We start from the raw sequence: 44,350 nt of genomic DNA, 5'->3' as shown, positions 1-44,350 counted from the left end.
TCCCTAGAGTGCCCAACTGAATGATGGCAACTAAGGACGTGGGTTGCGCTCGTTGCGGGACTTAACCCAACATCTCACGACACGAGCTGACGACAGCCATGCAGCACCTGTGTGCGCGCCTCCGAAGAGGACCGTGGATCTCTCCACGTAACACGCCATGTCAAAGGATGGTAAGGTTCTGCGCGTTGCTTCGAATTAAACCACATGCTCCACCGCTTGTGCGGGCCCCCGTCAATTCCTTTGAGTTTTAATCTTGCGACCGTACTCCCCAGGCGGAATGCTCAAAGCGTTAGCTGCGCTACTGAGGTGCAAGCACCCCAACAGCTGGCATTCATCGTTTACGGCGTGGACTACCAGGGTATCTAATCCTGTTTGCTCCCCACGCTTTCGCGCCTCAGCGTCAGTAATGGTCCAGTTGGCCGCCTTCGCCACCGGTGTTCTTGCGAATATCTACGAATTTCACCTCTACACTCGCAGTTCCACCAACCTCTACCATACTCAAGCGTCCCAGTATCGAAGGCCATTCTGTGGTTGAGCCACAGGCTTTCACCCCCGACTTAAAACGCCGCCTACGCGCCCTTTACGCCCAGTGATTCCGAGCAACGCTAGCCCCCTTCGTATTACCGCGGCTGCTGGCACGAAGTTAGCCGGGGCTTATTCCTCCGGTACCGTCATTATCGTCCCGGATAAAAGAGCTTTACAACCCTAAGGCCTTCATCACTCACGCGGCATGGCTGGATCAGGCTTGCGCCCATTGTCCAATATTCCCCACTGCTGCCTCCCGTAGGAGTCTGGGCCGTGTCTCAGTCCCAGTGTGGCTGATCATCCTCTCAGACCAGCTACTGATCGTCGCCTTGGTAGGCCGTTACCCCACCAACAAGCTAATCAGACGCGGGCCGATCCTCCGGCAGCAAGCCTTTCCCCAAAAAGGGCGTATCCGGTATTAGCCCTAGTTTCCCAGGGTTATTCCGAACCAGAGGGCACGTTCCCACGCGTTACTCACCCGTCCGCCGCTGACCCCGAAGGGCCCGCTCGACTTGCATGTGTTAAGCCTGCCGCCAGCGTTCGCTCTGAGCCAGGATCAAACTCTCACGTTAAAGAGATCGATCCGGCCGATCACGTCATTACTCAGACGGAGCCTCACATCGACCAAGCATCCGACGCTTCACAGCGCCAAAACACCCGTCGGTGAGCTCAAAAGAGAAACAACAGATCGGCACAAGTCTACTCACGCCAGACCCTAAGGCCTGGCCGCAAGGACAAACGCCGCCCGCGTCTCCCTTCCTCAATTCCAACTTGTCAAAGAGCCGCTCCAGTCGCCCGGAGCCCAATCAAGCAAACAGAAGATCGCCCGGCTCAACCCGCCGGCCAATCCCGCCGCTTGTCAGAAGATGGCTCAGCGCCCGGTCCACTCTCGCGGCCGGCGCCGATGAGCGGGGTATAGATCCACCAATCCCCCCCGTCAACAGGCTTGTTGCGGCGTTGAGCCGATTTTCTTGGACTCAGCCGGCGACAGGCGTGTGACGGCCGATTCGCGCCCAGGCGCGGGTGGCGTCAGGCCACGATGCTGAGGCTCATCCCGTCATAGGCCGGAACGACCCCCTCGGGCAGGCGGGCTGCCAGACTCGCGTAATCGAGGTCGGTGTGCAGGTTGGTAAGCACAGCCCGGCGGGGTTCGACCTCGGCGATGAGCGCCAGAGCTTCGGAGACGGAGAAGTGCGTCGGGTGCGGGGTGTCCCGCAGGGCGTCGATAATCAGCAGATCAAGGCCGCGGAGCCGGGCCCGGCTCTCCTCCGGAATCAGGCTGACGTCGGGCATGTAGGCTGCTGCGCCGAAGCGGAAGCCCAGGGCGGCCTCCATTCCGTGCTCCACCGGGAGTGCCTCCACGCTGACCGGACCGCCCTCCCCGCCCAGGATGAGCTCCCGACCGACGGGCAGATCGCGCAGGTCAAGGATCGGGGGATAGGCGCTCCCGGGCGGCGTCTCGAAGCAGTAGCCGAACCGGGTCGTGAGCAGCGATCGGGTCAGAGAGTCGGCGTAGACCGGGATGCGCGCGCGCATGGCGATCACCAGCGGGCGCAGGTCGTCGATCCCATGCGTGTGGTCGGCATGGGCGTGGGTGTAGAGCACCCCGTCGAGGCGCTTCACACCCGCGTCGATGAGCTGCTCGCGCAGGTCCGGAGAGGTGTCGACCAGCAGCGTGGTCCGCCCTGCCCCAGTGGTGCGCTCGACCAGGATCGAGCAGCGCCGCCGGCGGTTGCGCGGCTCCTCCGGGTCGCAGGCGCCCCAGCCGCTGCCGACCCGCGGCACCCCGCCGGAGGAGCCGCAGCCGAGGATGCGCAGGGTCAGGCTCGCCATCCGGATCTCCCGCTCCCACTCGTCACGCGGCGCTCGGAAGCGTTCCGGCGGCCTTATCGAACAGCGTGAAAAAATTCGTCGTCGTGATCCGGGCGAGCTCCTCCGCCGGTAGCCCCAGGGTCTCGGCGAGGGACCGGGCGGTGTCGGCCGTGTAGGCCGGCTCGTTGGTCCGTCCCCGATGGGGCTCGGGAGCCAGGAACGGCGCGTCGGTCTCCACCAGGATCCGGTCGAGGGGCACACCCCGGGCGATGTCGCGCAGCTCGTGCGAGCGCCGGAAGGTGACGATGCCGGAGAACGATACGAAGAGCCCGAGCTCCACCCCGGCCTCGGCCAAGCGCTTGCCGGACGAGAAGCAGTGCAGCACCGCCCGGAACGGCTTTCGGCCCATCTCGTCGGAGAGCACCCGCTCCATGTGGTCGTCGGCGTCGCGGGCGTGGATCACCAGCGGCACCTGGGCCAGGCGGGCCGCCCCGATATGGGCGCGCAGCACCCGCTCCTGCACGGCTTCGGGGGCGGCGTCCGCGTAGTGGTAGTCGAGTCCGGCCTCGCCGATCCCGACGCAGCGCGGGGTTCCGGTGGCGATCGCCGCGATCGTCTCGGCGGCGATGTCCGGCTCCTCGGCGGCGCCGTGGGGATGGGTGCCGATCGTGTACCAGACCTCGGGATGGGCCTCGGCGATCGCCCGGTAGGTATCGGCCTTGGCGACCCGGGTAGAGATTGTGAGCATTCCGGTGACGCCGGCGGCCTTGGCGCGAGCGATCACGCCCGGCAGGTCGGCGGAAAAATCCGGGAAGTCGAGATGGCAGTGGCTGTCGATGAGCATCGGGTCTCGGGCCGTCAGGCGGCCGGGGTCTCGGGGCGCTCGAAGCGCGGGAAGATGGGCGCGGGGGCGGGCAGAGCCGTGCCGGGCACGAGCCGGCCCCTCTCCCCCACAGCGGCGAGGCTGCGCCGGTCGGCCGGTACCGCCAGCAGGTCGAGGAGCTTGCCGGCCGCCCCCGGCACGAAGGGCTGGGTCAGGATGCCGAAGGCGCGCAGCGCCTCCAGCGTCGTGTAGAGCACGGCGTTCATCCGCGCCGGGTCGGACTTCCGCAGCTTCCAGGGTTCCTGAGCCGCGAAGTAGCGGTTGGCCTCTGCCACCACGGCCCAGATCTCCGCCAGAATGCTGTGCAGCGCCAGGTCGGCCATCAGGGTCCGGGCCCGCTGCGGCAGGGCGTCGGCCTCGGCGAGCAGGGCCCGGTCGGCCTCATCCAGGGCGCCGGGATCCGGCACCGCGCCGTCGCAGTTCTTGGCAACCATCGAGAGCGAGCGCTGAGCGAGGTTGCCGAGATCGTTGGCGAGATCCGCGTTGATCCGGCCGATGATCGCCTCGTGGCTGTAGCTGCCGTCGCCGCCGAACGGCACCTCGCGCAGCACAAAGTAGCGCACCGGGTCGACCCCGTAGGTGTCGGCAAGCTCGAACGGGTCGAGGACGTTGCCCAGCGACTTCGACATCTTCTCGCCCTTGGAGAGCAGGAAGCCGTGGCCGAAGACGCGTTTGGGCAGCGGCAGCCCGGCCGACATCAGGAAGGCCGGCCAGTAGACCGCATGGAACCGGACGATGTCCTTGCCGATGATGTGCAGGTCCATCGGCCAGAACGTCTTCCGGGGATCCGAGTCGTCCGGGAAGCCGGTCACCGTCAGATAGTTGGTCAGGGCGTCGACCCACACGTACATGACGTGGTTCGGATGCCCCGGCACCGGCACGCCCCAATCGAAATTGGTGCGGCTGACCGAGAGGTCCTTGAGGCCGGAGCGCACGAAGCTCGCCACCTCGTTGCGGCGCGTGTCCGGGCCGATGAAGTCGGGCTGCTCCTCGTAGAGCTTGAGCAGGCGGTCCTGGTAGGCCGAGAGCCGGAAGAGAAAGTTCTCCTCCTCCATCCACACGACCGGCGTGTCGGTGGCGAGGCTGCGGCGGCTGCCATCCTCCATCAGCCGGGTCTCGGCCTCGTCGTAATAGGCCTCGTCGCGCACCGAGTACCAGCCGGCATACTTGTCGAGGTAGATATCACCGTTGGCCTCCATCCGCCGCCAGATCTCCTGGGCGGCCGCGTAGTGGCCGGGCTCGGTGGTGCGGATGAAGCGGTCGTAGGCGCAGTCCATCCGGTCGGCCATGGCCTGGAACCGGGCGGCGGTGCCGTCCACGAAGGCGCGGGGGGTGGTGCCGGCCCGGCTCGCCGCCTGCTGGATTTTGAGGCCGTGCTCGTCGGTGCCGGTGGAGAACAGCACGTCGTAGCCGTCGATCCGGTGGAAGCGCGCGATGGCGTCGGCGGCGATCACCTCGTAGGCGTGGCCGATATGCGGCGCGCCGTTGGGATAGGAGATCGCGGTCGAGAGGCCGAAGGTCTTTCTGGATGGCGCCGGGGCGTTGGACGTCACGTCTGTGGTGTTCCGGATGATCGCGGGAGGCTGCCCGCGTTGTCGCGCGGCAGCGGCCGGGACGCAACCGCCGACGTCCGCCCTCCGGGCGAAGCGAGGACTGCCGCGCGGGGACAGAGGCCGCGGTCGTTCGGGTGGCTTGGACGAGCGCGAAGTTAAGTCTCTGGCAGCCCTATTGGGTGGAAACGGAGTACAGATCGTTCGTTCTGGGCCGGCCTGCCATGAGTTTCGCGCTCGACGTCGTCAGAACTATCGTCGCGCATCGCGGCGTCGAGATCCCGGACCCGATCATCGATCGTTGGGTGTTCGGCGAGGGGGGGCCGAGCCCGCTTCCGGCCCATCACACGCTCGACGCGATCGCCAGGCTGGCCGAGAATCAGGCCGAGTACGACCAGGTCGGAGGGATGCTCGACGCCCGATCCCGCAAGCTTCTGGGCGACATCATCACCTATCGCGCCCTCGGACCGGTCCGGTACGCGCTCCCGATGAGCACGCCGGACTATATGAACCTGTACACGCGGGCCGCGTCCCACCGCATCGGGCCCAGCGACGCGGTCTTTCCGCCGTTCCTATTCGAGACCTTCGCGGTGGATCACCTGGGACACCGACTGGAGCTCGGGGCGTGGCTGGGCAACATCGTCGCCACGTTCCTCGTCCGGCAATATTACCTGGATGGGCCGCGCAGCATTCAGCCCGAAGCCGGCGACGTGGTGATCGATGCCGGCGGATGCTTCGGCGACACGGCACTCGCTTTCGCGGCCAGCGTCGGCGAGACCGGCCGCGCGTTCTCCTTCGACCCGCTGGCCGGCGCATCAAGCGATCATGCGGTCGAACTTCGACCGCAACCCGCAGCTCAGCGAGCGGATCGCGCTCGTTCCCCACGCCCTCAGCCACGTCGCCGGAGAGCCCGTTCGGTTCGCCGCGAAGGGGGCGGCCTCGTTCATGTTCGCGCAGGGCGAGATCGAGGCCCGGACCGACACGATCGATGCGCTCGTGGAGCGGCAGGGCCTGGAGCGGGTCGATTTCATCAAGATGGATATCGAAGGTGCCGAGCGCGCCGCGCTGATCGGGGCCCGGAACACGATCGCGCGGCACAAGCCGAAGCTCGCCATCTCGGGCTATCATTCCGAGGACGATCTCATCATCATCCCGATGCTGATCAAGCGCCTGCATCCGGACTACGAAATTCACTTCGAGCACTACACCAACTTCGGGTGGGAGACGGTCGTCTACGCGGCATAGGGCGCGTCGCTGAACGGCTCCAAACGTCCGTCTTCGACTCTAGGCGACCTCGGCCAGCGCCCCGAACAGCGACAGCACCACAGGGCGTCGGTCGAGGTTGTAGATAGCGGCCTCCCGGGCGGCGCGGCCGAACCGGTCGGCGACCTCCACGAGGGCGGCGAGACGGGCCGCCGGTTCGTCCCGGCGCCGGTCGAGCTCGGCCGAGACGAAGCGCAGGACCGCGTCCTGGGCGGCCTCGAACCGCGCTTCCGCGTCCCGGCCCGCCAGGGTCTCGGCGAGCTTGAGCACCCGCCCCCAATCGGGATTGCGCGCCCGCGCCAGCAGGGTCTCCACCTCGGCCACGAGGCCGGCGGTGACCGGATCGAGCATGGCGAGCGCCCGGGCGACCGAGCCCTCGCACTGGGCCACGGCCCGGGCCAGGGCGGCCGCGTCGGGCTGCGGGAAGGACTCGGGCAGTGCGCGCACCACCGCGGCCACCGCCTCGGGCGCGAGCGGGCGCAGCATCAGCGCCCGACAGCGGGAGCGGATCGTCGGCAGCAGCCGTCCGGGCTGGTGGGAGAGGATCAGGAACAGGGCGCGTGGCGGGGGCTCCTCCAGCACCTTGAGCAGGGCATTGGCGGCGTTGGCGTTGAGATCCTCGGCGCTGTCGAGGATGCAGACCCGCCAGCCGGAATCCGCCGCCGTCGATCCGAACAGGTCCAGCGCCCGACGCACCATGTCGACCGAGATCTTGGTCGGCAGCGTCTTGGCGCCGACGGCCTTGTGGCGGCGCAGGACCACGAGGTTCGGATGCGACAGCCCCGCGACCTTGCCGGTGACGGGATCGCCCTCCGGCACGGCGAGGCCGGCCGGTCCGCCCCCCTCCGGATAGGCGAGCAGGCGGCGCGCGACCCGGTAGGCGAGCGTCGCCTTGCCGATGCCGGGCGCGCCCCCGATCAGCCATGCGTGGTGCAGGCGCCCCGCCGCGATCCCCGCCGCGAAGGCGTCGGCCGCGGCCTCGTGGCCCACCAGCCCCAGCGTCTCGCGCGGGCGCGGGATGCCCGGCAGGTCCCCGGGCTCGACGTCGTCGGCGGCGCGGTCGGTGGGCTTCATGGCGCGTCCCTGCGGGCTCCCGTCCGTCCGGTGATCCCGGCGCCGCTGCTTACAGGGATGGACGGGTGGCGCCCAGCGCCTCGGGGCGGCCTCGTACCGGCTGCCCGCGGTGGCCGGAGCCCACGGAACGCCCGAGTGCCCGCCGCATCTGAGGGCGCGGGGCGGATGTCCCGGGTCGGACGCGCGCTCACGCCGCGTCGCCGCGACTGCCCTTCCCCGGCAGCAGATCCGGCAGGCGGGCCGCCACGGCGGCCCGGATCGCGGTCTCGACCGAATCCGGGTCGCGTGACGCGTCGATCACCGTGCAGCGCTCCGGCTCGGCCCGGGCGATCGCCAGGAACGCCTCCCGCAGGCGGGTGTGGAAGTCGAGGGACTCCGCCTCGAACCGGTCGGCTCCTTTTCCAGTCCCCTGCCCCGCCCCGCGCGCGGCCGCACGCCCGAGGCCGGCCTCGGGCGGAAGATCGAGGATCAGGGTCAGGTCGGGCCGTGTCGGGCCGACGACGACCCGCTCCAGGGCGGCCACGACCCCCGGATCGAGGCCGCCCGCGGCGCCCTGGTAGGCCCGGGTCGAGTCGATGAAGCGGTCGCACAACACGGTCTCGCCCCGGCGAAGCGCCGGGCGGATCAACCGGTCGAGGTGGTCGATCCGGGCGGCGCTGAACAGCAGGGCCTCCGCGAAGGGGCCGTAGGGCTTGGCGGCGCCGCCGAGGAGCGCCGCGCGGATCTCCTCGGCCCGCGCCGAGCCGCCGGGCTCGCGCGTGACGCACACGGTCCGGCCCGTGCACGCGCGCAGGGTCGCGGCGAGGCGGGCGATCTGGGTCGACTTGCCGGCGCCCTCCCCGCCCTCGAAGGTGATGAAGGCGCCCCGCGCCTGCGCCGAATTCCCGAAGCGTGGCACGATCACGGGCGCGCGGTCACGACGGATTGGCCGCCTTGTCGCCGGCCTTGTCGCCACTCTTGTCGCCGCCCTTGCCGGCCCGGTCGAGGGCCTTGCGGACGAGCCCGGTCCCGAATTCCAGCGCCGCGTCCATGGCCCGCTGCGGCAGCGTGCCGGGCTCCACCGCGGCGCCCGCATAGAGCGGCTGATCGAGGGCGACCGTGTCGCCGCGCTGGATGCGCAGGACGCCGACCTGCTGGCCCTCCTCCACGGGGGCGACGAGCGGCCCGGTATAGACCGCCTTGGCGCTGACCCGGTCACTGGAACCGCGCGGCAGGAGCACCCGCACCGGCTTCTTCGCCACGAGGGGCACCGAGCCGGTCTGGCCGCCGAACACTGAGGCCTCGGCCACCGTCTCGCCGGCCCCGAAAATCTGCCGCGTCTCGAAGGCGCGGAATCCCCATTCCATCAGCTTGCGCGACTCCGAGGCCCGATCCCGCGCCGTCTTGAGGCCCGAGACGACGAGGACCAGGCGCTGCCCGTTCTGCACCGCCGAGCCCGTGAGCGCGTAGCCGGATTCCTCCAGATAGCCGGTCTTGAGCCCGTCCGCGCCGATGTCGAGCGCCAGCAGCGGGTTGCGGTTCTGCTGGCGGATCTTGTTCCAGGTGAACTCCTTCTCGGAGAAGATCTTGTAGTAGTCTGGGTAGGTGTCGATGATGTGCAGCGCGAGCTTGGCCATGTCCCGGGCCGTGACCTTCTGGTCGGGCGCCGAGTAGCCGGTGGCGTTGCGGAAGGTCGAGTTCGTCAGCCCGATCTCCTTGGCGCGCTGGTTCATCAGCCCGGCGAAGGCCTCCTCGGAGCCGGCCATGTTCTCCGCGATGGTGATCGCCGCGTCGTTGCCCGACTGGACGATCAGGCCGCGCAGCAGGTCCGACATCTTGATGCGGCTGTTGACCTGCGCGAACATCGACGAGCCGCCGCCACCCGCGCCGCCGCGCCGCCACGCATCCTCGGTCACGGTGAACTCCGTGTCCATCGACAGGCGGCCGGATTTCAGCGCCTCGAACACGATGTCGGTGGTCATCAGCTTGGCCATGCTGGCCGGCGAGAAGCGCTCGTCCGCCGCCTTCTCGAACAGCACCGAGCCGGAATCCGCGTCGATCAGGATCGCGTGCGGGGCCGCGCTCTGGAAGCCTTGCGCGGCGGCGCCGACGAGGCCGGCTCCCAGTGCGCAGGCGGCCGCGAGAAGGGTGAGAAAGGTCCTGCGCATCGCCGTTCCGTCCCGCGCCTGTCGTCCGGCCGGAGGAGACCCGGCCGTATCCACATAACAAGCGTGACCATATTACGGTTTCGGCGCCGGATCGAATGCCAAATGCCGCGTTGCGGTGCAGGCCGGCGATATCCGGGACGCGGCCGGACGCCTCAATAGATCCCGGCCAGTCGGGAATGCCGCGGGCCGGCCGGCGCGGCCGTCTTGGCGGGAGCGGCCGCCTTGGCGGAGGCCGCAGGCTTGGTGGAGGCCGCTGTCTTGGCCGGCACGGCGACCTTGGCGGAGGTTGCCGCGACGGAGGCTGCCCTGGCGGGGGGCGTCGCCGCGCTGGCGAGGCGGGCCATGGTGGCCTTGGCCGCGGCCGGCATGGCGGCGGGTGCGGCCTTCGCGGCCGCTCGTATCGGCGGAACGGGCGCGGCGGCCCGGGCCGGATCGGCAGCCGGGCGGTGCGGAACCTCCGCCAGGGCCACGCGGCTTGCCGGAGCAGCGGCTTTGGGGGCCGCCTTGGAGGCGGTCCGGGTGACTGCCGGGTGGACGCCCGCCTGCGGCGCGGCGCGGCCCAGCCCCGGATTGAGGCCCGCGACATTGAGGCCCGCGGCATTGAGGCCCGCGACTTGGACCGGCGCAGGACGGAAGTCCCGCGCCCGCGGCGCGGTCGGCTGCACGGCGGACGGGACCTTCACGGCGGCCGAGGCCAGCACGATCGGGGCGTGCACCGGCGCGGACCGCGGCGCCGGGGTCTCGGCGGGCTCCTCGCGCTCGGGGGCAGGCCTGAAGGCCAGCGGTGCCGGCGCCGAGCGCGCGTAGCGCTCCGGCTCCTCCGAGGGGCCGAGATCGGCCACCATCACGGTCGAGCGCCCGGCCGGCCGCCCGTCGGTGCGCAGGCTGGCGAGCAGCTTGCGGTCGTCGCTGCCGGCGACCGAGGCCTTGCCGACATACTCGACGCGCACATGCGCGGTGCCCTGGCGATGGAAGCCCAGCGCATCGGCCGCCTCTTCCGAGACGTCCATGACGCGGCCCGCATGGTAGGGGCCGCGGTCGTTGACGCGCACCACCATCGAGTAGCCGTTGTCGAGGTTGGTGACCCGGGCATAGCTCGGCAGCGGCAGGGTCGGGTGGGCGGCGGCGATCGAGTGCCGGTCGAACACCTCGCCGTTGGCGGTCATGCGTCCGTGGAAGGCCGAGCCGTACCAGGAGGCCAACCCCTCGCGCACGTAGCCGCGCGGGTCCTCCTTCGGCACGTAGGTCTGGCCGGCCACCACGTAGGGCTTGCCGGTGTAGCGGCGGCCGCCGCCTTTCGGGATCACGTCGCCCTCGTTGTAGAGGCGTGGGCTCGCCCGGACTCCGTATTTCGGGTCGATGCCGTTTCCGGCGGCGGCCTTCTGCTGGGGCGTGGTGGCGCAGTTGGCCGTGGCCAGGGCCACGCCCGAGACTGCCATGAGCCGCAGGGCGAGGCGCGCCGGCCGGGGGAGCGTCGTGCGCACCATCGTGGGGTTCACCAACTCTACGCGTGACCGAGGCCCGCACCGGACCGGAGCCGGCTGAGCCCGAAATGCGGTCAGCCGGTCCACCAAGAATTGTATCGGCCGCGTAAAGGAAGCCTGAACGGCGCCCGCGATGGAGCGCCGTTCCTTCTTCGGACGAGAGCTCATCCTGCACGTGAGAAACATCGTGCAGAAGATTGACGGCCGTCGGCAATCCGTGCCGAGTCGTCAGCGAGCTTGCGTGTCGGTCAGCTGCGCGATGGACCGGGCGCCACGCTGCTTGAACAGCAGGTCGAGGCCCTCCAGCATCAGGGCGTGCATCTTGGTCCGCTCGGCATAGGCGAGGTCCCGGAGCTGGTCGTAGACCGGCGGCTCCAGGTAGACCGACATCTGCCGGGCGCGCTGCTTGAGCGTGGCGGCCGGCTTCGGCGCCGGGGGCGCCAGGGGCAGCGACACGATCTCGGCGCCCTGCGGCCGGGCTGCCGACGGAGACTTGGCCGGCGGGCTCGCCGAGGCGACGATCGCCGCGAGGCTGAGCTTAGGCGGCTTGGACATTCTGACCCGTCCTCAGGGACTGCGTGCGGCGCTCGATCCAAGACCAGAGGCGGCGGACCTCCCCGGCGGCCTGACCCTTGGGGTTGAATTCGGTGACGCCCTGGCCGAGGCCGATCGCGTCCTGATGGTCGGTGCGTGCGACGATGTTCACGTCGGGCAGGATGCCGAGCACCGCGAGTCCGTCCGCCGCGTCGCGGACCCGATAGGAGCGCGGCGGGGTCTGGTTCAGGACGAAGGCGAACTTCTTCTCCAGCCGGTAGACGGCCGCCAGCGTTGGCTTGAACGCGCGCAGGTCCGCGGGCGTCGGCCGGCACGGGATGATGCAGAGATCCGCCGCGCGGATCGCCGAGAGGGTGCCGGTGGAATCGACCCCCGGCGTATCGATGAACACGTAATCGTAGGCGGATTCGCGCAGGCGCTCCATCACGGCGTCGATCTGCGTGGCGTCGATCTGCGCCACTTCGGGCCCGCCGGCGGTGCGGTGGTCGAGCCAGTCCGAGATCGTGGCCTGGCGGTCCATCTCCAGGATGCAGACGGTATGGCCCGCCTCCCGGGCGGCGACCGCCAGGGAGATGCACAGCGTGCTCTTGCCGCTGCCGCCCTTCTGCGTGACGAAGGTGATCGCTTTCATCCTGGGCGTCCTCCAGAAGGCCCCGCGCATCCGTCCGGGCGCTCGCGACCCCGGCCGCCGCGCCAGCTGAGCCAACCTCAGGTAGGTCAGGCGCGGCTTGCCGCGATCCTGTGACCCAAGGATGCCCCGTCGCAAGGTGCGGCCAACATGGTTAACGGGTCGTTAAGATAGGGACCTCCTGGACGTGCAGGCCTGCATCAAGATCCGGCTGCATAGGTTTCTAAACTTCAGGTTAAGTTTCCGGGCGTATAATAGGTTAACAGCCTTCCCAGATGCCCGGGGATACCGTAGCGTGGAGCGGCGGCGACATGAGGAGCGTGCTGGAGGTGAAAACCTCAAGTTTGAAGACATCGGACGTCCCGGCGAGGAATGGCATGGCCGAAGCCCCGATCCCGCAATCCGTTCTGGAGGCCTCCGGCGTCGTCGGCACCTGGGTCCACGACTACTGGGCCGGACAGCTGGCGCTCTCGGCCTCCCTCGCGGGCCTGCTCGGCCTCGACCCGGAGGCGGCTGCGACCGGCGTGTCCCTCGAAACCTTCCTGGATCGCACGCATCCCGAGGATCGCATCCGGATCGAGAGCTACCTGCACGCGGTGGCCGAGACCGGCGGCCCCATGGAGGCGGAGTTCCGCACCCGGGAAACCCGCCGGGGCATCCGTACGCTGCTGATGCGCGGCCGGATCGAGCGCGACCCGTCCGGCGGGGCGACGCGGGGGCGCGGCATCGCCATAGACCGGACCGAGGAGCAGGCCGCCAACCTCGTGCAGAGCGAGCGCGTCGTGAACCGGATGGCCGAGCACGTCATCGCCCTGCGGGATCTCGCCCGGGCCCTGCACCGGCCGGCGCTCACCGATCACATCGAGCACCTGATGATCGAGATCGGCTTCGAACTTGCGCGCTTCCTGCCCGAGCCCGAGGACGAGGACGAGCCGCGCCACTGACAGCCTGCGGCGCGCGATTGATCGCCCCCGTGCCGACAAGCTACTGTCCCGGCAAAGACTTGCCGGGAGGACGGGATGGCCCGCGACACGATCTACGACCGCGACCTCGACCGCGTCCCGGCCAACCACCAGCCGCTGACGCCCCTGCTCTATCTGGATCGGGCCGCGCGGGTTTTCCCCGACCAGATCGCGGTGATTCACGGCGCCCTGCGGCGGCCCTACCGGGATCTCTATGCCCGTGCCCGCCGTCTCGCCTCGGCGCTCGCGGGACGCGGGATCGGCCGCGGCGACACCGTGGCGGCCTTGCTCTCCAACACCCCCGAGATGATCGAGTGCCATTACGGCGTGCCGATGACCGGGGCCGTGCTCAACACCCTCAACACCCGCCTGGACGCCGCCGCGATCCGCTTCTGCCTGGAGCACGGCGAGGCCAAGGTGCTGATCACCGACCGCGAGTTCTCCCGGATCGCCGCGGCGGCGCTCGAGGGCCTCGCGACGAAGCCCCTCGTCATCGACGTCGACGATCCGGACTATGACGGCCCCGGCACGCGCCTCGGCGAGACCGACTATGAGTCGTTCCTCGCGGGCGGCGACCCCGAGCACGATTGGCGGCTCCCGGACGACGAGTGGGACGCGATCACGCTGAACTACACGTCGGGCACCACCGGTGACCCGAAGGGCGTGGTCTACCATCACCGGGGGGCGGCGCTGCTGGCGCTCGGCAACGTCATCACGGGCGGGCTCGGCCAGCACCCGGTCTATCTCTGGACCCTGCCGATGTTCCACTGCAACGGCTGGTGCTTCCCCTGGACCCTGTCGATCGTGGCCGGGACCCATGTCTGCCTGCGGCAGGTGCGGGCCGAGGCGATGTACCGGCTGATGGCCGAGCACGGGGTCACGCATCTCTGCGGCGCGCCGATCGTCATGCAGATGCTGATCAACGCCCCCGATTCCGAGCGCCGGGAGCTGCTCAAGCGCGTCGCCTTCTTCACCGCCGCCGCGCCGCCCCCCGAGGCGGTACTGGCGGGCATGTCGGACGCCGGCTTCGACGTGACCCACCTGTACGGCCTGACCGAGAGCTACGGCCCGGCGGTGGTCAATGCCTGGCACGCCGATTGGGACGCCCTGGCGGCCGACCAGCGGGCGGCCAGGAAGGCGCGCCAGGGCGTGCGCTACCCGGTGCTGGAGGCGCTCGACGTGCGCGACCCGGAGACGCTGGAGCCAGTGCCCGCCGACGGAGCGACGATCGGCGAGGTGATGATGCGCGGCAACGTGGTGATGCGCGGTTACCTCAAGAACCCGTCGGCTACGCAGGCCGCCTTCAAGGGCGGCTGGTTCCGCACCGGTGACCTCGGGGTAAAGCACCCGGACGGTTACATCCAGCTCAAGGACCGGTCGAAGGACATCATCATCTCAGGGGGCGAGAACATCTCGTCGATCGAGGTCGAGGACGCCCTGTTCAAGCACCCGGCGGTGGCCGCCGCCGCGGTGGTGGCCAAGCCCGACCCGAAATGGGGCGAGTCGCCCTGTGCCTTCGTGGAGCTGAAGCCGGGCGCCTCGCCCAGCGCCGACGAGCTGATCCAATGGTGCCGGGGACGGCTCGCCGCCTACAAGCTCCCGCGCCACGTGGTGTTCGGCGAATTGCCCAAGACCTCCACCGGCAAGGTGCAGAAGTTCGTCCTGCGGGAGCGGGCCCGGCAGGAAGAGGCCTGACCGCCGCCGGACAGGCCTGCCGGCCGCTCAGGCTCGCGGAATCCGGCGGCTTTCGGCGCGCACGGGCACGGGCTTCGGCGCAGGCCCGGCATCGCGGAGGTCGGCCAGGACCTGCGCCAAGAACGCCTGGAACGACACCAGGCTGAACAGGGTGACGGAGGCGACCAGGGCGGCGGAGACCAGGGTCTTGGCGGTTGCGGGATCCACGGCTTGGAGTCCTTGCTGGGTCTCGCCGCGGGCGATCCGGGCGAGAGGCGCCGATCGCGGCGTCGGTGCCCCCCGAAGGTGGGTGGTCCCTTGCCGCCGTGCCAGCGTCGCCGCGGTCGCGCCTGGCATGCGCGTGGGTTCGGGCTCGGCGGGCATCCCGGGCGGACGCCGCGCCCCAGCTCCCCGCGCGACTTGGCGCGCGACTTGGGATACGCAGCCTTCGAGGCTGGCCGAGCGTTGCGTTTCCCGCGATAAGCGCCCGCGCGGCACAGGGCGCATCCGGGAGAGACGGCATGGCCGGCAGCGGCATCGCGAACGGCGCTCTCGCAGCGCTGCTCGCCGTTCAGGTGGCGGCCCTGCAGGTGACGGTCCTGGCCGCCGGGCCGGCACAGGCTCAGGGGACGGTCCCCGCCCAGGTTCCGGCCCAAATTCCGGCCCAGGTCTCGGCCCAGGCGCCGTCTCAGGGCTCGACCCTGCCCCCCGACGCGGCACCGGCCGAGCCGGTGACCCGGGCGGGCTATTTCTACATCGGCGGCCGCTACCAGAAGCTCGGCGACAAGACCGTGATGGTTGGCCAAATGTTCGTGCAGTCGCGGACCCCGGCCCGGATCACGCGGCCCTACCCGGTGGTGATGGTGCACGGGCTCGCCCAGACCGGCGTGAACTTCCTCGCCACCGCGGACGGGCGACCGGGCTGGGTGCAGCGCTTCGTCGAGAAGGGCTATCAGGTCTACGTGGTCGACCAGGTCGGGCGCGGACGCTCGGGCACGAACCCGGAGGTCTACGGCCCCTACGACCGGCTCGGTACCCGCAGCCTGGAGAAGACCCACACGGCGCCGGAGGTCTACGACCTGTACCCGCAGGCCAAGCTCCACACGCGCTGGCCCGGCGGCCCCGGCGTGCAGGGCAATGCCGGCTTCGACCAGTTCTTCGCCAGCCAGGTCCCGTTCCTGGCCAACAGCCAGCAGACCGAGGAGCTGGTCGATCCCGCGCTGATGGCGCTCCTCGACCGGATCGGCCCCGCGATCCTCCTCACCCACGGCCAGGCGGCCCTGTTCGGCTGGGCGGTCTCGGATGCCCGGCCCGACCTCGTGAAGGCGCACGTGTCCGTCGAACCGAACGGGCCGCCCTTCTTCGACGTGCAGTTCCGCGGCGGCAAGGACTTCTGGGAGAAGACCGGGGACGGGCGCGCCCGCGCCTACGGGCTGACCCGCATGCCGCTGACCTTCGATCCGCCCGTGAAGGCACCGGAGGACCTGACCGTGGCGCAGCAGGCCAAGGCGGCGGACGGGCATGTCCGCTGCTGGCTGCAGGGCGAGCCCGCCCGGACCCTCCCGAACCTCGCGAAGGTGCCGGCCGTGCTGGTGACCGCGGAGGCCTCCTTCCACGCCACCTACGACGATTGCACGATCGCATTCCTGGCCCAGGCCGGCGCCAAGCCCGACGTGATCCGCCTGGCCGACCGGGACATCCGCGGCAACGGCCACATGATGATGCTGGAGACGAACAGCAACGCCGTGGCGGACGTGCTGGCCGGCTGGCTCGCAGACCGGGTGAAATAGCCCGCCCGCCCCGGCCGGGGACCGCCCCATACCCGATCCGGGTCATTCGTCCGGTCGGTGTCGGCCACCCCGTCCTCGCGCGGCGCGACAGCGACGAGCAGGGCGCTGCCGGATGGCTTCGCTGCGCCCGCTCGGACGACCGTGCCGCCGCGGTCGCTGCATCGTCCCCATTCCCTTCCGCCGATACGTGTCGCAGCCGCAACAGCTTTCGCCTTCCGCATGAAGGCCGCTTGCGGCCGCGCTTGCCTGCCCGTAGTCCGGGCCAGGGAAAGATCAATAATAACAGCAGTTTATCACAATTCTAAACAACACGGCAGCGACGCTGGGAGCTGTCCCGGTGAACGCGGCCGGCTGCCCGCGGCATCGCACACAGCTAGGTACTAATGAGAGTCGCTCGCCCCCGTCCCGGAATCCTGCGCGCCCTTCTGGCTGGCGCCTCGCTCGCCATCCTGGCGCAGGCCGCCGCGAGCCCGGTCCTGGCGCAGGACGCGACGGCGCCGCGCCGGGGCGTCACCAATCCCCCGGCCGGCGGCAGCGTGCAGCTCGACGAGATCAGCGTCGAGAGCCAGGGCGGCGGCGCGCCGGTCTCGGCGGTCCAGGCCGGTGCGGCCGCGCGCGGGGTGGAGAGCCCGACCGGCCCGATCGGCGGCTTCGTGGCGAAGCGCTCGGCCACGGCCACCAAGACCAACACCCCGCTGATCGAGACGCCGCAATCGATCACGGTCGTGGGCCGCCAGCAGCTCGACACGCAGAACGCCCAGACCCTGACGCAGGCGACCCAGTACGTCGCCGGCACCTATGCGGGGACCTTCGGCGCGGACACGCGCCTCGACTTCTTCCAGCTGCGCGGCTTCGTGGTCAGCGATTACGGCCTCTACCTCAACGGCCTGCAGCTCCTGAATTACGGCTTCGCCTACAGCCGGGTGGACACGTTCGGGCTGGAGCGCGTCGAGGTGCTGCGCGGCCCCTCCGCGGTGCTGTTCGGCGCCGGTAATCCCGGCGGCTTGATCAACCAGATCAGCAAGCGTCCGACCGAGAACCCGTTCGGGCTCATCGAGGTCGGCGGCGGCTCCTTCGACCAGCGCTACGCCGCCTTCGACGTCGGCGGCCCGGCCGACCGGGAGGGCCACTGGTTCACCCGCCTGACCGGCTATGCCCGCAACGGCGGCACGCAGGTCCAAGGCGCGCCGGACGACAGCTACTACATCGCCCCGGCCTTCACCTATAAGCCGGACGGGTCGACCAAGTTCACAGTGCTGTCGAGCTTCCAGCACGACAACACGGCGGTGACCGCGAACTTCCTGCCCTATTACGGCACGGCGCGGCCGACCGTGCTCGGCCTGCGCATCCCGCGCTCGCTCAACGTCGGCGATGCCGGCTTCAACACCTACCAGCGCGACCAGGCCTTCATCGGCTACGAGTTCGAGCACGTCTTCGACGACACCTGGGCGGTGCGCCAGAACGCCCGCTACGCCTTCACGCAGAGCTACCAGAACTCCTACATCGGCCAGCTCGGCTACGCCGATCCCCTCCAGACGCAGCTCGCCCGCTACCTGTTCCGGGATCACGCCAAGATCGCGCAGCTCGACGTCGACACGCAGGCCGAGGCCAAGTTCTCCGACGGTTTCTTCAGGCACGACTTCCTGATGGGCGTGGAGTACCGGAACTTCCAGATCCACGACAACCAAGCCTCGGGCTTCCCCGGCCCCAACCTGAACATCCTCGCGCCGATCTACGGCCCGCAGACGGTCTCGGCCTCGCCCTACCTGATCAACGCCGACTCGTTCCAGCAGGTCGGCCTCTACTTCCAGGACCAGATCAAGCTGACGCCGGAGCTGACCCTGATCCTCGGCGGCCGCCAGGACTTCGTCCAGAACACCGTCTACGACCGTCTGACGCCCGCCAACACCAACGGCCGCAACGACAGCGCCTTCACCTACCGGGCGGCGGCGATCTACAATTTCGACTTCGGCCTCGCGCCGTACATCATGTACGCGACCTCGTTCCAGCCCGAGATCGGCACGGACATCAACAACCGGGCCTTCAAGCCCGATACCGGCGAGCAGGTCGAGGGCGGCGTCAAGTTCGAGCCGCCCGGCCAGGGCTACTTCCTGACGCTGGCCGGGTTCGACATCCACCGCAACAACGTGCTCACCCCCAACCCGGTGAACACGCTGTTCAACACCCAACTCGGCGAGGTGCGCTCCACCGGGTTCGAGGCGCAGCTGGTGGCCAACGTCGCCGACGGCCTCAACTTGGTGGCGTCCTTCACCAAATTCGATTTCAGCACCGTGCGGGATCCCGATCCGGCGCGGGTCGGCAAGACGCCGGTCAACATCCCTCAGACCCTCGCGTCGCTGTTCGCCGACTACACCATCCCGACCGGGCCGTGGCGCGGCTTCGGCTTCGGCGGCGGCGTGCGCTACGTCGGGAGCTCGTTCGCCGACGTGGCCAACACCCTGCGGGTACCGGACTACGTGCTGTTCGACGCGCAGGTGCACTACGACTACGAGAACTGGCGGTTCCAGGTGAACGCGACCAACATCGCCGACAGGCGCTTCGTAGCGTCCTGCCAGTCGACCACCTCCTGCTTCTACGGCGATGCCCGGCGGGTGCTGGCGAAGGTCAGCTACAAGTGGTGAGATGGGTTATAGCGGCTCCGCGCCGGGGCGGGCCCGGGCGCGGCGCGGCAGGCGCCACCGGGAAGCCCCCGCGGTGACGCTCGTCCCATCCACGCCCTCATCCTGAGATGCGGCGAAGCCGCCTCGAAGGAGGCCTCCAGAGGGCGCCGTGATCCCTGGGGGCCCCTGCGAGGCCTGCGCTGCGCTCCGGCGCCTCAGGATGAGGGGGAGGAATGGGAACCCGGGGGACCCGGCCGTTGCTCAACCGGACGCCGCCCCGGCGACGGATTGCGGCCCGGAGAGCCGGATGGGCAAGTTGTCGATCCGCAGGGACCGGCGCAGGCTTCGCGAGAGCGCGTCGACCGCCACCGTCATGAGAGCGGTGGCGGCGGTCAGCACCACGGCCACGTCGAGGCGCGGCACGGTCTCATAGGCGTTGAGGTTGAGGCCCTGGGCGCGTCGGCCCGGTAGGGAATCGCGTCGGCGTGCCGGCCCATCAGATAGGCGATGATTCCGGCATTGTGCAGCGCCAGCGCGATGATCGCCGGCAGCATCGAGGGACCGAGCAGCTGCAGGCAGAGATAGGCCAGCATGTATTCCGGCGTGGAGCGGACCACGACCAGCAGCGCGCGTCCGAGGGGCCGGCCGAGCGGCCCGGCGAAGCGCCGCGCGGTGAGCGGGAACAGCATCAGCGCCCCGAGGGCGGTGGCCACCAGGGCGATCTGCGCGAGAATCAGGGTCTGGGCCGTGCCGGGCAGGACCTGCTCGCCCAGGATCGGGTGCAGCCAGGACCAGAGCCGCGCTCAAGTCTCGGGTTCAGCCAGGGACGCGCCGCGCAGGGGCGCCGGCACGATGTCGTGGCCGAGGAGGCGCGCGAGGCTCGGCCCCACCGCGGCGCTGCCGATGGCGAGCGGCAGTGCCAGCACGGCGCCGGCCAGCAGGAGCGCCACGGTCCGGGCGCGCACCCAGAGCCGGCGCGTGCCGATCAGGACGTCGAAGATCAGGAGCAGGGCGCCTGCCTCTGCGTAGCGGCCCTGGCGGAAGGCGGATTCGAAGGAAAAGCGCATGGTCGGCAGGCCGATGAAGCCGAGCACGAGGCTGGAGCGCAGGCCGCATTCGAGTCGGTAGAGAGTGTCGTCGCGCATCCGCCCGGCCACCTCGGGCAGGCGGGCGTACAGGAAGGCCGAGACCGTCCCGATGCCGGCGCGCAGCAGCCGGACGGCCGCGAGGTCGGCCTCCTCGATGATCTCGGCCGCGCCGGGCCGGTTCATCGGCCAGGCCCGCAGCCCCCGATTGCCCGCATGCCGATCCTGCGGGCAGAAGGCCGGGATCGTGCCGCAGCGATCAGCGGTGGTGGCGGCGCATCATGGGGCGGTGATGGCGGCGGTGCATCATGCGGTGGCGCATCGTCCGCGACTGCATCCGCGCGTTGCGGTGCATCCCGCCGAAAGTGCCGTTGCCCTGAGCGGCGGCGTTCCTGCTGAGGCCGTCGCCGGGGGCGGCCAAGCCCGGGCCGGCAGCGCCGAGAACGAGTCCGAGCGCGAGCGTCGCGCCGAGGATGATCTTGTTCATGGGAGAGGATGTCTTTCCGCGACCCTGCGCCGCGCGGACCGAACGGATCAGCCTGACGGGTGTTCCGGGAGCAGGCGCGGATCGGGACGCGGCATCCTGCAGCAGGCCGGGATCTTCCTCCTGGGGCCGACCGCCCCGTTCCCAAGCGCTCAGGCGTTCGTCTCGAGCGCCCACAGGGTGAGCGGCCCCGGCAGCGCGGCATCCGGCACCGGAACGGCCCGGATCCCCGCCGGCAGCCTGTCGCCCGCCAGGGCGAGGAAATCCCCCGAGGCCGCGACCTCGATCTCGGCCGCCTTGGCCCGGGCCTCGATCCGCGACAGGGCGTTCATGGCGGGTCCCAGCACCGTGTACTCGGCCCGCACGCCGTCGTCGAAGACGCCGACCAAGAGGTCGCCCGCGTGCAGGGCGACCACGACCCGCAGGGTGAAGAGCCCGTCGGCCGCCCGCCGGGCGTTGAGGGCGGCGAGCCGTCGGCGGATCGACAGGGCGCAGGCCAACGCCGCCCGCGCCTGCACGTCCGGGCGGCCGACCACGAACTGCACCAGCACCGCGTCGCCGACATACTTGTCCACGAGGCCGCCCTGCTCGGCCACGGCCGCCTGCGCGGCCGCCCGGACGGCGAGCAGGGCCGCCACCATCGTCTCGGACGGGTGCTCGCGGGAGAGCCGGGAGAAGCCCCGGATGTCGAGGACCATCAGGCAGGCGTGGCGCCGGTGGATGCCGAGGCTGGAATCCCCGTCCTCGGCGGCGAGGTCGAGGGCGACCGCGTCCGGCACGAAGCGCGCGAGCTGGGTCCGCTCGTGCTCCATGCGCAGGGCTCGCGCCACCGCGCTCCGCAGGCGGGTCATCCCGTCGATCACCAGGAGGCCCGCCGCCACGAAGGTGGCGAGCCCGGTGATCTGCGCCGTCGGGAAGGTGTCTGGGCCCGGGAACAGCTCCGGATGCGCCAGCCCGATCAGGAAGGCCGCGCTCCAGCACACGGTGACGAGCCCGCAGAACAGCAGCGTCTGCGCCACCCGCATGCTCAGGCCGGTCTGGAGCAGGAGCAGGAAGGCCGGCAGGCGGCTCACCGCATCGGCGCCGAGGCCCGCGCCGCCGCCGGCCAGCATGTGCTCGATGATCACGTAGACCGCGAGCCCGGCATTGAGAACGGTCCCGGCCCAGCCGTAGGCGTTCGCAAGCCGGCCCCCGCGCCGCTCGCCCAGACCGAACCAGACCGTGCCGAGGCCGTAGAGGCCGAGGATGAACCAGTGGCTCAGGGCGTGCAGCGAGCCGTCATAGGCCTGGGCCGCCATGAGCAGCACCAGCACGATGATGGCGCGCAGGCCGAGCAGGCGCAGACCGCCGCCCGCCTGCATGGCGCGCAGCACCGCCGCGTCGTCCGCACCCGCGGCCACCCGGCTCTCGGCCGGGATCCGGGCGGTCCGCAGGGCGGGAAGCGGCGGGCTCTCGGCGCCGCCGGAGGCCATCAGCCGCCCCGGCCGAGGCGCCGGGCCGCCGTGAACCGGTTGAGGAAGCGCGGCTCCTTCTCGGGGGCGATCCGCACCGCGAGGTGCAGGGTGCCGTCGGCCTCCGCGCGGCGGTCGAGGATCTCGGCGTTCTCGTAGAGCCAGTTCAGCGCCGCCCCGTCCTCCGGCGGCAGCGTCACGGCGAAGCTCGCGCGGTTGCGCCCAATCCGCGCCTCGATCCGGGCCGTGAGGGCGGCGAGCCCCTCCCCGGTCAAGGCCGAGACCAGAACCGGTGCGGTGCTGTCGCGGTCGTTGCGGGTCTTGGTCTGGCCGCTGAGGTTCAGCAGCCGCGTGCGCTCGGCCTCGTCGAGGAGGTCGGCCTTGTTCCAGACCTCGATGATCCGGTCGGTGCTGGTCTCGATGCCGAGCTCGCGCAGGACCTCGCCGACATCCTCGGCCTGCGCCTCGGAATCGACGTGAGAGACGTCGCGCACGTGCAGCAGCACGTCGGCCTCGATGGCGTCCTCCAGCGTCGCCCGGAAGGCGGCGATCAGCGGGGTCGGCAGATCGGAGATGAAGCCCACCGTATCCGACAGGATCACGGTCTCGCCGTGGGGCAGCTTGGTCGCCCGGGCGGTGGGGTCGAGGGTGGCGAACAACATGTCCTTGGCGGTGACCTCGGCCCGGGTCAGGGCGTTGAACAGGCTCGACTTGCCGGCATTCGTGTAGCCGACCAGCGCCACGATCGGGTACGGCACCCGCGCCCGGCTCTGCCGGTGCAGACCGCGGGTGCGCACCACCGCGTCGAGATCGCGCTCGATCCGGGTCATGCGCTCCTGGATCATGCGGCGGTCGGCCTCGATCTGGGTCTCGCCGGGGCCGCCCAGGAAGCCGAAGCCGCCGCGCTGGCGCTCCAAGTGGGTCCAGGAGCGGACGAGGCGGGACTTCTGGTAGGCGAGGTGCGCGTGCTCCACCTGGAGCGTGCCCTCGCGCGTCGAGGCGCGGCGCCCGAAGATCTCCAGGATCAGGCCGGTCCGGTCGATGACCTTGGCGCCCCAGGCCTTTTCCAGGTTGCGCTGCTGCACCGGCGAGAGAGCGCAGTCCATCACCACGAGGCCGATCTCACGGGCCCGGATCAGGCCGGCGATCTCCTCGACCCGGCCCTTGCCGAGATAGGTCGAGGGCCGGATCCGCGGCAGGCTGACGGCGAGGCTCTCGACCACGTCGAGCTCGATGGCGGCGGCCAGCCCGGTCGCCTCGTCGAGGCGCGCCTCGACGGAACGGGTGGGCGCGGCCGGTCCGTGTCCCGACCCTTGCGCGCCGCGCGCCAGATAGGGCCCGATCACCAGGGTGTGGGTCGCCGCGGCGATCTCGCCCTCGGGGGCGGCCTGCGCCTGGAGGCGGGCTTCGCCGGACGTCAGGGTTTCGGTCATGCAGCCTTTGGACACCGCCGGAGGCCGGCGGCTTCGTTCGAGAGGTCGGACCGTCAGAATGGGGATGCGGGCGGGCCGGGCCAAGATGCCGGCAGGGGGCGGAAACAGATATCCGTCGGCAAGTTGGGGCCTTCACCCCCCGCAGTGGCGGCGCTGTTCACACAGCGGCTTTTGCAGGGCGCGACAGGCCTCCTCTCCCGTGCGGGAGAGGGGGCCCGCGTTCCGTCCTGATCCCTGTCGTCGGACCCGTTACACGCTTCGGCCGGTGACCCTCACGCCTTCTCGGCGGTCTCGTCCGGTTCGAACAGCTGCACCGGGTGACCCGGCATGATCGTGGAGATCGCGTGCTTGTAGACGAGCTGGGAATGGCCGTCCCGGCGCAGCAGCACACAGAAATTATCGAACCACGTCACCACGCCCTGGAGCTTGACGCCGTTGACGAGGAAGATGGTCAGCGGGATCTTGTTCTTGCGGACATGGTTGAGGAACGTGTCCTGAAGGTTCTGTGCGCGTTCGCCCGCCATCTTCTTGGCCTTCTTGTTGTCCCGGTTCGGTCCGTCCGGGATGGGTGCGCCGCGGGCCGGATCGTCCGATCACCCCGTCCGCGGCCGTGTATACAAACACCATGACTTCGCGAAAGCGTGGGCGCAAGCAACCCCCGCTGCAGCCGATCCGTGACGGATCGGCACCGCTCTCAACGCGCGCCGCCCCCGAGCTTCACGGTCCGATACCGAGGGACTTCAACTTGCGGTGCAGGGCCGAGCGCTCCATCCCGATGAACTCGGCGGTGCGCGAGATATTGCCCGAGAACCGGGCGATCTGCGCCACGAGGTACTCGCGCTCGAAGATCTCGCGGGCCTCCCGGAGCGCGAGGCTCATCAGCTTCTCGCCGCCCGCACCGCCCGGGGTGGTCGGCACCAGGGCGCCGATCTCGGAGGGGAGCATCTCGGAGGTGACCTCCTGCTCCGGGTCTGCCTGGGTGAGGATCATCAGCCGCTCGACGTTGTTCTTGAGCTGGCGGACATTGCCCGGCCAGTTGTGCGACTGGAGCACCGCCATCGCGTCCTCGGCGATCCGGCGCTTGGGCAGGCCGGTCTGGGACGAGATGTTGTCCATGAAGAACTGGATCAGCTCGGGCACGTCCTCGCGGCGCTCCGCGAGCGAGGGCACCCGGATCGGCACCACCGAGAGGCGGTGGAACAGGTCCTCGCGGAACCGGCCGGCGGCGATCTCCTCCTGCAGGTCCCGGGAGGACGACGAGATGATCCGGACATCCACGTGGACCCGCGTCGTGCCGCCGACGCGCTGGAAGTTCTGATCGACGAGGACGCGCAGGATCCGGTTCTGCGTCTCGCGCGGCATGTCGGCGACCTCGTCGAGGTAGAGGGTGCCGCCATGGGCCTCCTCAAGAGCGCCGACCCGGCGCCCGCTCTCGCCCTCGACCCCGAACAGCTCCGCCTCCATGGTCTCGGGCAGGATCGCCGCCGCGTTGAGGAGCACGAAGGGGCCGTTCGCCCGCGCCGAGGCCTTGTGCAGGCTGCGGGCGGCGAGTTCCTTGCCCGAGCCCAACGCCCCGGTGATCATCACCCGGGCGTTGGTCGGGGCTACCCGCTCGATGGTCTGGCGCAGCTGGTTGATCGCCAGCGAGCCGCCGACGATCCGGCTGGCGTTGCCGGAGCGCGCCGTCAGGTCGCGCACCTCGCGCCGGAGCCGCGAGGCCTCCAGCGCGCGCTCGGCCACCAGGATCAGCCGGTCGGCCTTGAACGGCTTCTCGATGAAGTCGTAGGCCCCCGCCTTGATGGCCGAGACCGCGGTCTCGATGTTGCCGTGGCCCGAGATCATCACCACCGGCAGGTCGGGATTGGACGCCTTGATCAGGTCGAGCACCTGCAGGCCGTCGAGCCGGGAGCCCTGCAGCCAGATGTCGAGGAAGACGAGGTGCGGCCGTCGCGCCTCGATGGCGGCGAGCGCCTCGTCCGAGCTGCCGGCCGTGCGGCAGCGGTGTCCCTCGTCGTCCAGGATGCCGGCCACGAGGTCGCGGATGTCGGCCTCGTCGTCGACGATCAGGATATCGGCGCTCATGCGTGCATCTCCGCGATCCGGGGGGCCGTCGGCGCGGCGCCCTTCTCCTCTGTCGTGACGGGACTGGTCTCGGGGGGCGCCGCGGCCGGCTCGGGCCCGTGCTCGCGCGGGACCCGCATCCGCACCTGGCCGCCGCGGCCGGCGGGATTGTCGTTCAGCTCGATCCCGCCGCCGTGCTCCTCAAGCACCTTGCTGACGATGGCAAGCCCCAGCCCGGTGCCGCCCTCGCGGGTTGTCATGTAGGGCTCGAGCAGCCGCTGGCGTCCCTCGACGGGGAATCCCTTGCCGTTGTCGGTGACGGTGATCACCGCGAATCCGTCCTCGACCGCGAGGCTCAAGGCGATCTTGCCCTTGCCGAGCTCGGCCTCCGGCACCTCGGCCACCGCCTCGACGGCGTTCTTGAGGATGTTGGTGATCACTTGGCTGAGCAGCCGGATGTCGAAGGCCGCCACGATCTTTTCGGAATTGCCCGCGCCGTCCTGCCCTGAGCCCGTCTGGGCCGAGAACGCGAAGTCGATGTCCGGGTGCGCCACGCGCATCATGAACAGGTTCTGCTTGGCGATCTCGGTGAGGTCGTTTGGGGCGATGGCGGGCTTGGGCATCCGCGCGAAGGCCGAGAACTCGTCGACCATGCGCTTGATCTCGTCCACCTGGCGCACGATCGTGGCGGTGCACTGGTCGAACACCTCCTTGTCGGCGGTGATCACCTTCCCGTACTTGCGCCGGATCCGCTCGGCCGAGAGCTGGATCGGGGTCAGCGGGTTCTTGATCTCGTGGGCGATGCGGCGGGCGACATCCCCCCAGGCGGAGCTGCGCTGCGCCTGGACGAGGTCGGTGATGTCGTCGAGCGTCACCACCGAGCCGCGGGAGGCCCCTTGCGCCTGCTCGCTCGTCACGCGCACCGTGACGGTGCGCTCGCCCCGGGACCGGGTGAGCTGGATCTGCTGCTGCTGCAGGCTGCGCTGCCGGGCCTCGCTCTCGGCGAGCACGGGGGCGAGTTCGGGCACCGCGCGGGCGAGGGGCTGGCCGACCAGGGCGTCGCTCGCGAGGTCGAGCATCCGCTCGGCGGCCGGGTTGGCGATGGTGACGAAACCCGCCGCGTCGAGGCCGATCACCCCGGGCGAGACCCCCGACAGCACGGCTTCGGTGAAGCGGCGGCGGGTGTCGATCAGGTCGCTCGCGGCGATCAGCCCGGCGTGCTGGCGGCGCAGCTCCTGGGTCATCTTGTTGAAGCTCTCGCCGAGATGGGCGAGGTCGCCGCTGGTCTTCTTGGTCGGCACCTGGGCGTAGAAATTGCCCGACGCCACCTGGTCGGCGGCGTTGATCAGCCGCCGGATCGGCGCCACGAACCGGTTGGCGAAGTTCATCCCGAACCACACCGCCGACAGGAGCGCGATCAGGGCGATCAGCAGGAAGACCGACGCGAAGGTGATCTGGATCGAGCGGCGCAGCGAGTCGTAGGTGAGGTACTCGGCGGCCGCGGCCCGGGACACGCCGGGGAAGTCGATGGCGAGCTGGCTCACCTCCCGCTGCACCATCAGCACGGCGTCGTCGTAGGCCGGCATGCGCAGGAGCGCGGCGAAGACCCGGCCCTCGGTGGGCAGCAGGCAGATCGGGTCGGCCGAATTGGCCGCATCCTCGAAGGCCGCCGCCGAGGGCAGGCGGTTCGTCTTCAGGACGTCGATCTTGGCCCGGGCCACCACCTCGGTGGGGCCGCGCATGATCTGCGCCACCGGCAGGCCGAGATTGGTCGCCCGGGTGGTCAGGAAGGTCTGGAACCAGTCCCGGTTCACGTCGAAATTCGGCCGGGCCCGGGTCAGGTCGTCGGCGAGGATGCGGATCTCGCGGGCGAGGCTCTGGCACTGGTTCTCCTGGTAGGCGTCGGCCACCTCCACGGATTTCAGCACCACGTCGCGGACCCGGTCGGTGAAGCCCAGCGACAGGCCCCGGTCGATCGTCACGGACGCCACCACGGCGAGCAGGATCGTCGGCAGGATCGCGATCAGCGAGAACAGGCCGACGATGCGGGTGTGCAGGCGCGCCACCGCCGCGTTGGCCTTGCGGGCGTGCAGGAAGACCCGCGCCTCCCAGGCGATGACCACGGCGAGGCCGAGGACCAGGGCGGCGTTGATGGCGAGCAGCGTCACGCCGTAGGCCGGCGTCGGCGTCACCCGGATCACCCCGGCCAGGATCAGGAAGGTCGCCAGCGCCGAGACCAAGGCGGTGACCACCACGACCGCCCCGATCCAGCCCGGGCCGCGCGGCCCGGGTCGCAGCGAATCCGCCAGAGCCATGTCCTGACCCGTCCCGTCGCCAGCCCCCTCGGGGTCAGGCGCCGGGCCTTCCTCTGTCCGTGAGCGTCTCAGGAACGGCATGACTGGTGCAGGGCCACAACAGTGTGGCGGAATTAATACGAATGGAGCCGGGCTCGAACAGGATCCGGAAGGCGATGCGCCGCAGCGGAGCGCCCTTGACCGTGCCGGCACCCACCCCTAACCCCAGCCCCGGAGGCGAACGGGGTCTGGTGGCCCTCCTGGTCTTCAAAACCAGCGGTACGCCAACAGCGTACGGTGGGTTCGATTCCCATCCGCTTCCGCCTCGTTTCATACAATCTGAGCCGCAAGAGCAGTGTTCGCCCATATCCAGGCGACAGAGGCGGCGAAATTGGCAATAGTGATTCGTCGGAACACCGGGTTTCCCGGCTCGTTTCCCGCGATAGGTCGATCCTGCGCCGGTGCCGCCGTGAAGATCCGTTCCGCCGTCTCCCTCCCGTTCCCGCCGGCCCGAGCCGGCCGCGCGTGCTGAGGCCGGCCATGCTCGACAGACTCGTGACGCTCATCCCGCCCGGCGCCCGCGAGGCGCTGCGGGCCCTCGCGGCCCGCCGGCCCCTGCGTGAGGTGGAGGCCGGCTCCACCGTCCTGCCGGGCCTCGACACGAAGCCTGCTCCGATGGCGCCCCTGCAGCCGCCGGCCGCCACCAACGACAACCCGCTCCAGGCCCTCCACGAGGCCGTGGAGCGCGACCTGCGGGCGAGCGGTCACCTGAGCTGAAGGCGTCAGCGCCTGGCCGGAGCCGGGTGGCCGGCCGCCCCGGCCTCGATCCAGTGGCAGGCCGTGGTGCCCCGCACGCCGGCGCAATCGTAGCTCTGGCCGCCCAGCGATACCCGGTCGACGATGCCGGTGATCTCCGCGCGCGGCAGCGCCGTGCAGCCGAGATGGTCCGCCTTCGGATCGGCGAGCTGCGCGGCGGCAGCCTGGGCGCCGGCGCGCATCAGCATCCGGTAATTGGCCAGCGACGGGCATCCGATCACCGGCGGCCCGCCGCGCCGGTCGGGCCCGCCCTTGTCCTGGCCGCCCTTCTCGGGCGTGGCCCGGCCCGGCGCCCGGGGCGCCTGCTGGGCCAGCGCCGGTATTGCGGAGAGGCCGAGCGCCAGGGCAAAGATGCGGAGAAGCCTGCGAGTCATGCCCGGCTCCCTAGCATGAGGCCGCGTGGCCTTCGCAGCCGCCGCATGGCCGCGCCCCCGGCGGGTCCATGGCCCTCCCGGAGGCCTGCGCAAGCGTCAAGGCTCGGCTGCGGCCATTCCGGCTTGACCGCAGGCCCGCCATTTGCGAGCGCCGCGGGCGACAGTTGAGGAGTGGCCATGGCGACGGCGATCGACAGCGACCAGAAGCTGCACCTGGTCTTCGGCGGCGAGTTGCAGGATCTCGACGGCGTCCGGTTCCGGGACGTCAAGAATCTCGACATCGTCGGCATCTTCCCGGATTACGCCTCCGCCCAGGCCGCTTGGCGGGCCAAGGCGCAGGCCACCGTCGATAGCGCGCAGACGCGCTACTTCGTGGTCCACCTGCACCGGCTGCTGGAGCCGTAGGCCCCCTGCGCGGGGACAGCGTTCCGGTGCGGCGCAGCCGTGAAGGCCGCGTGAAGGCATTGTGACACTTCCTGCCCGCTGCTAAGAGCCTCGCCCGTCATCGGATCGTTCCGGTCTCCAGGGACCGGTATTCGGAGCGCGGCGGGAAGTCCGGCCGCGAGTGAGCGGCCGCCCATGAAATCCTCGATCAAGATCATCGCCGGTAATGCCAGCCGGCCCTTGGCCGAGGCGATCGCCGCCTATCTGGAACTGCCGCTGGCCAAGTGCATGGTCCGGCGCTTCGCCGACATGGAGATCTTCGTCGAGCTGCAGGAGAACGTGCGCGGCGAGGACGTGTTCATCGTCCAGTCGACCTCGTTCCCGGCCAACGACCACCTGATGGAACTGCTGATCATGATCGACGCCGCGCGCCGGTCCTCGGCCCGGCGCATCACGGCGGTGATCCCCTACTTCGGCTATGCTCGGCAGGACCGGCGCACCTCGGGCCGCACCCCGATCTCGGCCAAGCTGGTGGCGAACCTCATCACCGAGGCGGGCGCCGACCGCGTCCTGACCCTCGACCTCCATGCCGGCCAGATCCAGGGCTTCTTCGACATCCCCACCGACAACCTGTTCGCCGCCCCCGTGATGGTGCGCGACATCAAGGAGCGGCTGCCGAGCGCCGACCGGATGGTGGTCTCGCCCGACGTCGGCGGCGTGGTGCGGGCGCGGGCCATCGCCAAGCGGATCGACTGCCCGCTGGCCATCGTCGACAAGCGCCGGGAGCGTCCGGGCGAGTCCGAGGTGATGAACATCATCGGCGAGGTCGAGGGCCGCTCCTGCATCCTCGTGGACGACATCGTCGATTCGGGCGGCACCCTGGTCAACGCCGCCGAGGCGCTGCTCAATGCCGGCGCCAAGGACGTCTCGGCCTACATCACCCACGGGGTGCTCTCGGGCGGCGCGGTCTCCCGCATCGCCGCCTCGCGGATGAAGGAGCTGGTGATCACCGACTCGATCCAGCCGACCCAGGCGGTCAAGCTCGCCCGCAACATCCGGGTGGCGACCATCGCGCCGCTGCTCGGCGAGGCGATCGGGCGCACGGCGACGGAATCCAGCGTCTCCAGCCTGTTCGACTGAGCCCAGCGCGGGCGCGCCGCCCGAGATCCACCCGGAGACTTAGCCGCAGTTCCGTCCGCGCGGGAGGGCCCTATCTTGCCCAGCCGGAAGGCGTTCGGTCTGGGAGCGGACACTGAGTCGGGCGCGCATCATCGGCATCCACGGGCTGGCCAACAAGCCGCCGCGCGACGAGAAATCGGCGTGGTGGCGCGCCGCGATTGGCGAGGGGCTCGACCGCAATCTCGGCCTCCGGATGACCGAGGCCGACCTGCCCTTCGCGTTCGTCTATTGGGCCGACCTGCGCTACGAGCAGCCGCTCTCCGGGGACCGCAACCGCGAGCCGTACAGGCCCGATCACGGCCTCGGGCCGTTCCCCTCCCCCGCGGGCGATCCCGAGGCCGCCGAGCCGACCCTCAGCGACCGGATCTATCGCGGCCTCTCGCACCTGCAGGAGGCCGCCGGGCTGACCCCGGTGGACGACCTGATCCTGGAATACCGCCTCGACGACCTCTGGGGCTACTACGAGGACGCGGCCTTCCGGGAGGCGGCCCGCAGACGCCTGGGCGCGGCGTTGCGGGAGGCCAAGGGCTGCGACGTGCTGATCGCCGCACACTCGATGGGCGGCCTGATCGCCTACGACGTCCTGCGCGCCGCCGAGGCGGACGGGACGCCGCTGCCCCGCTGTGCCCTGGTCACGCTGGGTTCTCCCCTGGGGCTCGCCGAGCTGAAGCTGAAGCTCGCCGGCGAACACGGCGATCTGCGGGTGCCGGCCGCGCTCACCGCCTGGACCAACCTGATGGACCGGCAGGACATCGCCACGGTGGGCGACGACCTCGCCGACATCTATGCGCCGAACGCCGACGGCGTGCGGGTCCGGGACGTCCCGGTTATCAACGCCTACCGGAGGCCGGACGGCGGCGAGAACCGGCACAAATCCTACGGCTACCTGCGCACGCCGGAATTCTCGAAGACCGTGGCGGGGTTCCTGGCGGAAGGGAGCTGAACCCGGCGGCCGGCGAGCCGGCCGCCCGGCATCCCCGCCTCAGAGCCGACCCGGCACGGCCTCCCGCAGGACGCGCTCGGCGGCGGCATCCTCGATCTTGTTGATCAGCCGGTTCGCCTCGTGCTCGTCGCGCAGGGTCTTGGCCAGCGTGAAGGTCGTGCCCGTGAGGAAGATCGCCGCCATGGCGAGGTAGCCCTTGATCCAGATATCCGCGGGCAGGAAGAAGATCCCGAGCGCCAGCATGGCGGCGGCCGCGGCGAAGCTGACCAGCGTGAAGGTCTTCCAGGCGGCGGTATGGGGCATCTGCGGTGTCATCGGTCGTACTCCTCGGGTGACGGGTGAGAATCGGGGGACGCGCTCAGGCCTGCGCCCTGAGGCGGTCGAGCACCGCCCGCGGGTCCGTGCGGGAGCGGCCGTAGCCGGCGGCGTCGAGATCGGCCTCGATCCCGGCCGCAGCCTGGATCTCCAGCTCCGCCAGCGCGGCGGCGACATCCGCCTCGGCGGTCTGGCGCTCGCGCAGGCGCGCCAGCGTCCGCTCGGCCTCCCCGAGCGCCCCGGCCGACAAAGCCGTGACCCGGCGCCCCTCGAGCCCCGCCCGCCGCAGGGCCTCGATGGTGCGGGCGGTCTGGAGCCCGCGGTCGAGATCCCGCAGCCGCTCGCCGCCCTGGGCCACCAGGCGCTTCAGCCGCTCGACCTCGGCGGCAAAGCGGCCCGCGGCGGCCCGCCGGTCGGCACGCTCGTCCTCCAGGGCCGCGATGAGGCCGGCGGCCTCGCGCCCGAGATCCTCGCGTCCGTCGGCGAGCGCCCGGCGCGCGCCGTCTGAGAGGGAGCCGATGCGGGCGCCGATCGCGTCCAGCGCGCGCGCCTCGGCGGCGTGGTAGGCCATGGCGACGGCGAGTTCGCGCCGGGCTGTGGCCAGCGCGCCCGCCGCGTCCCGGATCTGCTGGCGCAGGATCGTCACAGCGTGCGCGTCATGAATCGCCTGCGCGTTGTCGGCGACCACGCCCCGCATCAGGATGGAGAGGGTCCTCATCACGGTTCACCTCGCGGAGACGGCGCTCCGGATCCCGTCCAGAATTTTTTGAACGCCGTTCACGAAACAAGCAATCACAGCGCGAAGCGTGGCGCAAGGGATAAAATGAACAGTGTTCAAAAAAAGATGCGGGGCCGCCCGCGGAAGGGGCAGACCGACCGGGCCGCCGATCGCCGAGCGCTGATCGAGGCCGCGGTGGCGATCCTGAACGAGGTCGGCTCGGGGGGCCTGACGGCCCGCAATATCGCGGAGCGGGCCGGCACCGCGGTCGGCTCGGTCTACACGCAGTTCGACAGCCTGGAAGTTCTGCGGCTGGAGGCGAATGCCATCACCATGCGCCGCCTGCGGGACGCCCTGACGGACGCGCTTGCCGCCTGCCCGTCTCGGGAGACCGATGACCGGCTCCTGTGCCTGGCCGACGCCTACCTGGCCTTCGCGGCCGAAAACCACGCCGCCTGGGCGGCGATCTTCGAGCGGCGCACCGTGGCGGCCCCCGACTCGGTCCAGGCCGATATCGCGGCCCTGTTCGAGATCCTGGAAGGCGTGCTGCGCGACGGAGGCCGGCTCCCCAAGGCGGAGATCCCCGTCATGGCCCGAGCGCTCTGGTCCAGCGTCCACGGCATGACATACCTGGCCGATCTCGGGAGTCTCGGGCCGCTCGGGGCGGGCGACGTGCGCCCGATGATCGACGCCCTGGTGCGCGCGGTGGTGCGGGGCTTCGCGGAGAGCTGAGCGTCCGCGAGGACCACGAAAGCGGCGTCGGAGCTGGGCCCACCGCTGGCGCGGCCTTAATCCATCCACCCCCTCATCCTGAGATGCCCACGTCAGCGGGCCTCGAAGGAGGGCTCCGGAAGGCGCCGCGATCCCTGGACGACGCCTTCGAGGCCCCCGCTGCGCTCCGGCACCTCAGGATGAGGGGGATGGGTTGGAGGGGCCTGCAGGCCGGGACGGCGGCCCTGCGCCAGTCCACCCCGCCTCAGGTCGCCTTGACCTCCGCCAGGAACACCCGGACAGCTTGGCCGAACGCGTCGAGCCCCGGGTGAGGCCGCACGCGGTCGTGAGCACCTGCTCGGAGGGCGTCCCGGTCTCGCCGGCGCCCAGGCGCAGATCGGCGATGGTCTCGGACGCGCCCTGTGCCCCATGGCGGCTTCCACCCCGTGGGTCACGTCCGCCGGGTTGCGGGTCTCGGTCATCCGGTCCTGCTCGACCTGCCCCTTCAGGCTGAAGAGGCCGATCCCCGAACCACCACAATGCCGATCCTCATCCGCGCCCCAGGCGATGATGATTTCAGGTTGTGAAAACTGTGACGCTTTCACGCTAGCGGATCGTGGAGGCAGGATCCGGCCCTTGCGCGCGTGCGCTCAAGCCTGTCCACTCCGGCGCCAACAAAAAGCCCGGCCTCGAACCGGAAGCCGCCGGGCCACAGGGAGAAGCGTCATGGTGCGTGCGTCGCGGACGGGCTCGATTCTGCGGAACTGCCGCCGCCTCTTTCGGGCGGGGCCGGCGGCCCTCGTGCTGGCCGGGCTGGCCCTCACCCTCCCCGCCCGGGCCGACGATTCCAAGGTCCGGATCAGCCGGCAGCCGGGCTTCGTCTACCTCCCGGCTGTGCTCGCCGAGCAGCACAAGCTGATCGAGAAGCACGCCAAGGCGGCGGGCCTCGGGGACGTCACGGTGGAGTGGGTGAACCTCACCAGCGGTGCGGCCGGCAACGACGCGCTCCTGTCGGGCAACATCGACATCGTCGACAGCGGCTCCACCAACATGCTGCTACTCAACGACCGGACGCGGGGCGACGTGAAAGGCCTGTGCGGCGTCGGCTCGACGCCGATGCTGCTGCTGACCCGCAACCCGGACGTGAAGACGCTCAGCGACTTCTCCAGCAAGGACAAGATCGCGCTGCCATCCGTGAAGGTCTCCTCGCAGGCGGTGCTGCTCCAGATCGCCGCCAAGAAGGCCTTCGGGCCCGAGAACGCGACCAAGCTCGACCCGCTCACCGTCCAACTCGGCCATCCTGATGCTGTGGCGGCGCTGGCGAGCCCGCACAACGAGGTCAACAGCCACTTCTCGCTGCCGCCGTTCCAGCAGCGCGAGCTGCAGGATCCGGCGATCCACAAGGTGCTGAACTCCTACGAGTTGGTGGGCGAGCCGGTGAGCAACGCGATCTTCTACGCCCGGACCGGCTGGTACAATCGCAACCCCAAGCTCGCCGCCGCCATCGTGGCCGCCATCGACGAGGCCAATGCCGAGATCGCCAAGGACCCGCTCCAGGCGGCCAAGGACTACGTGGCGGCCACCAACGAGAAGACGCCCCCCGAGACCCTGGTCGAGATCATGAAGGAGCCGGGGACGAACTTCTCCACCACCCCCTACGGCATCATGCTCCAGGCCCGGCACTTCTACGCGATGAAGACCATCAAGGCCGAGCCCAAGGACTGGAAAGACACGTTCTTCCCGATCGTCCACAACCGGCCGGGGAAGTAGGCCCCCCGGCCGGTCAGTGCGCCTCCACGGGCCCGGCGGCGCGCTGCGGCTTCCTGAGGATCGCCACCACCGCGAGGCTCGCCACGAGGCTCACCCCCACCAGCCAGAACCCGTCCGCGTAGGCCATGACATAGGCCTCGCGGCGGACTTGGGCGGCGAGCTGGCCCAGCGCGACGCCCTTGGCGGCCAGCGGGTCGGCGATGCGGGCGTGCATCCCGGCCGCCAGCGCCGCGAGCCGGTCCTGGGTGCGGGTGGCGTTGACGGTGATCGCCTCGGCCAGCATCGAGAAGTGGAAGTGCTCCCGCCGGTCGATCATGGTCGACAGCATGGCGATGCCGATCGAGCCGCCGAGGTTGCGCATCATGTTCGACAGCGCCGAGGCGTCCGCGGTGTCGCGGGGCGCGAGGCCGGCCGTCGAGAGCTGCGAGAGCGGGATCGTGAACAGCGGCTGGCCGATGGCCCGCATGATCTGCGGCAGGATCAGCTGGTCGGCGCCGACGTCGTGGGTGAGGCCCACGTTGATCCAGCAGCTCGCGATGAAGAACAGCGTGCCGGTGACTACGAGGAGCCGCGCGTCCACGGCGCGCATGATCAGCGGCATCATCGGGAACAGCAGCAGCTGCGGCAGGCCCGACCACATCACCACGTAGCCGATCTGCTGGGCGTTGTAGCCCTGGATCTGCGCGCAGTAGACCGGGATGATGTAGATCGACCCGTACGAGACCGCGCCCAGCACGGTCATCAGCACGCAGGCGCCGCCGACCGAGCGGTTGGCCAGCACCCGCAGGTTGATGAAGGGCTTGGAAGCCGTCAGCTCGCGGACGATGAACCCGGCGATGCCGGCCGCCGCGAGCCAGCTCGCCTCGACGATCACCGGCGAGCCGAACCAGTCCTTGCGCTGGCCCTCCTCCAGCACGAAGGTCAGGGCCGGCAGGCCCGTCGCCATCAGGCCGATGCCGATCCAGTCGCCCTTGAGCAATTCGCCCCAGCGGGCCGGCGCCGCCTCGAAGGCGCCGAGCTGGATCGCGGCCGCGATCGGACCGAAGATCAGGTTCAGGTAGAAGATGTAGTGCCAGGACAGGTTGTCGGTGAGCCAGCCGCCGACCGTCGGGCCGATGGCCGGCGCGAAGGTCGCGGTCAGCCCGAACATGGCGATGCCGATCGCCTGCTGGCTCTTGGGCAGCCGCGTGCGCACGATCACGATCGCGGTGGGGATCAGCACGCCGCCCGTGAAGCCCTGGCCGGCCCGGAACAGGATCATCTGGCTCAGGGTCGTCGACAGCGCGCAGGCCAGCGAGAAGGCGGTGAACAGGATGGTGTTCACCGCGAGGTAGCGGCGCAGGCCGATCACCGAGGACAGCCAGCCGGTGAGCGGGATCACGATGATCTCGGCCATCAGGTAGGCGGTGGAGATCCAGCTCCCCTCCTCGGTGGAGGCGCCGAGCGCCCCCTGGATGTCGGCGAGCGACGCGTTGGTGATCTGGATGTCGAGGATCGCCGTGAAGGCGCCGAGGATCGCGCCGAACACGGCGAGCCAGTCCCGGGCGCTCGCCTTCGCCTCGGGCACGGCCACGGCCGGCACCGGGCTCATCGGGGCAGGGCTTCGCTGACCAGCGCCGGGGCGGGCCTCGGCCGGCGGCGGGCGGGATCCACCGGCTCCACCGGGTCGGCGGTGTGGACCGTGGCCTCCACCGACAGGCCGGGACGCAGGCGGGCGACCAGCGGGTCGGACGCGTCCAGGGCGACGCGCACGGGCACGCGCTGCACCACCTTGGTGAAGTTGCCGGTGGCGTTCTCAGGCGGCAGCAGGGCGAATTGCGAGCCGGTGCCCGGTGAGAAGCTCTCGATCCGGCCCTCGAATTCATGGTCGCCGAAAGCGTCCACCGTGAAGGTGACGCGCTGGCCCTCGACCATGTGCCCGGTCTGCGTCTCCTTGAAGTTCGCCACGAGGTAGATGTCGCGGCCCATGGGCACGAGAGTCAGGAGCCCGGTGCCGGGGGAGACGACCTGCCCGATCCGCAGCGCCCGGTCGCCCGCTACGCCGTCGATCGGGGCCACGATGGTGGCGTAGCTGAGGTCGAGCTTCACCCCCTCGACCTTGGCCTCGGCGCCCTCCAGGCTCGCCCGGGTGCTGGCCTCCAGGGCCTTCAGGCTGTCGATCTGCTTCTGCGCGGCGTCGAGGGAGGCGGCGGCCTTGTCGCGGGCGGCGTGGCGCTGGCGCAGATCGGAATCCGCCTGCTGCTGGCGCTGCACCGTGCCCGAGCCCGTCTGCAGCAGGTTCTGGTAGCGGGCGTATTCCTGCTGCGCGAAGGTGAGCGCGGCCTCGGCATTGGCGAGGTCGGCCTTCGACGAGGCGACCTGCGCCTGCTGCTGGATGATCGCCGAGGCGACGCCCAGGATCTGCGCCTTATCCTTCTCGACCTCGGCCTCAGCCTGCTTGAGCTGGACCCGGTAGGACCGGTCGTCGAGCCGGGCGATCACGTCGCCGGCCTTCACCGGCTGGTTGTCGCCGACCATCACCTCCGCGACGATGCCGGCGATGCGCGGCGCCACCGTGACCTTGTCGGACTGGAGGTAGGCGTCGTCGGTGGTCTCAAGGAAGCGCCCGATGGTCCACCAATGCCAGCCATAGGTTCCCGCCCCTCCGAGCGCCAGCAGGCCCGCCAGGGGCAGGACGATCCGGGCCCGGCCGCGGCGCGACTTCGTCGTGGGGCTGAGCGACGCGGCGGGTGCCGCAACGCCGCCCGCGACCGGGTCGGCGCTCTTGAAGCTGTCGCTGCGACGTGCGTCCATCGGGTGTAGCCAAAATCAAAACGGTACGGTATCGTATTGATAATGCGAGCTGCGGTTTCAGGCAAGGAGGATCGCGGGTGACGGTCACGGAGATCGAGCGGGCGGAGGCGGGGCAGCGGCGGGGCGGCCGGCCGACCCGCGCGGAGGCGGCCCGACGCGAGGCGCACCTGATCGCCGTCGCGACGACCCTGTTCATGGAGCGCGGCTTCGACGCCACCTCCATCGACGCGGTGGCCGAGGCCGCCGGGATGAGCAAGCCGACGGTCTACGCGCGCTACCGCGACAAGCGGGCGCTGTTCGAAGCGGTGCTGCGCGAGCGGATCGCCGCCTGGCTCGCGCCGCTCGCCGCCGCCGCGGAGGCCCAGGCGGCGCAGGCCGGGACCGACGACGTCGAGGCGACCCTGCACGACCTGAGCCGCACCCTGCTGGCCCATGGGCAGTCGCCGGGCGCGGCGATGCTCAAGCGCAACCTCGTGGCCCAGGCGCTGCAATTCCCGGACCTCGCCCGCCTCGCCCACGAGGAGGGCTGGCTGCGGGGCGTGCGCGCCGTGGCGCAGCTGCTCGCGGTCTTCGCCCGGCGCGGGCGGATCGCCGTGGCCGACCCGGAGATCGCGGCCGACCTGTTCCTCAGCCTCGTCCTCGGCCGGTCTTCCCAGGCGGCCCTCTACGGCATCGCGACCGACCCGGAGACGCAGGAGCGGCGGCGGCAGGCGGCGGTGCGGCTGTTCCTCGACGGGGTCCGTCCCCGCTGACGGATTGGCGGCCGTTCAGCCCAACCCGCGATTGCGCCCCTCCCCGCCCGGGCCTATATAGGTCTATCCCCATTCGACAGCGTGAGACGGGACGTCCGGATCGGTCATCCGGAGCCCGCGGCCCGATGCCCGGCCCCCGTCCCGCCAGGCCGGAGCACGAGAGACATGTCCCAAGGTCCGCTGATGCCGAAGGCGACCGCCGTGTGGCTGGTCGAGAACACCTCCCTGGCCTTCGAGCAGATCGCCGATTTCTGCAAGCTGCACCCGCTGGAGGTGAAGGGCATCGCCGACGGCGAGGTCGCGGCCGGCATCAAGGGGCTCGATCCGGTGTCCACCGGCCAGCTCACCCGCGACGAGATCGAGAAGGCCCAGAAGGCGCCGCACTACAAGCTGAAGCCCGCCGTGTCGAAGGTGAAGCTGCCGGAGGTGAAGCGCACCACCAAGGGGCCGCGCTACACGCCGCTCTCGCGCCGCCAAGACCGGCCGAACGCCATCCTGTGGCTGCTGCGCAACCACCCGGAGCTGAAGGATTCGCAGATCATCCGCCTGGTGGGGACCACCAAGGCGACGATCCAGCAGATCCGCGAGCGCACCCACTGGAATTCGGGCTCGCTCCAGCCGATGGACCCGGTGACCCTGGGCCTTACCACCCAGATCAATCTCGATTTCGAGGTCCAGCGCGCCGCGGCCGACCGGCCGGCGGCGGTGGCGGCCGAGTCCGGCGCCTCGCTGCTGCCGACGGAGGTCTCCACGGCCCGCGACGAGCACGACCGGGAGCACGAGGACGATCACGGCGGCCGCGAGGAGCGGCTCGATGCCGATTCGGTCTTCGCCAAGCTCAAGGGCCGGCACCACGACGAGGACGACGAGGAGTAATCCGGCGATCCGCCCCACCCTTGGACGGGCGGGTCAAGACGGTGGCTTGTGCAGGATGCGGGCCCCCTCTCCTCGCCGGAGAGGGGGCCCGCATCACGTCTGGCCGAGCCTGACTGCGCCGGCCACCGACGTGGCGGAGCGCGGATCGGTTTATTCCGGCAACGGCTTTCCTGTGGTCTCCGGCATGAACCAGGGCACGACGAGCCCGATGACGTAGACGCTCGACAGGGTCAGCGCCGCCGCGGCCACGCCCCCGAAGGAGGTGACGATCTGCCCGGCGATGATCGGGAAGATCCAGGCGATCAGTCGCGCGCCGTTGAACACGAAGCTCGCCGCCGTTGCCCGGACCGCCGGGGTGAACAGCTCCACGAGGTAGATCGCCATCCACGAGAAGGCGAAGCCCAGGGTGAAGAACCCGTTCAGGAAGGCGAGCCCCATGAACGGCACCAGCCCGCCCGTCCAGAGATAGCAGACGAGCGAGGTGATGATGCAGCCGATATAGGTGACGAGCAGGAAGGCGCGGCGCCCGATCGCGTCGGCCACGAAGCCGGAGATCACGTAGGCGGTGATCGCCCCGACATTGTAGATGATGCCCATGCGCGGGCCCCAGAGATTGGCCGGCTCACCCGCGGCCTTGGCGAGCCCCTCCGTGTAGGCCGGCAGCCAGGACGAAACCGCCCACCAGCCGACCGTGGTGGCGAAGGACAGGGTGGTGGCCAGCAGCACCCGCCGGCGGCTCTCGGGCTCGCGGACGATCTCCGCCAGCGTGAACGGGCGCTGCGCGGCGTGCGGGGCGTGGCCGGCATCCTCGGCGGTGGCCGCCCAGCGCTGCTCCCGCAGGGCCTGCATCCACTGCTCGGATTCCTCCAGCGCCCGCCGCAGGTACAGGCAGACGAAGGCCGGGAGCGCGCCGAGCGCAAACATGATCCGCCAGGACTCCTTGCCGAGCGGCTCCGTGGCGGCGAGCAACGCCCAGACGATGGCGGCCAGGACCGCGCCGCCGCCGAAGCCCGATTGCAGGAAGCCGCAGCCCTTGGGTCGCGCCCGGTTCGGCCAGGTCTCGGCCACGAGGGCGATGCCGGTGGACCATTCCGAGCCGATGGCGAGCCCGGTGATGAACCGCAGGACCGCGAGCTGCGTGAAGCTCCCGGCAAACGCCGTCAGCCCGGTGAAGATCGCGTAGCCCAGGATGGAGATCATCATCATGCGCTTGCGGCCGATATAGTCGGCGGCGATCCCGCCCATCAGGCCGCCGAGACCCCAGCCGAGCAGCGTGATGCCGATGGCCAGCCCCACGTAGGAGGCGGGCGCCTGGGCCTGCTCGGGGGTGAGGATCGAGGCGAGCGCCGGGCGCAGGGCGTAGACGAGGGCGACCGCCTCGTAGCCGTCGAAGATCCAGCCGAGATAGCTGCCCCAGAGAATGCGCCAGTGCCGCGGGGTGAGACCCGCGTACCAGGGGGCGCTGGCGGTCTCGCGCAGCCGGACGTCACCCGCGACCATCGCTTAATCCTTCCTCCCGGGCGCGCCCGCGGCGCCCTTCCCGTCCCGGTATACAGGTCGCCCGCGCCGTGTCGGCGCCTGTCGAGCGCCCGGCGGTCACATTCGCGTCGCGGCGTTCGGATCGCGCTCCGGCATCCGGTTGAGAGCCGTGCCCGATCGCGTTGCAATCGGGTGTCGACGTCGAGGACCACCACCGGCGGCCCGGTGGCGGTCAGCATCCGGGCGGCCGCGACGGCGCTGTCGTTGAGGAAAGCGGATTCCGCCGGCGGAATCCGCACGGGCCCGCCGGTAACGTTCGGGATCGTGCCGGGCCGGCTCGGGCGTGTGGACGATGCGCATCGGGGCGTGGAGGAGAGCATCGTCCGCCCGCGCGTCATCCGGGCCGGACCGCGCTCCCGGACTGGGCACACTCTCGACCGCCCGATCGTCTCGCGATCCGCACGGCCGCGCGGATCGCGGCCGGCATCCGTTTCGGCGTTCCCGGTTCCTCGGCCATGAGGGCGTTCGGATCGCTGACGAGCCATCCCGTCGAGTCGGGGACCTCGGCGGCGATCTCGCGCAACAGGGTGGGAACCCGCGCCCAGGGCTCGGTGACCGGTCCGGCACGCGGCCGGATCGTGCCCTGTTCCCGCCCGCCGGCGACGAGGACGTCCGGCCAGCGCGCGCAGAAGGCCTCGACGCAGGCGGGGTCGAAATGGCGGCCGCTCTCGGCGCGGATGCAGGCCAGCGCCGCCTCGAAGGACATCGCCTCCTTGTAGGGCCTCTGCGTGGTCAGGGCGTCGAACACGTCCGCCACAGCGACGATCCGGTCCGCCAGCGGGATCTCGGTGCCCGAGAGACCTCCCGGGTAGCCGCTGCCGTCCCATTTCTCGTGATGCGATTCAGCGATCTCGGCGGCGAGGCGGATCAGCGGCGATGCACTGCCGCCCAGGATGCGCTTGCCGATGGCCGTATGCGTCTTGATCAGGGCAAACTCGTCCGGGTCGAGCCGGCCCGGTTTCAGCAGGACGCCGTCCGAGATGCCCACCTTCCCGACATCGTGCAGCGGCGCCGCGAGATAGAGGTTGCGGCAGAAATCCGGGGCGAGCCCGAGCCCCTCGGCCACGATCTGGCTGTAGCGGGCCACCCGCCACGTGTGGTCGCCGGTGTCGCTGTCGCGGTACTCGACGGCCAAAGCCAGGCGGAAGATGATCTCCTCCTCGCGCTCGCGCATATGGCGCAGGGCGGCCTCCGCCGCGCCGTCGAGCCAGGCTGCCTGCTCGGCCAGCCGCCGCACCGCCTTGGCGAGCCGGATCATGTTGCGCAGCCGCACGGTCAGCTCGACGCCCCGCATGGACTTGTCGAGAAAGTCGGTCGCTCCCGCATCCAGGGCGGCGAGCCGCACCGCGTCCGAGATGTCGCTGGTGACCATTACGACCGGCACCTGGGCGTAGTGCGGGATGGTGCGCATGTGCCGGATGAAGGCGATCCCATCCATGGCGGGCATGTGGCAATCGACCAGGACGAGGTCGAAGGCGTGCATCTGCGCCTCGACGAGCGCCGCGGCCGGATCGCCGTGATCGGTCACGCTCACGTCCGGCTTGGCCTCCAGCAGCCGGCGCAGCCGCAGGCGCATGGTCGGGCTGTCGTCAACCAGGAGCGCGTCCATCATGAGCTCGCGAATCGCCTCGCGGGCACGCCCGGCGCGTTCAGGCGGCCCGACCCGGAGACGTGCCGTTGCCGGCGCTCACGTTTCGGCGCGCTGGCCGGCAGAGGAACAGAGGTTGCCGCCATTTCCATGTCTTCAGTGCTCGTTGAAAAGCAGTGAAGTCTTGCAAGTTAACGCTCAGTAAATAATCTGCGCAATGTTCTTGATCGTTCTGTGTCTTTAATGATGCTATTTTACACTTGTATCCAGGGAATTCAATTGGATATTGAGACAGAAAGGCAGCAAGATTCGGCATGAGAAGCCGCAGATAATAATGACGGCTGGCTGAGCTTATTTTCTGAGCTATGAACAGGATTGATACGGCCGCGGCATCGGCGCCCTGGGACGCTGACACGTGGGCAGGCCGAGGCTACGGTCAGGCGATAGCACGACGCGGTGGACGGAAGAGGCGCAGCCCGCCCCGGGTCTCCGCGCGTCGGCGCGGGCGGCGTGTCGGGAGGCGCCGGGGCGATGATGCGGTTCGATCTCACCGATCTCGGCCTGTTCCGGCACGTGGTCGAGGCCGGCTCGATCACCCACGGGGCGGCGCGGGCGAACCTCGCCTTGGCGGCGGCCTCGACACGGATCCGGCTGATGGAGGAGTCGCTCGGGGCTCCGCTCCTCACCCGCGGGCGGCAGGGCGTCAGCCCGACCCCGGCTGGGCGCGCGCTCCTCGTCCAGGCCCGGGAGGTCCTGGCCGGGGTGGAGCGCCTGCGCGAGGAGATGTCGGCTTTCTCGGGCGGCGCGGTCGGTCAGATCCGGGTGCTGGCCAACACCAACGCCCTGACCGAGTTCCTGCCGGACGCGCTCTCGGCCTTTCTGGCCGGGCATCCCGGGATCGGAGTCGAGATCGACGAGCGCACCTCCGAGGAGATCGTCGGGCTGGTGGCCGAGGGGGCGGCCGATCTCGGCATCCTCTCCGGCACGGTGGATACCGGATCCCTCCAGACCTTCCCGTTCCGGGAGGACCGGTTCGTCCTCGTGGCGGCCCGGGACCATCCCCTGGCGGCGCGCGCCGCAATTCCCTTCGCCGAGGTCCTCGGCCACGATCTCGTCGGCCTCGACCGTCGCAGCGCCATCAGCCGGTTCCTCGTGGCCCAGGCGGTCCGCGCGGGGCGGCCGATGCGCCTGCGGGTGCAGCTGCGCGACTTCGACGCCGTCTGCCGTCTGGTCGAGGCCCGGGTCGGGCTGGCGGTCCTCCCCGAGAGTGCGGCCGCCCGGGCGGCGCAGGGTCTCGCCCTGGCGGTGGTGCCCCTCGCCGACCCCTGGGCGCGGCGCGACCTGACGCTGTGCCTGCGCGATGTCGACGGCCTGCCGCCCTTCATCCAGGCCTTCGTGGCGCAGCTGCGTGCCTGAGATCCGGACCGGCATCCGGTCCCAGTGAGATTAACCATGTCCTTCGAAAGATGTGTTTCTTCGGAAACTTCATGTCCCAAGTGTAAGCTGCTGCTTCCGGCGAACGAAAATTACGTACGTGCATTGCGGATGACCTGGGCTCGGCCCTTTATGGTCGCGCCTGCACTCGGATCCCGCCGCGGGATCCGTTCCATCTTTCGCGCTGAAGCCATGAAACGTTCGATCGAGCCTTTCGACGTTGCCGTGATCGGAGCCGGTCTGGCCGGGAGTTGCCTGGCCGGGGCCCTGGCCCGGGCCGGAATCCGGGTTGCGCTGATCGATGCCCAGGCCGGTCGCGATGCGGCGCGGCGCGACTTCCGGGCGGAGAAGTTCGGGGCCGACCAGATGGCGCTGTTCGAGG

The 44,350-nt window shown here is 70.3% G+C and carries 41 protein-coding genes, 1 tRNA gene and 1 rRNA gene (2 of these 43 running past the window's edge); 16 read left to right on the top strand and 27 right to left on the bottom strand.

Going from position 1 to position 44,350, the window contains the following annotated elements; all coding sequences use genetic code 11:
- From ACYCO6_RS14215 to metG, 4 genes are all read right to left on the bottom strand, one after another.
- Positions 1 to 1,097: ribosomal RNA gene (locus ACYCO6_RS14215) — 16S ribosomal RNA — on the bottom strand (it extends 387 nt beyond the left edge of the window).
- A gap of 457 nt (positions 1,098 to 1,554) precedes the next feature.
- Positions 1,555 to 2,358, bottom strand: a complete 804-nt coding sequence (locus ACYCO6_RS14210; RefSeq protein WP_459772392.1) for an MBL fold metallo-hydrolase — start codon at positions 2,356 to 2,358, stop codon at positions 1,555 to 1,557.
- Positions 2,359 to 2,380: 22 nt separating this feature from the next.
- A complete protein-coding gene (locus ACYCO6_RS14205) occupies positions 2,381 to 3,181 on the bottom strand; it encodes a TatD family hydrolase (RefSeq protein ID WP_459772391.1) in 801 nt (266 codons plus the stop codon).
- A 14-nt stretch (positions 3,182 to 3,195) separates the two neighbouring features.
- The gene (metG, locus tag ACYCO6_RS14200) at positions 3,196 to 4,773 is read right to left on the bottom strand and encodes a methionine--tRNA ligase (protein WP_459772390.1); all 1,578 of its coding nucleotides are present in this window, start codon (positions 4,771 to 4,773) and stop codon (positions 3,196 to 3,198) included.
- 822 nt (positions 4,774 to 5,595) lie between these two features.
- On the opposite strand from metG, the gene ACYCO6_RS14195 reads away from it, so the two are divergent.
- Complete coding sequence (locus ACYCO6_RS14195) at positions 5,596 to 6,015, top strand: FkbM family methyltransferase (protein ID WP_459772389.1); 420 nt, start codon at positions 5,596 to 5,598, stop codon at positions 6,013 to 6,015.
- A 39-nt stretch (positions 6,016 to 6,054) separates the two neighbouring features.
- Here ACYCO6_RS14195 and ACYCO6_RS14190 read toward each other — a convergent pair whose 3' ends face one another.
- The 6 genes from ACYCO6_RS14190 to ACYCO6_RS14165 form a co-directional block, all read right to left on the bottom strand.
- Positions 6,055 to 7,107, bottom strand: a complete 1,053-nt coding sequence (locus tag ACYCO6_RS14190) for a DNA polymerase III subunit delta' (RefSeq protein ID WP_459772388.1) — start codon at positions 7,105 to 7,107, stop codon at positions 6,055 to 6,057.
- A 187-nt stretch (positions 7,108 to 7,294) separates the two neighbouring features.
- On the bottom strand, positions 7,295 to 8,011 hold the full coding sequence (gene tmk, locus ACYCO6_RS14185; protein WP_459772387.1) for a dTMP kinase: 717 nt from the start codon (positions 8,009 to 8,011) through the stop codon (positions 7,295 to 7,297).
- A 10-nt stretch (positions 8,012 to 8,021) separates the two neighbouring features.
- Positions 8,022 to 9,254 (bottom strand): D-alanyl-D-alanine carboxypeptidase family protein, encoded by a 1,233-nt coding sequence (locus ACYCO6_RS14180; protein ID WP_459772386.1) that lies wholly within the window; start codon positions 9,252 to 9,254, stop codon positions 8,022 to 8,024.
- Positions 9,255 to 9,406: 152 nt separating this feature from the next.
- Positions 9,407 to 10,741: a septal ring lytic transglycosylase RlpA family protein gene (locus tag ACYCO6_RS14175; protein ID WP_459772385.1), complete on the bottom strand. Its 1,335-nt coding sequence runs from the start codon at positions 10,739 to 10,741 to the stop codon at positions 9,407 to 9,409.
- 225 nt (positions 10,742 to 10,966) lie between these two features.
- The gene (locus ACYCO6_RS14170; RefSeq protein WP_459772384.1) at positions 10,967 to 11,293 is read right to left on the bottom strand and encodes a ribbon-helix-helix domain-containing protein; all 327 of its coding nucleotides are present in this window, start codon (positions 11,291 to 11,293) and stop codon (positions 10,967 to 10,969) included.
- Positions 11,277 to 11,924, bottom strand: coding sequence for an AAA family ATPase (locus ACYCO6_RS14165; protein WP_459772383.1), 648 nt, complete (start codon positions 11,922 to 11,924; stop codon positions 11,277 to 11,279). The genes ACYCO6_RS14170 and ACYCO6_RS14165 overlap by 17 nt, the downstream gene beginning before the upstream one ends.
- A 374-nt stretch (positions 11,925 to 12,298) precedes the next feature.
- Between ACYCO6_RS14165 and ACYCO6_RS14160 the strand changes: the two genes are divergently transcribed.
- A complete protein-coding gene (locus tag ACYCO6_RS14160) occupies positions 12,299 to 12,865 on the top strand; it encodes a PAS domain-containing protein (RefSeq protein ID WP_459772382.1) in 567 nt (188 codons plus the stop codon).
- A 75-nt stretch (positions 12,866 to 12,940) separates the two neighbouring features.
- The gene (locus ACYCO6_RS14155; RefSeq protein ID WP_459772381.1) at positions 12,941 to 14,578 is read left to right on the top strand and encodes an acyl-CoA synthetase; all 1,638 of its coding nucleotides are present in this window, start codon (positions 12,941 to 12,943) and stop codon (positions 14,576 to 14,578) included.
- A 27-nt stretch (positions 14,579 to 14,605) separates the two neighbouring features.
- On the opposite strand, the gene ACYCO6_RS14150 is transcribed toward ACYCO6_RS14155, so the two are convergent.
- Positions 14,606 to 14,914, bottom strand: a complete 309-nt coding sequence (locus tag ACYCO6_RS14150; protein ID WP_459772380.1) for a hypothetical protein — start codon at positions 14,912 to 14,914, stop codon at positions 14,606 to 14,608.
- 164 nt (positions 14,915 to 15,078) lie between these two features.
- Between ACYCO6_RS14150 and ACYCO6_RS14145 the strand changes: the two genes are divergently transcribed.
- Positions 15,079 to 16,347 (top strand): alpha/beta hydrolase, encoded by a 1,269-nt coding sequence (locus ACYCO6_RS14145; RefSeq protein WP_459772379.1) that lies wholly within the window; start codon positions 15,079 to 15,081, stop codon positions 16,345 to 16,347.
- Between the two features lie 383 nt (positions 16,348 to 16,730).
- Positions 16,731 to 18,989 (top strand): TonB-dependent siderophore receptor, encoded by a 2,259-nt coding sequence (locus tag ACYCO6_RS14140; protein WP_459772378.1) that lies wholly within the window; start codon positions 16,731 to 16,733, stop codon positions 18,987 to 18,989.
- A 240-nt stretch (positions 18,990 to 19,229) separates the two neighbouring features.
- On the opposite strand, the gene ACYCO6_RS14135 is transcribed toward ACYCO6_RS14140, so the two are convergent.
- From ACYCO6_RS14135 to ACYCO6_RS14095, 9 genes are all read right to left on the bottom strand, one after another.
- Positions 19,230 to 19,391, bottom strand: coding sequence for a hypothetical protein (locus tag ACYCO6_RS14135; protein ID WP_459772377.1), 162 nt, complete (start codon positions 19,389 to 19,391; stop codon positions 19,230 to 19,232).
- Positions 19,361 to 19,681 carry a hypothetical protein gene (locus ACYCO6_RS14130; protein WP_459772376.1) on the bottom strand — a complete coding sequence of 107 codons (321 nt, stop codon included), beginning with the start codon at positions 19,679 to 19,681 and terminating at the stop codon, positions 19,361 to 19,363. The genes ACYCO6_RS14135 and ACYCO6_RS14130 overlap by 31 nt, the downstream gene beginning before the upstream one ends.
- Positions 19,682 to 19,771: 90 nt before the next feature.
- A complete protein-coding gene (locus ACYCO6_RS14125) occupies positions 19,772 to 20,239 on the bottom strand; it encodes a hypothetical protein (protein WP_459772375.1) in 468 nt (155 codons plus the stop codon).
- Positions 20,240 to 20,312: 73 nt separating this feature from the next.
- A complete protein-coding gene (locus tag ACYCO6_RS14120) occupies positions 20,313 to 20,540 on the bottom strand; it encodes a hypothetical protein (RefSeq protein ID WP_459772374.1) in 228 nt (75 codons plus the stop codon).
- A 149-nt stretch (positions 20,541 to 20,689) separates the two neighbouring features.
- The gene (locus ACYCO6_RS14115; RefSeq protein ID WP_459772373.1) at positions 20,690 to 22,009 is read right to left on the bottom strand and encodes an adenylate/guanylate cyclase domain-containing protein; all 1,320 of its coding nucleotides are present in this window, start codon (positions 22,007 to 22,009) and stop codon (positions 20,690 to 20,692) included.
- Positions 22,009 to 23,421, bottom strand: a complete 1,413-nt coding sequence (hflX, locus tag ACYCO6_RS14110; RefSeq protein ID WP_459772372.1) for a GTPase HflX — start codon at positions 23,419 to 23,421, stop codon at positions 22,009 to 22,011. Before hflX ends, ACYCO6_RS14115 begins: the two co-directional genes overlap by 1 nt.
- A gap of 272 nt (positions 23,422 to 23,693) precedes the next feature.
- Entirely contained in the window at positions 23,694 to 23,945 is a 252-nt protein-coding gene (gene hfq / locus ACYCO6_RS14105) for an RNA chaperone Hfq (protein ID WP_007563033.1), read from the bottom strand.
- Between the two features lie 193 nt (positions 23,946 to 24,138).
- On the bottom strand, positions 24,139 to 25,503 hold the full coding sequence (gene ntrX / locus ACYCO6_RS14100; protein ID WP_459772371.1) for a nitrogen assimilation response regulator NtrX: 1,365 nt from the start codon (positions 25,501 to 25,503) through the stop codon (positions 24,139 to 24,141).
- Positions 25,500 to 27,878: a sensor histidine kinase NtrY-like gene (locus tag ACYCO6_RS14095; protein ID WP_459772370.1), complete on the bottom strand. Its 2,379-nt coding sequence runs from the start codon at positions 27,876 to 27,878 to the stop codon at positions 25,500 to 25,502. The genes ntrX and ACYCO6_RS14095 overlap by 4 nt, the downstream gene beginning before the upstream one ends.
- Positions 27,879 to 28,009: 131 nt before the next feature.
- Here ACYCO6_RS14095 and ACYCO6_RS14090 point away from each other — a divergent pair.
- Together ACYCO6_RS14090 and ACYCO6_RS14085 are read left to right on the top strand one after the other, a co-directional pair.
- Positions 28,010 to 28,099: transfer RNA gene (locus ACYCO6_RS14090), tRNA-Sec, on the top strand.
- Between the two features lie 217 nt (positions 28,100 to 28,316).
- The gene (locus ACYCO6_RS14085) at positions 28,317 to 28,553 is read left to right on the top strand and encodes a hypothetical protein (RefSeq protein ID WP_459772369.1); all 237 of its coding nucleotides are present in this window, start codon (positions 28,317 to 28,319) and stop codon (positions 28,551 to 28,553) included.
- Positions 28,554 to 28,558: 5 nt separating this feature from the next.
- Here ACYCO6_RS14085 and ACYCO6_RS14080 read toward each other — a convergent pair whose 3' ends face one another.
- Complete coding sequence (locus ACYCO6_RS14080; RefSeq protein WP_459772368.1) at positions 28,559 to 28,966, bottom strand: hypothetical protein; 408 nt, start codon at positions 28,964 to 28,966, stop codon at positions 28,559 to 28,561.
- A gap of 177 nt (positions 28,967 to 29,143) precedes the next feature.
- On the opposite strand from ACYCO6_RS14080, the gene ACYCO6_RS14075 reads away from it, so the two are divergent.
- From ACYCO6_RS14075 to ACYCO6_RS14065, 3 genes are all read left to right on the top strand, one after another.
- A complete protein-coding gene (locus tag ACYCO6_RS14075; RefSeq protein ID WP_459772367.1) occupies positions 29,144 to 29,371 on the top strand; it encodes a DUF4170 domain-containing protein in 228 nt (75 codons plus the stop codon).
- 174 nt (positions 29,372 to 29,545) lie between these two features.
- Positions 29,546 to 30,490, top strand: coding sequence for a ribose-phosphate pyrophosphokinase (locus tag ACYCO6_RS14070; RefSeq protein ID WP_012318471.1), 945 nt, complete (start codon positions 29,546 to 29,548; stop codon positions 30,488 to 30,490).
- A gap of 232 nt (positions 30,491 to 30,722) precedes the next feature.
- Complete coding sequence (locus tag ACYCO6_RS14065) at positions 30,723 to 31,472, top strand: hypothetical protein (RefSeq protein ID WP_459772366.1); 750 nt, start codon at positions 30,723 to 30,725, stop codon at positions 31,470 to 31,472.
- A gap of 39 nt (positions 31,473 to 31,511) precedes the next feature.
- Here the strand turns inward: ACYCO6_RS14065 and ACYCO6_RS14060 are convergent, their stop codons facing one another.
- Positions 31,512 to 31,787 carry a YiaA/YiaB family inner membrane protein gene (locus ACYCO6_RS14060; protein WP_459772365.1) on the bottom strand — a complete coding sequence of 92 codons (276 nt, stop codon included), beginning with the start codon at positions 31,785 to 31,787 and terminating at the stop codon, positions 31,512 to 31,514.
- A gap of 43 nt (positions 31,788 to 31,830) precedes the next feature.
- Positions 31,831 to 32,505, bottom strand: coding sequence for a PspA/IM30 family protein (locus ACYCO6_RS14055; RefSeq protein WP_459772364.1), 675 nt, complete (start codon positions 32,503 to 32,505; stop codon positions 31,831 to 31,833).
- 105 nt (positions 32,506 to 32,610) lie between these two features.
- On the opposite strand from ACYCO6_RS14055, the gene ACYCO6_RS14050 reads away from it, so the two are divergent.
- Positions 32,611 to 33,237 carry a TetR/AcrR family transcriptional regulator gene (locus ACYCO6_RS14050; RefSeq protein WP_459772363.1) on the top strand — a complete coding sequence of 209 codons (627 nt, stop codon included), beginning with the start codon at positions 32,611 to 32,613 and terminating at the stop codon, positions 33,235 to 33,237.
- A gap of 705 nt (positions 33,238 to 33,942) precedes the next feature.
- On the top strand, positions 33,943 to 34,986 hold the full coding sequence (locus tag ACYCO6_RS14045; RefSeq protein ID WP_459772362.1) for an ABC transporter substrate-binding protein: 1,044 nt from the start codon (positions 33,943 to 33,945) through the stop codon (positions 34,984 to 34,986).
- 13 nt (positions 34,987 to 34,999) lie between these two features.
- Here the strand turns inward: ACYCO6_RS14045 and ACYCO6_RS14040 are convergent, their stop codons facing one another.
- Positions 35,000 to 36,577: a DHA2 family efflux MFS transporter permease subunit gene (locus tag ACYCO6_RS14040; protein ID WP_459772361.1), complete on the bottom strand. Its 1,578-nt coding sequence runs from the start codon at positions 36,575 to 36,577 to the stop codon at positions 35,000 to 35,002.
- Positions 36,574 to 37,779, bottom strand: a complete 1,206-nt coding sequence (locus ACYCO6_RS14035) for an HlyD family secretion protein (protein ID WP_459772360.1) — start codon at positions 37,777 to 37,779, stop codon at positions 36,574 to 36,576. Before ACYCO6_RS14035 ends, ACYCO6_RS14040 begins: the two co-directional genes overlap by 4 nt.
- Positions 37,780 to 37,856: 77 nt before the next feature.
- On the opposite strand from ACYCO6_RS14035, the gene ACYCO6_RS14030 reads away from it, so the two are divergent.
- Both ACYCO6_RS14030 and ACYCO6_RS14025 read left to right on the top strand, forming a co-directional pair.
- Positions 37,857 to 38,531, top strand: a complete 675-nt coding sequence (locus ACYCO6_RS14030) for a TetR/AcrR family transcriptional regulator (protein ID WP_459772359.1) — start codon at positions 37,857 to 37,859, stop codon at positions 38,529 to 38,531.
- A gap of 165 nt (positions 38,532 to 38,696) precedes the next feature.
- Complete coding sequence (locus tag ACYCO6_RS14025) at positions 38,697 to 39,407, top strand: DUF1013 domain-containing protein (RefSeq protein ID WP_459772358.1); 711 nt, start codon at positions 38,697 to 38,699, stop codon at positions 39,405 to 39,407.
- 150 nt (positions 39,408 to 39,557) lie between these two features.
- Here the strand turns inward: ACYCO6_RS14025 and ACYCO6_RS14020 are convergent, their stop codons facing one another.
- Together ACYCO6_RS14020 and ACYCO6_RS14015 are read right to left on the bottom strand one after the other, a co-directional pair.
- Positions 39,558 to 40,907 (bottom strand): MFS transporter, encoded by a 1,350-nt coding sequence (locus tag ACYCO6_RS14020; RefSeq protein WP_459772357.1) that lies wholly within the window; start codon positions 40,905 to 40,907, stop codon positions 39,558 to 39,560.
- A 373-nt stretch (positions 40,908 to 41,280) separates the two neighbouring features.
- Positions 41,281 to 42,555, bottom strand: a complete 1,275-nt coding sequence (locus ACYCO6_RS14015) for an HD domain-containing phosphohydrolase (protein ID WP_459773566.1) — start codon at positions 42,553 to 42,555, stop codon at positions 41,281 to 41,283.
- A 510-nt stretch (positions 42,556 to 43,065) separates the two neighbouring features.
- Here ACYCO6_RS14015 and ACYCO6_RS14010 point away from each other — a divergent pair.
- Entirely contained in the window at positions 43,066 to 43,950 is an 885-nt protein-coding gene (locus ACYCO6_RS14010) for a LysR family transcriptional regulator (protein ID WP_459772356.1), read from the top strand.
- Positions 43,951 to 44,160: 210 nt separating this feature from the next.
- Positions 44,161 to 44,350: the start of an FAD-dependent oxidoreductase gene (locus ACYCO6_RS14005; protein ID WP_459772355.1), read on the top strand. Its footprint extends 1,001 nt past the window's final position; 190 of the gene's 1,191 nt are visible here — the first part of the coding sequence; the start codon lies at positions 44,161 to 44,163; the stop codon falls past the right edge of the window.

It is taken from the genome of Methylobacterium sp. CM6257 (assembly GCF_054611515.1).
Note: the sequence above shows the minus strand (reverse complement) of the source record. Positions and strands in the feature narration are given on the sequence as shown.

Coding starts and splice junctions, on each gene's coding strand:
- ACYCO6_RS14210 (WP_459772392.1), bottom strand. CDS start 2,358: ATGGCGAGCCTGACCCTGCGCATCCTCGGCTGCGGCTCCTCCGGCGGG.
- ACYCO6_RS14205 (WP_459772391.1), bottom strand. CDS start 3,181: ATGCTCATCGACAGCCACTGCCATCTCGACTTCCCGGATTTTTCCGCC.
- ACYCO6_RS14195 (WP_459772389.1), top strand. CDS start 5,596: ATGCGGTCGAACTTCGACCGCAACCCGCAGCTCAGCGAGCGGATCGCG.
- ACYCO6_RS14190 (WP_459772388.1), bottom strand. CDS start 7,107: ATGAAGCCCACCGACCGCGCCGCCGACGACGTCGAGCCCGGGGACCTG.
- ACYCO6_RS14180 (WP_459772386.1), bottom strand. CDS start 9,254: ATGCGCAGGACCTTTCTCACCCTTCTCGCGGCCGCCTGCGCACTGGGA.
- ACYCO6_RS14175 (WP_459772385.1), bottom strand. CDS start 10,741: ATGGTGCGCACGACGCTCCCCCGGCCGGCGCGCCTCGCCCTGCGGCTC.
- ACYCO6_RS14170 (WP_459772384.1), bottom strand. CDS start 11,293: ATGTCCAAGCCGCCTAAGCTCAGCCTCGCGGCGATCGTCGCCTCGGCG.
- ACYCO6_RS14165 (WP_459772383.1), bottom strand. CDS start 11,924: ATGAAAGCGATCACCTTCGTCACGCAGAAGGGCGGCAGCGGCAAGAGC.
- ACYCO6_RS14160 (WP_459772382.1), top strand. CDS start 12,299: ATGGCCGAAGCCCCGATCCCGCAATCCGTTCTGGAGGCCTCCGGCGTC.
- ACYCO6_RS14155 (WP_459772381.1), top strand. CDS start 12,941: ATGGCCCGCGACACGATCTACGACCGCGACCTCGACCGCGTCCCGGCC.
- ACYCO6_RS14150 (WP_459772380.1), bottom strand. CDS start 14,914: ATGCCAGGCGCGACCGCGGCGACGCTGGCACGGCGGCAAGGGACCACC.
- ACYCO6_RS14145 (WP_459772379.1), top strand. CDS start 15,079: ATGGCCGGCAGCGGCATCGCGAACGGCGCTCTCGCAGCGCTGCTCGCC.
- ACYCO6_RS14140 (WP_459772378.1), top strand. CDS start 16,731: ATGAGAGTCGCTCGCCCCCGTCCCGGAATCCTGCGCGCCCTTCTGGCT.
- ACYCO6_RS14125 (WP_459772375.1), bottom strand. CDS start 20,239: ATGAACCGGCCCGGCGCGGCCGAGATCATCGAGGAGGCCGACCTCGCG.
- ACYCO6_RS14120 (WP_459772374.1), bottom strand. CDS start 20,540: ATGAACAAGATCATCCTCGGCGCGACGCTCGCGCTCGGACTCGTTCTC.
- ACYCO6_RS14115 (WP_459772373.1), bottom strand. CDS start 22,009: ATGGCCTCCGGCGGCGCCGAGAGCCCGCCGCTTCCCGCCCTGCGGACC.
- hflX (WP_459772372.1), bottom strand. CDS start 23,421: ATGACCGAAACCCTGACGTCCGGCGAAGCCCGCCTCCAGGCGCAGGCC.
- hfq (WP_007563033.1), bottom strand. CDS start 23,945: ATGGCGGGCGAACGCGCACAGAACCTTCAGGACACGTTCCTCAACCAT.
- ntrX (WP_459772371.1), bottom strand. CDS start 25,503: ATGAGCGCCGATATCCTGATCGTCGACGACGAGGCCGACATCCGCGAC.
- ACYCO6_RS14095 (WP_459772370.1), bottom strand. CDS start 27,878: ATGCCGTTCCTGAGACGCTCACGGACAGAGGAAGGCCCGGCGCCTGAC.
- ACYCO6_RS14085 (WP_459772369.1), top strand. CDS start 28,317: ATGCTCGACAGACTCGTGACGCTCATCCCGCCCGGCGCCCGCGAGGCG.
- ACYCO6_RS14080 (WP_459772368.1), bottom strand. CDS start 28,966: ATGACTCGCAGGCTTCTCCGCATCTTTGCCCTGGCGCTCGGCCTCTCC.
- ACYCO6_RS14075 (WP_459772367.1), top strand. CDS start 29,144: ATGGCGACGGCGATCGACAGCGACCAGAAGCTGCACCTGGTCTTCGGC.
- ACYCO6_RS14070 (WP_012318471.1), top strand. CDS start 29,546: ATGAAATCCTCGATCAAGATCATCGCCGGTAATGCCAGCCGGCCCTTG.
- ACYCO6_RS14065 (WP_459772366.1), top strand. CDS start 30,723: ATGACCGAGGCCGACCTGCCCTTCGCGTTCGTCTATTGGGCCGACCTG.
- ACYCO6_RS14060 (WP_459772365.1), bottom strand. CDS start 31,787: ATGACACCGCAGATGCCCCATACCGCCGCCTGGAAGACCTTCACGCTG.
- ACYCO6_RS14055 (WP_459772364.1), bottom strand. CDS start 32,505: ATGAGGACCCTCTCCATCCTGATGCGGGGCGTGGTCGCCGACAACGCG.
- ACYCO6_RS14050 (WP_459772363.1), top strand. CDS start 32,611: ATGAACAGTGTTCAAAAAAAGATGCGGGGCCGCCCGCGGAAGGGGCAG.
- ACYCO6_RS14045 (WP_459772362.1), top strand. CDS start 33,943: ATGGTGCGTGCGTCGCGGACGGGCTCGATTCTGCGGAACTGCCGCCGC.
- ACYCO6_RS14040 (WP_459772361.1), bottom strand. CDS start 36,577: ATGAGCCCGGTGCCGGCCGTGGCCGTGCCCGAGGCGAAGGCGAGCGCC.
- ACYCO6_RS14035 (WP_459772360.1), bottom strand. CDS start 37,779: ATGGACGCACGTCGCAGCGACAGCTTCAAGAGCGCCGACCCGGTCGCG.
- ACYCO6_RS14025 (WP_459772358.1), top strand. CDS start 38,697: ATGTCCCAAGGTCCGCTGATGCCGAAGGCGACCGCCGTGTGGCTGGTC.
- ACYCO6_RS14020 (WP_459772357.1), bottom strand. CDS start 40,907: ATGGTCGCGGGTGACGTCCGGCTGCGCGAGACCGCCAGCGCCCCCTGG.
- ACYCO6_RS14015 (WP_459773566.1), bottom strand. CDS start 42,555: ATGGACGCGCTCCTGGTTGACGACAGCCCGACCATGCGCCTGCGGCTG.
- ACYCO6_RS14010 (WP_459772356.1), top strand. CDS start 43,066: ATGATGCGGTTCGATCTCACCGATCTCGGCCTGTTCCGGCACGTGGTC.